Annotated in this window: 40 protein-coding genes and 2 tRNA genes; 13 read left to right on the forward strand and 29 right to left on the reverse strand. The window is 69.7% G+C overall.

Translation table 11 applies throughout. The features are described 5' to 3' along the window. A partial coding sequence (locus IFT89_RS11930) for a chromosome segregation SMC family protein (RefSeq protein ID WP_202939066.1) occupies window positions 1–2,490 on the reverse strand: 2,490 nt, incomplete at its 3' end. 149 nt (window positions 2,491–2,639) lie between these two features. Between IFT89_RS11930 and IFT89_RS11935 the strand changes: the two genes are divergently transcribed. Next, a complete protein-coding gene (locus tag IFT89_RS11935; protein WP_202939067.1) occupies window positions 2,640–3,722 on the forward strand; it encodes a GNAT family N-acetyltransferase in 1,083 nt (360 codons plus the stop codon). A gap of 3 nt (window positions 3,723–3,725) precedes the next feature. Here the strand turns inward: IFT89_RS11935 and mutM are convergent, their stop codons facing one another. The 6 genes from mutM to IFT89_RS11965 form a co-directional block, all read right to left on the reverse strand. Beyond that, window positions 3,726–4,616, reverse strand: coding sequence for a bifunctional DNA-formamidopyrimidine glycosylase/DNA-(apurinic or apyrimidinic site) lyase (gene mutM / locus IFT89_RS11940; protein WP_191940866.1), 891 nt, complete (start codon window positions 4,614–4,616; stop codon window positions 3,726–3,728). After that, a complete protein-coding gene (gene rnc / locus IFT89_RS11945; RefSeq protein ID WP_086473824.1) occupies window positions 4,600–5,277 on the reverse strand; it encodes a ribonuclease III in 678 nt (225 codons plus the stop codon). The genes mutM and rnc overlap by 17 nt, the downstream gene beginning before the upstream one ends. A gap of 91 nt (window positions 5,278–5,368) precedes the next feature. Continuing rightward, window positions 5,369–5,578 carry a 50S ribosomal protein L32 gene (rpmF, locus tag IFT89_RS11950; protein WP_056006932.1) on the reverse strand — a complete coding sequence of 70 codons (210 nt, stop codon included), beginning with the start codon at window positions 5,576–5,578 and terminating at the stop codon, window positions 5,369–5,371. 3 nt (window positions 5,579–5,581) lie between these two features. After that, complete coding sequence (locus tag IFT89_RS11955) at window positions 5,582–6,094, reverse strand: YceD family protein (protein ID WP_071261222.1); 513 nt, start codon at window positions 6,092–6,094, stop codon at window positions 5,582–5,584. Between the two features lie 111 nt (window positions 6,095–6,205). Then, a complete protein-coding gene (gene coaD, locus IFT89_RS11960) occupies window positions 6,206–6,688 on the reverse strand; it encodes a pantetheine-phosphate adenylyltransferase (RefSeq protein WP_064296302.1) in 483 nt (160 codons plus the stop codon). A 19-nt stretch (window positions 6,689–6,707) separates the two neighbouring features. Continuing rightward, complete coding sequence (locus IFT89_RS11965) at window positions 6,708–8,876, reverse strand: ATP-dependent DNA helicase RecG (RefSeq protein ID WP_194644417.1); 2,169 nt, start codon at window positions 8,874–8,876, stop codon at window positions 6,708–6,710. Window positions 8,877–8,947: 71 nt separating this feature from the next. Between IFT89_RS11965 and IFT89_RS11970 the strand changes: the two genes are divergently transcribed. Further along, window positions 8,948–9,520, forward strand: a complete 573-nt coding sequence (locus IFT89_RS11970; protein ID WP_192005133.1) for an RsmD family RNA methyltransferase — start codon at window positions 8,948–8,950, stop codon at window positions 9,518–9,520. A gap of 64 nt (window positions 9,521–9,584) precedes the next feature. On the opposite strand, the gene thiL is transcribed toward IFT89_RS11970, so the two are convergent. Continuing rightward, on the reverse strand, window positions 9,585–10,601 hold the full coding sequence (thiL, locus tag IFT89_RS11975; RefSeq protein ID WP_192018141.1) for a thiamine-phosphate kinase: 1,017 nt from the start codon (window positions 10,599–10,601) through the stop codon (window positions 9,585–9,587). A gap of 25 nt (window positions 10,602–10,626) precedes the next feature. On the opposite strand from thiL, the gene IFT89_RS11980 reads away from it, so the two are divergent. Further along, window positions 10,627–11,118 (forward strand): DUF3515 family protein, encoded by a 492-nt coding sequence (locus IFT89_RS11980; protein WP_138946803.1) that lies wholly within the window; start codon window positions 10,627–10,629, stop codon window positions 11,116–11,118. A gap of 20 nt (window positions 11,119–11,138) precedes the next feature. Here IFT89_RS11980 and IFT89_RS11985 read toward each other — a convergent pair whose 3' ends face one another. From IFT89_RS11985 to IFT89_RS12035, 11 genes are all read right to left on the reverse strand, one after another. Beyond that, window positions 11,139–12,230: a D-alanine--D-alanine ligase family protein gene (locus IFT89_RS11985; RefSeq protein WP_192018143.1), complete on the reverse strand. Its 1,092-nt coding sequence runs from the start codon at window positions 12,228–12,230 to the stop codon at window positions 11,139–11,141. Next, window positions 12,133–13,224: an NAD(P)H-dependent glycerol-3-phosphate dehydrogenase gene (locus IFT89_RS11990; protein ID WP_229938610.1), complete on the reverse strand. Its 1,092-nt coding sequence runs from the start codon at window positions 13,222–13,224 to the stop codon at window positions 12,133–12,135. The genes IFT89_RS11985 and IFT89_RS11990 overlap by 98 nt, the downstream gene beginning before the upstream one ends. 37 nt (window positions 13,225–13,261) lie before the next feature. Beyond that, window positions 13,262–14,002 (reverse strand): lysophospholipid acyltransferase family protein, encoded by a 741-nt coding sequence (locus tag IFT89_RS11995; RefSeq protein ID WP_202939068.1) that lies wholly within the window; start codon window positions 14,000–14,002, stop codon window positions 13,262–13,264. A 6-nt stretch (window positions 14,003–14,008) separates the two neighbouring features. Next, a complete protein-coding gene (gene murA / locus IFT89_RS12000; protein ID WP_064296294.1) occupies window positions 14,009–15,379 on the reverse strand; it encodes a UDP-N-acetylglucosamine 1-carboxyvinyltransferase in 1,371 nt (456 codons plus the stop codon). Window positions 15,380–15,398: 19 nt separating this feature from the next. After that, window positions 15,399–15,995, reverse strand: coding sequence for a 3-isopropylmalate dehydratase small subunit (leuD, locus tag IFT89_RS12005; RefSeq protein WP_194601395.1), 597 nt, complete (start codon window positions 15,993–15,995; stop codon window positions 15,399–15,401). Further along, window positions 15,995–17,491, reverse strand: coding sequence for a 3-isopropylmalate dehydratase large subunit (gene leuC, locus IFT89_RS12010; protein ID WP_085510608.1), 1,497 nt, complete (start codon window positions 17,489–17,491; stop codon window positions 15,995–15,997). Before leuC ends, leuD begins: the two co-directional genes overlap by 1 nt. A 192-nt stretch (window positions 17,492–17,683) precedes the next feature. Continuing rightward, a complete protein-coding gene (locus IFT89_RS12015; protein ID WP_202939069.1) occupies window positions 17,684–18,793 on the reverse strand; it encodes a DUF4333 domain-containing protein in 1,110 nt (369 codons plus the stop codon). Continuing rightward, the gene (locus IFT89_RS12020) at window positions 18,790–19,710 is read right to left on the reverse strand and encodes a hypothetical protein (protein ID WP_202939070.1); all 921 of its coding nucleotides are present in this window, start codon (window positions 19,708–19,710) and stop codon (window positions 18,790–18,792) included. Before IFT89_RS12020 ends, IFT89_RS12015 begins: the two co-directional genes overlap by 4 nt. Further along, window positions 19,707–20,762 (reverse strand): trypsin-like serine peptidase, encoded by a 1,056-nt coding sequence (locus IFT89_RS12025; protein ID WP_202939071.1) that lies wholly within the window; start codon window positions 20,760–20,762, stop codon window positions 19,707–19,709. The genes IFT89_RS12020 and IFT89_RS12025 overlap by 4 nt, the downstream gene beginning before the upstream one ends. 164 nt (window positions 20,763–20,926) lie before the next feature. Further along, window positions 20,927–20,999, reverse strand: a tRNA-Glu gene (locus tag IFT89_RS12030). Window positions 21,000–21,107: 108 nt separating this feature from the next. Further along, entirely contained in the window at window positions 21,108–22,010 is a 903-nt protein-coding gene (locus IFT89_RS12035; RefSeq protein ID WP_202939072.1) for a diacylglycerol/lipid kinase family protein, read from the reverse strand. A gap of 83 nt (window positions 22,011–22,093) precedes the next feature. On the opposite strand from IFT89_RS12035, the gene IFT89_RS12040 reads away from it, so the two are divergent. Continuing rightward, window positions 22,094–22,732, forward strand: a complete 639-nt coding sequence (locus tag IFT89_RS12040) for an MBL fold metallo-hydrolase (protein WP_086473586.1) — start codon at window positions 22,094–22,096, stop codon at window positions 22,730–22,732. 10 nt (window positions 22,733–22,742) lie between these two features. Here IFT89_RS12040 and IFT89_RS12045 read toward each other — a convergent pair whose 3' ends face one another. After that, the gene (locus IFT89_RS12045) at window positions 22,743–23,837 is read right to left on the reverse strand and encodes a fatty acid desaturase family protein (RefSeq protein WP_085510601.1); all 1,095 of its coding nucleotides are present in this window, start codon (window positions 23,835–23,837) and stop codon (window positions 22,743–22,745) included. Window positions 23,838–24,211: 374 nt separating this feature from the next. Here IFT89_RS12045 and IFT89_RS12050 point away from each other — a divergent pair, with 374 nt between their 5' ends. Beyond that, window positions 24,212–24,415, forward strand: a complete 204-nt coding sequence (locus IFT89_RS12050) for a cold-shock protein (RefSeq protein WP_056006986.1) — start codon at window positions 24,212–24,214, stop codon at window positions 24,413–24,415. Between the two features lie 171 nt (window positions 24,416–24,586). On the opposite strand, the gene IFT89_RS12055 is transcribed toward IFT89_RS12050, so the two are convergent. Next, on the reverse strand, window positions 24,587–25,288 hold the full coding sequence (locus IFT89_RS12055) for an SOS response-associated peptidase (protein ID WP_079705628.1): 702 nt from the start codon (window positions 25,286–25,288) through the stop codon (window positions 24,587–24,589). A 141-nt stretch (window positions 25,289–25,429) separates the two neighbouring features. Between IFT89_RS12055 and IFT89_RS12060 the strand changes: the two genes are divergently transcribed. The 6 genes from IFT89_RS12060 (at window position 25,430) to IFT89_RS12085 (ending at window position 33,978) form a co-directional block, all read left to right on the forward strand. Next, complete coding sequence (locus tag IFT89_RS12060; RefSeq protein ID WP_191940855.1) at window positions 25,430–26,167, forward strand: hypothetical protein; 738 nt, start codon at window positions 25,430–25,432, stop codon at window positions 26,165–26,167. Next, window positions 26,164–27,759 (forward strand): DNA polymerase Y family protein, encoded by a 1,596-nt coding sequence (locus tag IFT89_RS12065; RefSeq protein ID WP_202939073.1) that lies wholly within the window; start codon window positions 26,164–26,166, stop codon window positions 27,757–27,759. Before IFT89_RS12060 ends, IFT89_RS12065 begins: the two co-directional genes overlap by 4 nt. Window positions 27,760–27,803: 44 nt before the next feature. Continuing rightward, the gene (locus tag IFT89_RS12070; protein WP_202939074.1) at window positions 27,804–31,226 is read left to right on the forward strand and encodes an error-prone DNA polymerase; all 3,423 of its coding nucleotides are present in this window, start codon (window positions 27,804–27,806) and stop codon (window positions 31,224–31,226) included. Window positions 31,227–31,380: 154 nt separating this feature from the next. Further along, on the forward strand, window positions 31,381–31,857 hold the full coding sequence (locus IFT89_RS12075) for a DapH/DapD/GlmU-related protein (protein WP_079002213.1): 477 nt from the start codon (window positions 31,381–31,383) through the stop codon (window positions 31,855–31,857). A gap of 106 nt (window positions 31,858–31,963) precedes the next feature. Beyond that, the gene (locus IFT89_RS12080; protein WP_202939075.1) at window positions 31,964–33,370 is read left to right on the forward strand and encodes a polysaccharide biosynthesis tyrosine autokinase; all 1,407 of its coding nucleotides are present in this window, start codon (window positions 31,964–31,966) and stop codon (window positions 33,368–33,370) included. Next, entirely contained in the window at window positions 33,367–33,978 is a 612-nt protein-coding gene (locus IFT89_RS12085; RefSeq protein WP_202939076.1) for an arsenate reductase/protein-tyrosine-phosphatase family protein, read from the forward strand. The genes IFT89_RS12080 and IFT89_RS12085 overlap by 4 nt, the downstream gene beginning before the upstream one ends. A 109-nt stretch (window positions 33,979–34,087) precedes the next feature. On the opposite strand, the gene IFT89_RS12090 is transcribed toward IFT89_RS12085, so the two are convergent. The 4 genes from IFT89_RS12090 to IFT89_RS12105 form a co-directional block, all read right to left on the reverse strand. After that, window positions 34,088–34,159: transfer RNA gene (locus IFT89_RS12090), tRNA-Gln, on the reverse strand. A gap of 91 nt (window positions 34,160–34,250) precedes the next feature. Then, a complete protein-coding gene (locus IFT89_RS12095) occupies window positions 34,251–35,171 on the reverse strand; it encodes an NAD(P)/FAD-dependent oxidoreductase (protein ID WP_202939077.1) in 921 nt (306 codons plus the stop codon). Further along, window positions 35,168–36,688, reverse strand: a complete 1,521-nt coding sequence (gene gltX, locus IFT89_RS12100) for a glutamate--tRNA ligase (RefSeq protein ID WP_202939078.1) — start codon at window positions 36,686–36,688, stop codon at window positions 35,168–35,170. Before gltX ends, IFT89_RS12095 begins: the two co-directional genes overlap by 4 nt. Then, window positions 36,681–37,643: a LysR family transcriptional regulator gene (locus IFT89_RS12105; RefSeq protein ID WP_192018153.1), complete on the reverse strand. Its 963-nt coding sequence runs from the start codon at window positions 37,641–37,643 to the stop codon at window positions 36,681–36,683. Before IFT89_RS12105 ends, gltX begins: the two co-directional genes overlap by 8 nt. An 81-nt stretch (window positions 37,644–37,724) precedes the next feature. Between IFT89_RS12105 and IFT89_RS12110 the strand changes: the two genes are divergently transcribed. Beyond that, complete coding sequence (locus IFT89_RS12110; RefSeq protein ID WP_202939079.1) at window positions 37,725–38,798, forward strand: aminotransferase class V-fold PLP-dependent enzyme; 1,074 nt, start codon at window positions 37,725–37,727, stop codon at window positions 38,796–38,798. A 6-nt stretch (window positions 38,799–38,804) separates the two neighbouring features. Here IFT89_RS12110 and IFT89_RS12115 read toward each other — a convergent pair whose 3' ends face one another. The 4 genes from IFT89_RS12115 to IFT89_RS12130 all read right to left on the reverse strand — a co-directional run bounded on the left by IFT89_RS12115 (window position 38,805) and on the right by IFT89_RS12130 (window position 43,483). Beyond that, window positions 38,805–39,569, reverse strand: a complete 765-nt coding sequence (locus IFT89_RS12115) for a fumarylacetoacetate hydrolase family protein (protein WP_064296260.1) — start codon at window positions 39,567–39,569, stop codon at window positions 38,805–38,807. Between the two features lie 78 nt (window positions 39,570–39,647). Further along, window positions 39,648–40,763, reverse strand: coding sequence for a branched-chain amino acid aminotransferase (locus IFT89_RS12120; RefSeq protein WP_191940846.1), 1,116 nt, complete (start codon window positions 40,761–40,763; stop codon window positions 39,648–39,650). Between the two features lie 40 nt (window positions 40,764–40,803). Then, window positions 40,804–41,859 carry a 3-isopropylmalate dehydrogenase gene (locus IFT89_RS12125; RefSeq protein ID WP_191940845.1) on the reverse strand — a complete coding sequence of 352 codons (1,056 nt, stop codon included), beginning with the start codon at window positions 41,857–41,859 and terminating at the stop codon, window positions 40,804–40,806. A 100-nt stretch (window positions 41,860–41,959) separates the two neighbouring features. After that, window positions 41,960–43,483, reverse strand: coding sequence for an MFS transporter (locus IFT89_RS12130; protein ID WP_307783498.1), 1,524 nt, complete (start codon window positions 43,481–43,483; stop codon window positions 41,960–41,962). 114 nt (window positions 43,484–43,597) lie between these two features. Here IFT89_RS12130 and IFT89_RS20580 point away from each other — a divergent pair, with 114 nt between their 5' ends. Further along, the gene (locus IFT89_RS20580; RefSeq protein WP_079705616.1) at window positions 43,598–44,155 is read left to right on the forward strand and encodes a TetR/AcrR family transcriptional regulator; all 558 of its coding nucleotides are present in this window, start codon (window positions 43,598–43,600) and stop codon (window positions 44,153–44,155) included. Window positions 44,156–44,198: the final 43 nt, after the last annotated feature.

Genomic DNA, 44,198 nt, shown 5'->3' on the forward strand with positions numbered 1-44,198 from the left:
GGCCTGGCGCGCACGGATGACGGCACGCCGAGCCGCCTCCTCCGCTGCCGCCTGGTCGGCCTGCCGCTGCCGCTCGAGGTTCGCGACCGCGAGGTCCTCCGCCCGCACGCGTTCGCGCGCGGTCTCGAGGAGGAGGCGGTGCTGCACTTCGGCCTCGCGCGCCGCGTCCAGTTCGGCGGAGAGCCCATCGCGTGCCGACACGTCGAGGAGCGGTCGTGGACGCGCGCGAGCGGTGTCGTGGTCCAGCTTGGCCCGCTCCACGGCGGCAGCGGCGTCGGCGACGGCCGCCTCCGCCGTCCCGGCAGCGACGAGCAGGCGGTCGTGTTCGGCCTGCGCGGATTCGTATCGGACCGTGACCCGGTTCACGCGCTCAGCCTGTGAGGCACGGTTGGCGTCGAACTCGCGGAGGGCGCTGAGCGCCGCCTGCGCGGTCTGCTTCGCCTCCTGCAGGATCGTGCGCTGCTCAGCCAGTGCGAAGCGCGCCCGTTCGATGAGCGACTCGACCTCGCCGTGTCGATCGGCTGCCGCATCGCGTTCGGCCAGCAGTTCGATGCGGCTCTGCGCTCCGCCGCTCCCCCCGCGGACGATGCTGTCCGTGACGACCGCCCCGTCACGGGTCACGAGGGTGAACGCGCTGAGCGACGGGCCGAGTCGGTCGTACGCCGCGATCGCGTCGTCGAGCGAGTCGACGACGAGGACCGATGCGAGGATCCCCAGCACGCCAGGAGGGGCCTCCACCAGCTCGGCAGCCGAGGTGAACCCGGCGGGCGCGTCCGGGACGTCTCGTGCAGCGTCGGCGATGACGATCTCGACCCGGCCGAGATCCTGCTCGGCCGCGTGATCGAGCGCCCGACGGGCAGCGTGCCGGTCGACGGCGACGGCGGCCTCCGCGAGCGTGCCGAGCGCTGCGGCCACAGCCGACTCGTGGCCGGGTCGGACCTGCACCCGGTCCGCGACGATCCCCTCGATCCCGTCGATCCCGCTCGCAGCGAGTTCGGCCGAGCCGGTCTTGAGGTCGAGGGCGCGCGAGAGTGCACTGGTCTTGGCCCCGAGCGAATCGCGTTCACGTTCGAGGGTGTGGAGCTGCTCGCGCAGGCCCTCGATCTCCCCTTCGGCCTCCGCTGCGCCGCGTTGAGACGCCTCGTAGGCGTCGTCGAGTCCGGAGTCGGCGGCGTCCGCCAGGGTCGGGTCGTCCTCGAGCGCCTCGTACTCCAGCCGTGCGGCGTCCAGACGGAGGGCAGCGGCGTCGATCGCGTTCTGCTGGCGCAACGCCTCGCCACGGACCGCGGCGAGTTTGGACCCGGCTGCGTCGACGGCGCCCGCGAGCTTGGAGAGCTCCAGGTCGTGTCGTGACACGAGCGCGCTCTGCGCCGCGATCTCGACGTCCACCGCGTCGAGTGCGGCGCGCTTCGCGCGGGTGTCCGCCTGCGCCTCCTGCAACGCGCGCTCCGCGTCGGCGACCGCCACCCGCAGTCCGTCGATCTCCGCGGTCGCGTCGGCGACCATCTGCTTCGTGATCCGGGGTTCGGCGGCCGTCGCGTCCGTCGAAGAGCCGAGGAGTGCGAGCCGCTGATTGGCGAGCGTGTACAGGTTCCGGAGGCGCTCCTGCACGCTCTCGAGCTCGAAGGTGATCCGGCGGGCGTCGTCGACCGCGTCGCCGAGTTGCGCCTGCTCGATCCGGTTGATGCGCAGTTCCGCCTGTTCCAGCTGCTCCTGGAGGACGAGGCGCTCGCTGTGGCGCTCGCTCTCCGACCGGTTGTGCTCGTCGAGGGAACGCCGGAGGCCCACGACGTCGTCCGCCAGGATCCGAGCGCGGGCGTCGCGGACGACCGCGGCGATCGTCTGCGCCTCCCGGGCGATCTCCGCCTGACGGCCGAGCGGCTTCAGCTGTCGACGGATCTCCCCGGCGAGGTCGCTCAGCCGCGTGAGGTTGGTCTGCATCGCCTCGAGCTTCCGGAGCGTCTTCTCCTTGCGTCGGCGGTGCTTCAGGATGCCGGCCGCCTCCTCGATGAAGCCGCGGCGCTCCTCGGGCGTCGCCCGCAGCACCGCGTCGAGCTGTCCCTGCCCGACGATGACGTGCATCTCGCGGCCCAGCCCGGAGTCGCTCAGGAGCTCCTGGACGTCGAGCAACCGGCACGTGTCGCCGTTGATGGCGTACTCGCTCCCGCCGTTGCGGAACAGGGTGCGGCTGATCGTCACCTCGGTGTACTCGATGGGCAGTGCGCCGTCGCTGTTGTCGATGGTGAGCGTGACCTCGGCTCGACCGAGCGGGCCCCTGGTCGACGTGCCGGCGAAGATGACGTCCTCCATCTTGCCGCCGCGGAGGGTCTTCGCCCCCTGCTCGCCCATCACCCAGGCGAGCGCGTCGACGACGTTCGACTTGCCGGAGCCGTTGGGACCCACGACGCAGGTGACGCCCTGCTCGAACGCGAAGGTGGTGGGGTGCGCGAAGGACTTGAACCCTTTGAGCGTCAGGCTCTTCAGGTACACGCGCACCTCCTCTCCCGCGTCGCGGATGCTGTGCACTACGGTAGCGAATCCGCGGACGGACGAGGGACACCACGCTGTGCCGGCCCCCCGGGGCGGTCGTACCATGGACCGCATCACCCAGGACGGTCTGGTGTGGGAGGGAGGCGACGATGCGCGTCACGATCGACGAAGTGGAGATCCCGGCGTCCGGGAGCTCAGCCGTGTTCGAAGCGGTCCAGGAGGTCGCGAACACGCTCGAAGCGGAGATCTGGTCCACCGACGACTTCGCCCTGACCTCCGCCATGACCCTTCCCGAGTACCGCGACCAGCGGTTTCAGCGACGAGTCCTGCTCGCCGCCGTCCTCGACGGCCGTGTGGTCGGTCGCGGCTGGCTCGGGTATGGCACCGAGGCCGACGCGGTGACGGCCTCCCTGGACGTCGGTGTCCTCCCCGACGCGCGTCGTCGTGGGATCGGCACAGCGCTCCTGTCGGAGCTGGAGCGACGGGCCCTCGCGGCCGGTCGCCCGACGGTGACCGCCTTCACCCAGCACGCCGTCGACGACATCCCGGCCGACGAACCACTCCTCGGTGCGAGCGTCGGCGAACGGGCGATCCCTGCGAACGCCGCGGCGAGCCGGTTCATGCTCGATCGTGGATACGCCCTCGCCCAGGTCGAGCGGACCAATCGCTGCGACCTCGCCTCGATGCTCGGGGAGCTGCCGGACATCGTCTCGACGTCGACCGCCCGAGCCGGACATGAGTACCGCCTCGTGCACTGGGTGGACCGCACCCCCGACGAACTGCTCGGCTCGCTCGCCACAGCCCGCGAACACATGGCCACCGACATCCCGGCCGCCGATCTGAAGCTCGACCCCGAGGTCTGGACGCCCGAGCGGGTCCGCGCCCGCGAGGACCAGCTGGCGGCGTCTGGCGACCACGCGATCGTCGTCGCCGCCGTCCACCGCGACAGCGGCACGGTCGCCGGGTACAGCGAGCTCGTCCTCGGCGAGGGCAAGGAACACGCAGAGCAGTGGGACACGCTCGTGCTCGCCGACCACCGCGGACACGGCCTCGGACTCTGGATGAAGGCGGCGAACCTCCTCGCACTCGCCGATCAGGCACCCGAGCGGTCCCGGATCTACACCTGGAACGCCGACGAGAACGCGCACATGCTCGCGATCAACGACCGACTCGGTTTCCGCATCGTCGGCTACTCCGGAGAGTGGCAGCGCCGACTCCCCCGCAGCGACTGATCGTCAGGTGCGGCGCTGGCACACGGGACAGCGGTGCGAGCCCCGGTTCATGAACTGCTCGCGGACGATGAGCGTGCCGCAGCGCGCGCACGGTTTGCCCTGCCGGCCGTAGGCGTTCAGGCTGTGGGCGAAGTACCCCGCCTGACCGTTGACGTTCACGTACTGGGCGTCGAAGCTCGTCCCGCCCTCGGCGAGGGCCTTGGCGAGCACGGAGCGGACCTCTTCGAGCAGCCGGCCGGCGCGTCCGAGCCCGAGACGGGCGGTCTCCTGCTCGGGGTGGATGCGCGCCGCCCAGAGCGACTCGTCCGCGTAGATGTTGCCGATCCCGCTGACCAGGGTCTGATCGAGGAGCGCCCGCTTCACACCGGTGCGTTTCTCGCGCAGTCGTCGGAGGAAGACGGCGTCGTCGAAGGCCGGGTCCATCGGGTCGCGGGCGATGTGCGCGACCTGGTCGGGCACCATCGCGACCTCGTCGCCGAACCCACCTGCGGCTCCGTCCGTCGTCGGGACGAGCGCGGTCACTGCCATGGAGCCGAAGATCCGCTGGTCCACGAAGTGCAGCCAGAGCTCGCCGTGCTCGGGATGCTCCAACTGCAAGCGGATGCGCAGGAGTCGGTCGGCGTCATCGCCAGGTGACCGGAGCAGCATCTGCCCGCTCATGCCCAGGTGACCGACGATCGCCTCATCGTCGTCGAGAGGGAACCAGAGGAACTTCCCGCGTCGGACGGCCGATCGGATGGTCCGCCCCGTCAGCCGTGCGGTGAAGTCGGCGACACCACTCGCGTGGCGGCGCAGGGAGCGTTCGTCGAAGACCTCGACGCCGGCGATCGTCGCCCCGCTGACGGCGGGCTCCAAGCCGGCGCGGACGACCTCGACCTCAGGGAGTTCCGGCACTGATCCTCGACCAGGCTTCCAGGGCCGCCGCCATCTCGGCGTGCTTCTTGCTCGTGCCGGAGCCCGTCGCTGTGACCGCGGTGCCCACGGTGACCGTCGCGACGAATCGTCGGTTGTGGTCGGGGCCGGAGCTGGCGATCTCGTAGACGGGCGCCGGCGCACCGATGGCCGCGGCGGCCTCCTGGAGGCTCGTCTTCGGGTCCATCGCCGCGCCGAAGCGCTCAGGGTTCTCGAGGAGGGGGTTCACCAGGCGCAGGACGAGTGCCGTCGCGGCGTCGGGACCGGCCGACAGATACGTCGCGCCGATGACGGCCTCCATCGTGTCGGCCAGGATGGACGCCTTGTCGCGGCCACCGGTCTGGTCCTCGCCCTTGCCGAGCTTGATCCGCTCGCCCAGCCCGATTGAACGTGCGACCTCAGCGAGCGCGATCGTCGACACGAGGCTCGCACGTCGCTTCGCCAGCTGGCCTTCGTCGAGGTGCGGGAAGTCGCGGTAGAGCATGACGGTGACGGCCTGCCCGAGGATCGAGTCGCCGAGGAACTCGAGGCGCTCGTTGTGCGGGAGTCCACCGTGCTCGTACGCGTACGAGCGGTGCGTCAGCGCCAGGTCGAGCAGCTCGTACGAGACGTCGACACCCAGTTGCCGTGCGAAAACGACCACACCGGGATCGGTCTCCGATGCGGAGCCGATTCCGGTGTGGTCGGAATGATTCGTGTTCACGCTGTTCGAACGCGGACGTTCAACGCGCGGATCAGACGTCTGCGACCTTGCGGCCCTTGTACTCGAGGTACAGGGCGGTGCCCTGCGAGTCCTCGACGACCTTGGCGCGGTGCGGCAGGCTGTACGTGACGCGGCCGTTCTCCACCGTCTTCACGAGCGTTGGCACGGCGGCCTTCCACTGCGAGCGACGCGAGCGGGTGTTCGAGCGCGAGACCTTCCGCTTCGGGGGGTTTCCAGCCATGATCTATCTCTCTTCTGTGTCTGCAGCGGCGCGCTGGGCGCTGCTGGCGTCTGTGTCAAGTACGGAGTCTGAGGACAAGCCCGCGAGCGCAGACCAGCGAGGATCTGCGACGTCGTGAGGGTGTCGTTCCGGACGTTCGGCCAGCCGCTCACCGGTCTCGGGGTCGAGTCCGGGGCAATCCGGCTGGCACACCGGCTGAAACGGTAATGCGAGAACTACCGCATCTCTGACCAGAGGTTCAAGATCCACGTGGTCGTCGTGAACCTCGAAGTCAGACGCTTCCGAATCAGGATACGCGAAAAGTTCCTGAATCTCGACTTCGACAGGCAGTTCGATGTCGCGGAGGCACCGTCCGCACTCGCCGGTCGCCAGTGCGTCGACGTCGACGGTCACGAGGATCCCCTCATGCACGGACTCGAGACGCACCTGCTCGGAGAGCGTCGTGCCCTCCTGGACGGCGACCAGACCCTCGCCCCAGCGCTCGGCGAGCACCACCTCGAGGTCGTGCTCGCGCATCTCCCCGGGACGGTTCACCAGATCGCGCACGTTGACGCTGAACGGCGAATTGTTCGTTCTCTTCCTAGTCACGATCGACGATTCTACGCCGAACCCGACCGGGAGGACGCCCTAGCCCTCCTGGAGGAAGGTCGCCACCACCTGCGGGACGTACGGACTGACATCGCCACCGAGTGCGGCCACCTGCCGGACGAGTGAACTGGAGACGTGCGCGTGCGCGGGATCAGGCAGGAGGAAGACCGTCTCCACGCCGGCGAGGCTGCGGTTCATGATGGCCATGGGCGTCTCGTACGCGACGTCGACCTGCGAGCGGATGCCCTTCACGAGCACGCTCGCGCCGACGTCCGTGCAGTAGTCGACGAGCAGGCCGACGTTCCACTGCGCGACGACGATGTTGTCGGGCAACCCGCCGTCGGCGATGGAGCGCTCCAGCAGGGACACCCGCTGCGGCATCGGCAGCAGCGCGGACTTGTCGGGGTTGTGCACCACCAGCACGTGCAGTTCGTCGAAGATGCGCGCCGCCCGCTCGATGACATCCAGGTGACCGAGGGTGACTGGGTCGAACGATCCGGGGACGACGGCGATCCGCTTCATGCCGCCAGCCTATCGGTGCTCAGTTCTTGGCGAGCGCGGCCCGGTCGGATTCGTCGAGGCGCCGGCGGAGCGCTTCGGCCAGCACCGGGTGGTCGGCGAGGTCGGGATCGGTGTCGAGGAGTTCGGCGGCATCCGCCCGCGCCTCGATGATGACCTCGCTGTCGTGCACGACCCGGAGCAGCTTGAGCGAGGACCGCCCGCCCGACTGCATGCTGCCGAGGACGTCGCCCTCGCGCCGCAGTTCGAGGTCGACCTGCGCGAGGTCGAAGCCGTCGAGCGTCGCGGCCACCGCGTCGACGCGCTCGCGTGCGGTGCTCTCCGCCTCCGCCGCGGTGACGAGCAGACACAGACCCGGGACGCCGCCTCGGCCGACGCGTCCGCGGAGCTGGTGGAGCTGCGACACCCCGAAGCGCTCCGCGTCGAGCACGACCATCGTCGAGGCGTTGGGGACGTCGACGCCCACCTCGATGACCGTCGTCGCGACGAGCACGTCGATCTCACCGGCCGCGAAGGCCCGCATCGTCCGGTCCTTCTCCTCCGCGCTCATCCGGCCGTGGAGGACGTCGATGCGTCGGGACGCGAGCAGCGGGTGGGTACGCAGCTGCTCCACCGTGGTGAGCACGGACGCGATCGGGCGCGCCGGGTCGGCGTCCTCCTCGAGTTCCTCACCGGGCTCGACCTCCTTGGCGTCGATCGCCGGGCACACCACGAACCCCTGCCGCCCCTGCGCGAGTTCCTCGGCGAGGCGCTCCCAGACGCGGGAGATCCACCGCGGGTGATCAGCCAGGGCGACCACGAAGCTCTCGATCCCCTGCCGGCCGCGCGGCAGCTCCTTGATGATGCTGACGTCGAGGTCGCCGAAGACGGTCATGGCCACGGTCCGTGGGATCGGCGTCGCGGTCAGTACGAGGACGTGCGGCGGTGTGCGTCCCTTCTGACGGAGCTGGTCGCGCTGCTCCACGCCGAAGCGGTGCTGTTCGTCGACGACGACCATCCCCAGATCAGCGAAGGTCACGGCGTCACCCAGCAGCGCGTGCGTCCCGATCACGATCCGGGCCTGGCCTGCGACGATCCGCAGCAGCGCCCGTTTGCGATCGGAGGTCGGCAGCTGGCCGGTGAGCAGCGTCGGCATGAGCTCGGCCGAGAGGTCGGGCCCGAGCGAACGGACGATCGACCGCAGGTGCTGCGCCGCGAGGACCTCGGTGGGCGCCAGGAGCACCGACTGTCCCCCGCTGTCGGCGACGGCCGCCATGGCCCGGAGGGCGACGAGCGTCTTGCCCGAACCGACCTCGCCCTGGACGAGCCGGTTCATCGGATTGGGCTGCGCGAGGTCGGCCGCGATCTCCGTGCCGACCGTCTGCTGGTCGCCGGTCAGCTCGAACGGGAGCGCGGCATCGAGGCGCTCGAGGTAGCCGCCGGCTTTCGGCACGCGGGGTTCGGCCGCCAGGGCACGGGTGGCCGCGCGCTGCTGGAGCAGGGCCGTCTGCAGGAGGTACGCCTCCTGGTACCGCAGACTGCGCCGGCCACGCTGCCAGTCGCGGTCGACCGCCGGGCGGTGCACCGCCCGGATGGCGGCGTCGAAGGAGAGCTCACCCCTCGCGGCACGGACCGACCGCGGGACCGGGTCCTCTTGCGGCGGCAACGCGTCGAGGACCAGTTCCACGGACTGCCTGAGGTTCCAGCTCGTGATCGTGCTCGTCGCCGGGTAGATCGGGATGGGCGCCTCCGACCACGCCTTCGCCTGGGCGTCCGCGAGCGCCGGTGCCTCGGCGTCGTCGGGGAAGAGCTGGTACTGCGGATGTGCGAGCTGGTAGCTGCCGCGGTAATCACCGACCTTGCCGGCGAAGATGCCGCGGAGTCCGGGCCGGAGTTCGTTCGCCCGCCACTTCTGGTTGAAGAACGTGAGGTTCAGGCGGCCCTGGCCATCGGAGATGACCACCTCGAGGATGGAGCCCTTGCGCTGCTTCATCTCCCGGTCGCGGACCTCGACCACGTCGGCGACGATCGTGACGTCCTCCCCGAGTGGCAACTGGCCGATGGCCGTCAGTTCACCCCGACGCGCGTAACGGCGTGGATAGTGCTCGAGGAGGTCGCCGACGGTCTCGACACCGAACGCCTTCTGCAACGCCGTCGCCGTGCGACCGCCGAGGACGCCACCGAGCTTCGTGCCCAGCTCGATCCCCGTCATGCCGTCGATTCTATTCGGCACCTCGGACACCGCGGTTCGCCCGGCTCCGCGCGGCCTGCGAGGATGGGACCATGGCCGGCATCAGGATCATCTCGGGTTTCGCCGGATCACGCACGATCCGGGTCCCGGGCAGCGGGACACGACCGACGAGCGATCGCGTCCGCGAGGCGCTCTTCTCCGCGCTGGAGGCCCGCGACGTGATCGCCGGCGCCGAGGTGCTCGACCTGTACGCAGGCTCGGGGTCGCTGGGACTCGAGTGTGCCAGCCGGGGTGCCGCGGTCGTCACCCTCGTCGACCGAGGGTCGGAGGCGGCGAAGCTGTGTCGCGACAACGCGAAGATCGTGACCTCGGCAGCACCTCGCGGTGCGGCACCACGCATCACGGTGCACGCCAAGTCGGTCGGCGCCTACCTGTCCGGGGCGACGGTCCCGTCCGACCTCGTCTTCATCGATCCCCCGTACGACCTCCCCGAGGCGGAGCTCACGGCCAACCTCGCCGCGCTCGTCGGTCTGGTCACCGACGACGGGCTCGTGCTCGTCGAGCGGAGCTCACGCTCGCCCGAACCGACCCTTCCCCCAGCGCTCGAGGTCCTGCGGAAGAGCACCTACGGCGAGACCGTCGTCTGGTGGATCACGCCGGTCTGAGTCAGCGCGTCACGGTCACCGCGTCACCGCACGGTCCTCGCGCCACAACGGCCGGGAACACCGCTCAACCGGACGCGTCGTCCCAGTCGCGGTAGGGGTCCCAACCGGCGCGACCGTCGTAGGCCAGACCGTCGACGAGGACTCCGGCACCGGTCCGGGCCGTGCCGATGGTCCGGAAGCCGGTGGGGATCGTGGTGGCGGCCGGGAACGTCGCCAGGAGGGAGTGGTCCTCGCCGCCGGCGAGGGCGAGCGCCACGTCGGCACCCAGGTCCTCGGCCCGGAGGTCGATCGCGACCCCACTCGCCCGCGCGAGGCGACCGGCGTCGAGCGCGAGCCCGTCCGACAGGTCGAGCATCGCCGTGGCACCGGCGACGGCGGCGACGACACCGGCGGCGATCGGTGGCCGTGGCGCGAGTTGTGCCTCCACCTCGACCCGGTGATCGCGTCGCAGGCCGGCCGCTGCCTCGACCGAGGGCACGCCGTCGGCGTCGACCCCGCGTGAGAAGAGGAGTCGCAGGCCTGCCGCAGCCGAACCCAACTCCCCCGCGACCGCGACCACGTCGCCGGGTCGCGCTCCGTCGCGTCGGACGGGGGCACGACCCTCGAGGTCGCCGAACGCCGTCACCGCGATCATGAAGACGTCGGACACGGCCAGATCGCCTCCGACGACACCGCAGCCGGGCGCGAGCTCGGCACAGGCGTCGCGCAGTCCGTCTGCGAACCCGTCGAGCACGGCGACCGGCAGGTGCTTGGGCATGGCGAGTGCGACGACGAGTGCCGTCGGACGCGCCCCCATCGCCGCGACGTCCGCCAGGTTGCTGGCCGCAGCCTTCCACCCCAGGTCGTGGGCGCTCGACCATGCCAGCCGGAAGTCCGGCCCATGGATCATCGTGTCCGTCGTGACGACGAACCGACCGTCCGGCGCCAGGACGACCGCGGCATCGTCACCCGGCCCGAGGAGTTCGGCGTCGGCGTGCGGCAGGCGAGGGAAGATGCGCTCGAGCAGCTCACCCTCGGCGAGGTCCCCGACACAGGGCCCTACGGTTCCGTGATCGTCGGACGCGCTCCCAGACTCGTTCATGGGATCAACGGTAGCCTGGTGGGCGATGTCCCCGATTCGTGTGCTCCTCGCCACCGCCCTCGCCGCAGCCGCAACCCTGGCCCTCGCCGGCTGCGCGCCCGCCGTCGCGCTCGAACCCGCCGCCGATGCGAACAACCCGCAGTGCGCGGAGGTCACGGTGCGTCTGCCCGACGTCGTCGCCGAGCTGCCCGAGCGAGGGACCGACGCCCAGGCCACCGGCGCCTGGGGCGATCCCGCGACGGTCCTCCTGCACTGCGGCGTCGCGATCCCCGGCCCGACCACGCAGCAGTGCCAGTCGGTGAACGGCGTCGACTGGATCATCGACGACGCCGACGCGCCGAACTACCGGTTCACCACCTTCGGGCGCACGCCCGCGGTCGAGATCGTGCTCGACGGCGACGCCGTCGCCAGCAGCACCGTCCTGGCCGATCTGGCGCCTGCCGTGTCCGTGCTCCCGGTCACCGGGAAGTGCACCGCACTCGGCGACGCCGACCTCCCGATCCCCACCGACGGCTGACCGTTCCGGCGCCGCTGCGTTCAGGAGCGGGCGCGCGCGACCTCGATCAGCTCGGTGATGAGCTCGGGGTAGCTGAGCCCCGAGGCCAACCAGCAGCTCGGGAACATCGAGATTGGGGTGAACCCCGGCATGGTGTTGACCTCGTTGACGACGAAGCCGTCCGCGGTCAGGAAGAAGTCGACCCGGGCGAGCCCCGCGCAGCCCAACGCCTCGAACGCCCGACGAGAAAGGTCCTGCATCTCCGACAACTGCTCGGGACGAAGATCGGCGGGGCAGACGAGCTCGATACCGGGGGCGTCGAGGTATTTCGCCTCGAAATCGTAGAAGTCGCGTCCGGTCACGACGACCTCGCCGGCCACCGAGACCCGAGGTGGCTCGCCGGGGAGGGACTCGAGGACCGCACATTCGACCTCGCGGCCCACCAGACCGGTCTCGACGAGCACGGTCGAGTCCTCGGCGAGGGCCAGTTCGATCGCCGCACGGAACGCGTCCGGCGTCGACACCTTCGACACGCCGACGCTCGAACCGGCTCGCGCCGGCTTCACGAACGCCGGTGACCCGAGCGATCCGAGCGACGCGAGCACCTCCTCGGGTGCCGTGGCCCAGTCGTGGGCGGTGAACCGCACCCACGGGGCGACGGCGATCCCGGCGGCCTGGAGCACCGTCTTCGTGAAGTGCTTGTCCATGCCGAGGGAGGACGCGAGGACGCCGGAGCCGACGTACGGGAGGTCGACGAGCTCGAGCATGCCCTGCACGGTGCCGTCCTCGCCGAACCGACCGTGGAGGATCGGGAAGACGATGTCGATGGGGCCGAGGGTGAACGGGACGCCGTCCTCCCCGACGACGGTCAGCTCACGGCTGCCGATGCGCTCAGGCCAGCGCACGGCCGGCCGCGAGGGGTCGACCTCCGGCAAGTGCGCGGGGTCGAGCGCGTACCGGCTCGGGTCGTCGACCTCGAGGACGTACGAGCCGTCGTGGGCGATCCCGACCGGGTAGACGTCGTACCGTTCGCGGTCAATCGCGGCGAGGACGCCGCCCGCCGTTGCGCAGCTGATCGAGTGCTCGCTTGAACGGCCTCCAAAGAGCACCACCACTCCGGTCTTGTGCGTCATCGTTGCTTCTCTCCCCCTGGGGTTCGTCGTCGTCGGTCGTGAGGTGCGGTGCGATGTCCTTCGGGTCGAGCGTGCCGTCGAGCACCTGCTTGACCTGTTCGACGATGGGCATCGCGACCCCCTTCGCCTTGGCCAGCTCGAGCACCGGCGCCACGGACGCGAGCCCCTCCGCGGTCTGCTGCATCTGTTTGACGACGTCGTCGAACTGATACCCCTGGCCGAGGAGACGCCCCGCCGTGTTGTTGCGGGACAGCGGCGACTGGCAGGTCGCGATGAGGTCGCCGAGCCCGGCCAGGCCCGAGAGGGTCTCCGGCTGCGCGCCGTGGGCCACCGCGAAGTCGGTCATCTCGACCAACCCGCGCGTGATGATGGAGGCCTTCGTGTTCTCGCCGTAGCCGACGCCGTCGACGATGCCGATCGCGACGGCGATGAGGTTCTTGAGCACACCGCCGAACTCGGTGCCGATGACGTCGGTGTTCACGAAACTGCGGAAGTACCGGTTGCGCGCGAGGAGCGCGACCGTCTGCGCCGTCTCGAGGCTCTCCGAGGAGATCACGGCGGCCGTCGGCTGCTCGCGGGCGATCTCGAGCGCGAGGTTGGGGCCCGAGGCGACGGCGATGCGTGACGGGTCGATGTCGAGGGTCTCGCGGATGACCTCGCTCATCCGGGATCCGCTGCGACGCTCGACGCCCTTCATGAGCGAGACGACGATGGTGCCGTCCTCGAGGTGCGGGCGGAGCGCGATGAGGTTGTCGCGCAGGGACTGGCTCGGGACGGACAGGAACACGACCGAGGCACCGCGCACGGCGTCGACCATGCTCGCGGTCGCCGTCATCCGCATCGGCAGATTGATCCCGGGCAGGTAGTCGCTGTTGCGCTTGGCCTCGGTGATCTCGCGGGCGAGCTCGGGCCGTCTGGCCCACATGACCACGTCGGAGCCACCGTCTGCGAGGATCTTGCCGAACGTCGTGCCCCAGCTGCCCGCTCCGAGCACGGCGACCCTCGTGGCGGCCGGTGGTTGCGGAACGTTCCTAGGACTCAAAGCGGCCTGTCTCCTTCTGCTGGTGTTTCGAGGGATCCCAACGCTCCGTGGGAGCTTGGGCACCGCGCAGTTCCTCGCAGAGGGCGGTGATGGCCTGCATGACGACCTCGGTCGCCTCGTTCAGCGTCTTCGAGTCTAGCTGCCGCCCGGCGAAGGCCGAGAGGTCCACCGGCTCGCCGATGGCGACCTCGACGCGCTTCCGCAAGGGGAACACCCGCAGCTTGCCGTACCGGGGCATGACCTCCTGCGTGCCCCAGTGCGCCGCGGGGATGATCGGCAGGCCGTGCGTGAGGGCGATCCGGACCGCGCCGGTGCGCCCGCGCATCGGCCACAGGCCCGGATCACGGGTGAGCGAACCCTCGGGGTATACGACGACGCCCTGACCGCGTTCGGTCAGGTGTGCTGCAGCGCTGACCGGGTCCATCCCGCGGGCGGAACCCTCGCGCTCGACGGGGATCTGGCCGGACTTCCGCAACAACCCCCCGACCACCGGGACCTTGAACAGACTGCCCTTCGCCATGAAGCGGGGCTGTCGCCCGAGCCGCCAGACGGCCACGCCCATGATCAGCGGGTCGAACTCGCTGTCGTGGTTGGGCGACAGGATGAACGGCCCCTCCTGCGGCAGGCGTTCGCCGTGCCGGACGCGGAGCTTGACGAGAGCACTGAACGGCGGGATCGCGATCGACGACAGCAACCAGTAGATCGACGGCCTCGACCGTTCCACCCCCACGGCGGACTACTTCGTTTCGAGGACGAAGTCAGCACCGAGCTGCTGGAGCTTCACGATGAAGTTCTCGTACCCACGGCTGATGATGCCGACGTTGCTGACCGTCGACTTGCCCTCGGCGGTGAGCGCCGCGATGAGGTGGCTGAAGCCACCGCGGAGGTCGGGTACCTCGATGTCGGCACCGTGCAACGGAGTCGGTCCGTTGATCACGGCGGCCTGCTCGAGGTTGCGCCGCGGCACCCGACGAGGCGTACCCGACAGCCCGTTGGGGTGCACGACGATGTTCGCGCCCATGGTGTTGAGCGCGTCCGTGAAGCCGAAGCGGTTCTCGTAGACGGTCTCGTGGACGATCGACTCGCCCGTCGCCTGCGTCAGCGCGACGATGAGAGGCTGCTGCCAGTCCGTCATGAAGCCGGGGTGCACGTCGGTCTCGATGACCACGGGCTTCAGCTCCTCCTTGCGGTAGAACCGGATGCCGTCGTCGGTGATGTCGAACCCGCCACCGGCCTTGCGGAAGATGTTGAGGAACGTCATCATGTCCTGCTGCTTCGCGCCGCCGACGAAGACGTCGCCGTCGGTCGCGAGCGCGGCCGACGCCCAGCTCGCGGCCTCGTTGCGGTCGCCGATGGCCGTGTGGTCGTACCCCTCGAGCTTGTCCACGCCTTCGATGAGGATCACGCGGTTCGGCTCGTAGGAGATGATCGCGCCCATCTTCTGGAGGACGGCGATGAGATCCATGATCTCCGGCTCGATCGCCGCACCCTTGAGTTCTGTGGTGCCCTTGGCACGGACCGCCGTGAGCAGGACCTGCTCCGTGGCGCCGACGCTCGGGTACGGGAGATGCACCGTCGTCCCGTGGAGACCGTTCGGGGCCGAGAGACGGATGCCCTGCGGGAGCTTCTCCACGACCGCGCCGAACTTGCGGAGCGCGTCGAGGTGGAAGTCGATGGGGCGGTCGCCGATGCGGCAGCCTCCGAGGTCGGGGATGAACGCCGCCCCGAGGCGGTGGAGCAGCGGCCCGCAGAACAGGATCGGGATCCGGGAGAAGCCGGCGTGCGCGTCGATCTCCTCCATGTGGGCGGACTCGACGTTGGTCGGGTCGAGGCGGAGCTCGTTCGGGTTCTCGCCCTCCGTCACGTCCACGCCGTGGATCTCGAGCAGGGAGCGGACCACCCGGACGTCGCTGATGTTCGGCACGTTGCGCAGGACGCTGACGTTCTCGCCGAGCAGCGACGCCACCATCGCCTTGGTCACGAGGTTCTTGGCACCCTTGACCTCGATGCGGCCCCGGAGCGGGATACCGCCGTTGATCGTGATGCGGTCGACATCGAGTCCGACCGACGAGCCTGCCGCCTGTGACGCCTGGACGAGTGAATTCAAACCGGTACCTACTGCCTTGCTACTTGACGGGAATGGTGCGGGGCAGCCAGTTCGGCCGCCGGGCTTCGAACGCGGTGATCTGCTCCTCGCTACGGAGCGTCAGCCCGATGTCATCGAGTCCTTCGATGAGCCGCCACCGAGTGTAATCGTCGACCTGGAACGAAACCGTGAGATCGCCGACCGTGATGGTGCGGGAGATGAGGTCGACGACGGAATCCGCGCCTGGAGCGGCCTCGATCGCAGCCCAGAGCTGCTCGAGCTCCTCCTCCGTGACCTGGGCGGCCAGGAGGCCCTGCTTGCCGGAGTTCCCGCGGAAGATGTCGCCGAAGCGGGACGACACGACGACCTTGAACCCGAAGTCGCGCAGCGCCCAGACGGCGTGCTCACGCGACGACCCGGTACCGAAGTCGTGCCCGGCGACGAGGATGCTCGCGCCCTGGTAGGCCGGCTGGTTCAGGATGAAGTCGGGGTCCTGGCGCCATCCGGCGAAGAGTGCGTCCTCGAAGCCCGTCTTCGTGACCCGCTTCAGGTAGACGGCGGGGATGATCTGATCGGTGTCGACGTTGGAGCGCCGCATCGGAGCGGCGACGCCGGTGACGGTCGTGAACTTGTCCATCAGGCGTGCACGCCTTCCTGCTCGGTGGCCGCGTGTCTGCCGGGCTCGACCTCGAGATCGGCCGGGCTGGAGAGCGTGCCTCGGATGGCGGTCGCCGCGGCGACGAGCGGTGAGACGAGGTGCGTGCGGCCGCCCTTGCCCTGGCGACCCTCGAAGTTGCGGTTCGACGTCGAGGCGCAGCGCTCCCCCGGAGCGAGCTGATCGGGGTTCATCCCGAGGCACATGGAGCATCCGGCGAACCGCCACTCCGCACCGAAGTCGGTGATGATCTTGTCGAGCCCCTCGGCCTCCGCCTCGATCCGAACCCGGGCGGAACCCGGGACCACCATCACTCGCACACCCTCGGCCTTCGTGCGGCCCTCGATGACGGATGCGAACGCCCGCAGGTCTTCGATCCGGCTGTTCGTGCAGGAGCCCATGAAGACCGCGTCCACCGGGATCTCCTTCATCGGGGTACCGGCTTCGAGTGCCATGTACTCCAGCGCGCGCTCGGCGGCGGAGCGCTCGTTCGGGTCGGCGATGGCCGCGGGGTCGGGAACGTTCTCGCTGAGCGAGACGCCCTGGCCCGGGTTGGTGCCCCAGGTGACGAAGGGTTCCAGCGCGTCGGCGTCGAGGAAGACCTCGGCGTCGAAGGCGGCGCCTTCATCGGTCGCGAGGGTGTCCCAGTAGGCGACGGCTTCGTCCCAGTCGGCTCCGGTCGGAGCGTGCGGGCGGCCCTGCAGGTAGTCGTAGGTGATCTGGTCCGGGGCGACCATGCCGGCACGGGCACCGGCCTCGATCGACATGTTGCAGATCGTCATGCGGCCCTCCATGGAGAGCGCACGGATCGCCGAGCCGCGGTATTCGAGGACGTAGCCCTGCCCGCCGCCGGTGCCGATCTTCGCGATGACGGCGAGGATGATGTCCTTCGCGGTCACGCCCGGCCGCAACGTGCCTTCGACGGTGATCGCCATGGTCTTGAACGGCTTCAGCGGCAGCGTCTGCGTGGCCATGACGTGCTCGACCTCGCTGGTGCCGATGCCGAAGGCCATGGCCCCGAAGGCGCCGTGGGTCGAGGTGTGCGAGTCGCCGCAGACCACCGTGATCCCGGGCATCGTGAGGCCGAGCTGCGGCCCGACGACGTGCACGATCCCCTGATCGAGGTCGCCGAGGGAGTGGATCCGCACCCCGAACTCCGCGGCGTTGCGACGGAGGGTCTCGATCTGCGTGCGGCTGGTGAGGTCGGCGATCGGCTTGTCGATCGCGAGCGTCGGGGTGTTGTGGTCCTCGGTCGCGATCGTGAGGTCGACGCGACGCAGCGGCCGGTCGGCCAGGCGGAGACCGTCGAAGGCCTGCGGGCTCGTCACCTCGTGGACGAGGTGCAGGTCGATGTAGATGAGGTCGGGCGTGCCGTCCTCACCCTTGACGACGAGGTGGTCGTCCCAGACCTTCTCGGCGAGCGTGCGCGGGTGCTCGGGAATGCTCGGGACGGACGGATCGGCGTTCAGCTGCGACATGTCGTGGAATTCCTTCAAACGATGAGTGGTCAGGCGTCAGCGACCTCCGCGACGAGGGAGCCTGGAACTAGGCCTCGTCGCGGCTGGGAAGGAGGAGCAGCCCGGACAACATTCGCCCAGCGTACCACCCGGTCCGTGGCGGAGACGTCGGCACCGTCGTCGCTCGCGGGGACGCCGGTGCCGACATCCCAGCTACTTCGGCGCGTCGATCCCGACGCGGTACTGCCCCTGGTCGTTGATGACCTCGACGGCCACCGGGTAGCTCTTCGCGTTGTACGAGAACGTGCACTCGAACTGGGTCCCGGTCGTGGCCGGCTGGTCACTCGGGCACTCGACCTTCTCGACGTCTGCGAGGCCGAAGTCCTGCTTGAGCACCTCGGCCACACCGGTCTGCACCGAGCCGCGGTCGAGCATCGGCGTGAACAGGCGACCGACCGAGAGGAGGGTGAGCGGGACGGCGATGAGCGATGCGGCGACCGCACCGATGAGCACGCCGATCCAGAGCTTGCGCCCGAGCGGCTTCCGGGCGGGTTTCCGGCTCGCATCAGGCTGCTGGCCCGCGACGCCGTACTCGGGGCCGGGACGGAACGGACCGGTCTGCTGTGGACCGGACTGCGATCCTTGCTGTTGCGGACCTGGCTGGAACGGGCCGGTCGGGTGCTGCGCCTGTCCCGGACCGAAGGGCTGTGGCCCGGTCGGGCGTGCCTGACCGTAAGGAGGTTGACCCTGCGGCCCCTGAGGCTGGCCCTGCGGCGCGCCGAATGGACGTCCCTGTGGAGCCTGGCCGGGGGCCCGACCCTGCTGAGGACCCCCGGGCGCGTGACCGGGCTGACCAGTCGATGTCGGGGGCCGGAACCCGTCCGGACCGCCTGGCCGCCCCTGCTGCTGCGGCTGCTGGTTCGGGCCTGCGTTCGAGGGCCGCTGCTGCTGCACCCACGGCTGCCCACCGGGCGCGCCGGCGAACGGCGCTCCAGGCTGGGTGGGCGGCTGCGGCGCTGGACCGTTGGACTGCTGCCCTGGGGCGTCTCCCTGCGGACGGGGCCCTCCGCCGGCCTGACCAGGCGCGGACAGCTGAGACGGGCCGTTCTGCGACGGGACGCCCTGCGGTGGTCCGTTCTGACCCTGCGGCGCGCCGTTCTGGGGTGCACCGTTCTGCGGCGGCGTCTGACGCTGCGGGCTGCCCGGTCCGAAATCCAGGCGGGGTGCGTCCGGGTCGGGGAATCCCGGCGGCTGCTGGTCGGGGCGCAGGGGGCCGCCGACCGGGGGCTTTCCGAGGTCCTCGGGTTTCTGGTCGTCGGTCATTTCCTCAACTCCTCGATCCGATCCCAGAACGCGGCCTGATCGGCCGCCGGGATCACCGTCACGTCGAATCCTGATGGTGCGGTCGGCAGGTCTTCGAGCGTCGACGTGCCCGACACCTCGAAGCCGGCCTGCAGCTGCAGCTTGGTCTCGCTCTCGACCGTCCCGCTCAACTCCATCTTCACGAGGCCGCCTTCGGCGTTCTGGAAGATCGTCACCGGCAGGAGGGTCGCCAGGTCGTCCTCGCTGAACGACGACACGAGGTCGTCCGGGAGGTCGAACAGCGTCCCGACGGCCAGCACGCTCTCGAGGCTCGCGCTCGTCGAGATCTGCGAGGAGCCGTCGTTCCGCATCGAGACCACGACGCTGCTGAGCGCGCCGTCCCCCGAGCTGCGTGTCGTTTCGACCGCGGTGTAGATGTCGCAGGCGATGGAGATGCCCGGGTAGACACAGGCGGGTCCGAGTGAGCCCTCGGCGTCCTCCTCGGCCACGTACTGCGTCTGGACGGCCACCCACTCCGTCGGCGCGAGCTCCTTGAGTTCACCGCCGAGCAGCAGGAGGTCGTAGTCGACCCCCGCCTGGTGATAGATGTCGACGGTGTCGCCGTCGGCGGAGCCCTTGTCCTGGCTGAACGAGGCGGTCGGGTCGCCGAAGAGGACCACCGAGTCGTTCTCGTGCGACTCGAGGTCTCCCGAGACGGCGTGGACGTATGCCGACCCGATCACGTCCGGCGCCTGGCCGATCTGGGCCGACAGCAACTCGAACCTCGCCTCGGCGAGATCCTGCATGTAGCTCTGCTGGGCGGCGGCGTCGGGGAACGCCGATCCTGGCGTCGTGCAGGCGCTCAAGGCGAGCGCGGCGCTCCCGGCCAGAGCCAGGGCACCGATCCGCCGTCGCGTCATGCTGGTGCGGGCGGTCATGAACCCTCCGCCAGAGCGTCGTTGTACAGCGTGAGCGCCCGCTGTCCGAGGACGGGGCCCTCGAGCCAGGAACCGTCGCCGCGCGAGGTGACCGAGGTGACGTACCCGGCACCGGTGGCGGGATCCAGCCGGGTGAGCCAGCCGCCGCCCGAGCAACCCGGGGTCATGAGGCAGTCGACCCGGTATCCGGCATAGCCCTTGGTGGCGGCCTGGCTCGCGCAGTAGCGCTGCGACTGTCCGTCGAACGGGGCGGCGGACGGGTAGCCGATCACGGTGATGCCCTCAGGCGGGGTACCGAAGGAGATGCCCTGACCGCCGGTCACCTCCTGGATCTTCTGGCCTGCGGCATTCGGGGCGAGGCGGATGAAGGCGAAGTCGTAGGCCCAGCCGTTGCCGCTCGTCGCACCGCTGGCGTCCGAGGTCGCCTCACTCGTGAACTCGTCGGGGACGTAGGTGCTGACCCCGGCCCACTGCCCGTAGGGCTGGGTCTGGCCGTTGGCCGCGTCGGCCGGGATGAAGATGATGTTCTCGGCGAGCTGTTTGCCGTACGTGTCCCAGACGCAGTGGCCTGCCGTCAAGACGAGGTCCATGGTCGGGGCGTTGACGACGCTCGCGGAACAGACGTAGGTGGCGCCGCCGATGGAGAAGTACAGACGTCCCTGCGTGGCCGCCGCCAGCCCGGTCGCCGGGTACGGGTCGCCCGCCGCTGTCGGGGCGATGGCCTTGACGTCGACGTCGGGACCGACGCCGGTACTCGGGTGCACGACCACGCCGGTGGCCTGGTCGCCCGTGAGCGTGTCCTCGCCCGGCTTCAGGTCCGGTGCGGTCGCTCCCCCGAACTTGTCGTCGGTCCAGTAGTCGTTGACCTCCTGGGGACTCGCGTCGAAGTCCTTGCGCAGGGTGTCGTCGGTGCCGCCGTCGACGTCGACGACGGGGCCTGCACCGCCGGCTACGGGCTCCCCCGTCACCGGGATGGAGCACCCTGTCAGCAGGGCGGCGAGGATCAGGACTGCGGCTGTCGCCGGAGCGCGGCGCTTCTGCTTCACGGTCACCCGGCCAAGCTAGCACGCAGCGGCACTCGGCGAGATCGGTGCGGGCCCTGCCTTCCGCGCATCCCGGAGAGCCTGCGTGGACCTCCCGGGGCACGCTCGAGCCGCCAAATGAACGAAGCCCCGCTCCCTGATGACTCAGGAGAGCGAGGCTTCGTTCGGTGTTGTGACCCCAACGGGATTTGAACCCGTGCTGCCGCCGTGAGAGGGCGGTGTCCTAGGCCGCTAAACGATGGGGCCGTAAGCAACGGATATGAGTATGCCATACGATTTCGAGCCGTACAAATCGAGGCCACCAGCGGCATCCGACGGGCGTGTCGCGCGGTGGCCGCGGTCGGGCGAACCGGCTCAGGCGAGCACGCGGAGGGCACCCGGGACCACGTCGATCGTGACCGGCGGCGGACCGATCCGCTCCCCGTCGGCATAGGCGGTGACACCGTCCGCGGCGATCGAGACCGAACGGACCCGAGACAGTCGCACGATGTCGAGATCCGTGTGGGCACCAGAGAAGACCTTGGGGAACAGCCGGAGGAACCGGAACCGTGACACGGGTGCGACGATGAACAGGTCGAATCGGCCGTCGGCGAGGTCCGCCTGCGGCGCGATGAGCATGCCACCACCGATCGAGGTGTTGTTCGCGACGGCGAGGAGGACGGCATCGACCGTCTCCGGCGCCCCGTCCACGGTCAGCTCGTACCGGCGAGACCTCAGGGCCAGGAGCTCCCGGAGGATCGCGATCGTGTACCGGCTGCGCCCGCGCGGACGTCGCATGCGGTTCGCCCGCTCGTTCACGAGGGCGTCGAAGCCTGCGGACACCGCACCGACGAACCAGGTCGTCCGCTCGCCGTCCGTCACCGTGCCGGCGTCGATCACGCGCGGCTCGCCCTCGAGCGCACGGAGCAGGGACGCGATCGCGGCCGCGGGATCACCCAACGGGATCCCGAGTCCCCTGGCGATGTCATTGCCCGTACCGGACGGGACCACGCCGAAGGGCAGGCCCGAGTCGCGTACCGCCTCGACGGCCAGACTCACCATGCCGTCGCCTCCGACGACGACGAGCGCGTCCAAGCCGGCCTCGATCGCAGTCTGCACCGCGCTTCGGAGCTGCCCGACCGTCTGCTCCTGCAGGCGGACGGCGCGGTGCCCGGCCTGCTCGAGGGCGTCGAGCACCATCGGGCCCACGGCTCGGGTCGATCCGAACGACGCGGTCGGGTTGATGGCGACGCCGATGCGTCGGGGCTGCGTGGTCACCTGCCGATTCTGACAGGCCCACAGCGGGTGGACACCCGGACCACCGGGTTGCCCCCGGCGCTCCCACGGTATTCACTCGTCCTATGAGACTCACGAAGTTCGAACATGCAGCATTCCTCCTCGAGACGGACGGCGCCAAGCTGATCGTCGACCCGGGTGCGTTCACGTCCCCGATCTCCGATGTGGAGCACACCGCGGCGGTCCTGATCACGCACCTGCACCCCGACCACTGGACCGCGGAGCACCTCGACCGCATCCTCGCCGCGAGCCCGGAGGCCGTCCTCTACGGACCGGCCGGTGTCGCCGCCGCCGCGGACGGCTATGACATCACCGTCGTCGCCCCGGGAGACGTGGTCGAAGCCGGGCCGTTCACGCTCCGCTTCTTCGGCGGGACCCACGCGGTCATCCATTCGTCGATCCCGGTGATCGACAACGTCGGCGTCCTCATCAACGACCTCGTGTACTACCCCGGCGATTCCTTCACCGTCCCGGAGGGCGTCGACGTCGACCTCTTGGCCGCGCCGGCGGGTGCACCGTGGATGAAGATCTCCGAGGGCATGGACTTCGTCACCGCCGTCGCACCGAAGCGCGCGTTCGGGACGCACGAGATGGTGCTCTCCGGGCCGGGGCAGAGCATGTCGCACGACCGCCTGCAGTGGGCGACCGAACAGGGCGGCGGGACCTACTACCCGCTCGCCCCGCTCGACACGCTCGAGGTCTGAGACCGGTCGACTACCGGCGGCGGAAGTTCGCCGCCGCCGGGCAGTCGAACGGGTCGCGGGCTGAGAGGCCGACCCGGTTGAGGTACTCGATGACGATGGCGTAGGACTGCAGCAGGGTCGTCTCCGTGTACGGCACCTGCTGGGTCTCGCAGTGCTCCCGCACGATGACGCGAGCACGGGCCAGAGCCGGGCGAGGCATGCTCGGGAACAGGTGGTGCTCGATCTGGTAGTTGAGGCCGCCCATGAAGGTGGCCATGCCGAAGCCGCGGACGTTGCGCGAGGTCAGCACCTGCTTGCGGAGGAAGTCGAGCTTCATGTCGGCCGGGATGATCGGCATGCCCTTGTGGTTCGGCGCGAAGGACGCACCCATGTAGACGCCGAAGACCGCGAGTTGGACGCCGAGGAACGCGAACGCCATGCCGACGGGCAGGAAGAGGAAGATCGCTGCCAGGTACAGACCGACGCGGGCGACGATCATGCTGATCTCGGCGGCGCGGCCGTCCACCTTGCCCGGACCGAAGAGGGTCTTGAAGGACAGCGCGTGGAGGTTGATGCCCTCCAACATGAGGAGGGGGAAGAAGAGGTAGCCCTGCTTGCGGGTGATCAGCGCCTGCAGGCCCTTGGCCTTCGCCGCGTCCTCCTCGATGAAGGAGATCGTGTCGATCTCGATGTCGGGGTCCTTGGTGACCTGGTTCGGGTTCGCGTGGTGGCGCGTGTGCTTCGTCATCCACCACGAGTAGCTGATACCGACGATGCCCGCCGCGAGGAAGCGTCCGGCGCGGTCGTTCGCGCGGCCCGACTCGAAGACCTGACGGTGCGAGGCCTCGTGGGCGAGGAAGGCGAACTGGGTGAGGATGATGCCGAGCGCGCCGGCGATGAGCAACTGGAACCAGGACTCGCGGAGTAGGACGAACCCGGTGACGCAGCCGAGGAGCGCGATCACGAGGAACGAGAACGTGAGGATGTAGAACGTGCGGTGGCGGCGGAGGAGCCCCGCTTCGCGAACCGTCTTCAACAGCGACGAGTAGGAGCTGGTGACGTTCGCAGCGCCGGGCTTGCGGGGGCTCGTGGCACGAACCGGGCCGAGGATGGCTTCAGTTGACATGGGCACTCCGGAGGAATCGTGTCGACTTCCCAGCCGGGGCGATGAGCGGATGCTCGGACGAGCGCGAGCTCTGCAGATGGCCACAGCCTACGGTCGGTGTCTGAAGAATCACCCCACATCACGACATCCGACCCCAGATCAGGCCGCTTACCCGCCAGATGTCGAGAAAAGACGCAGAATTGGCCAATCCGTTACGTGTTCGGCTGCCGTTTCGAGCCGAGATGGGCTAACGTGGATCGAAGTTGTTGTGTTGCGCAGGTATTTCAAGCCGCGTTTCCACCGATGGATACGCTGCTTTTCTGAGGAGCGAGCAAAGAACACCGCGACGAACGGGCCCGAAAGTCGGGAACGGTCACTCATGAAAGAGGAAATACATGTCAACTGGAACTGTGAAGTGGTTCAACGCCGAAAAGGGCTTCGGATTCATCACTCCTGACGACGGCAGCGCCGACGTCTTCGCACACTTCTCCGCCATCGCGACGAGCGGCTACCGCTCGCTCGAGGAGAACCAGAAGGTCGAGTTCGAGACCAACCAGGGCCCCAAGGGCCTGCAGGCCGAGAACATCCGCCCCCTCTGATTCTCTGATCAGTCGGAGCTGACGATCCGAGCGGCCGGTCATTCCAGCCCTCGCGTCTGAGACACCGAGAACCGCCCCTGACGTTCGCGTCAGGGGCGGTTCTGTGTTTTCGGGCCAGCCCCCGGTATCCCCGGGGCAGTTCGGTGCCTCCGGGCGACGCTCCTCCTGCGGCTACTCCTGGACGGGGAGGATGAGCTCCGGTCCATCACCCTGCAACGGCGCCACCCGGTGGAAGACGAGCTGCTCCGCGACGTCGGTCGCTGCGGACACCATCTCGTCGACCTCGTCCTGATCGGCCTCGTGGTGCGGATCGAGCCAGGCGTCCCAGCATTCCGGAGGCAGCGTCACCGGCGTCCGTGGGTGCAGCTCCTGCAAGGGACCGACCGCCGGCCGCGTGAGGATGGTCGCGCTCAGCACCCAACGGCGCGGGTCGTCGTCCGGTAGCGAGCGGTCGCGCCACCACGAGTAGAGGGCCGCGAAGACGATCGGTTCACCACCCGCGGTCTGCACGTAGTACGGGGTCTTCGTCGCGCCCTCGGTGTGCCACTCGTAGTACCCGGCAGCAGGCACCAACGCGCGCTTCTGTTTGACCGATGGCGCGAACGTGGGCTTGGTGGTGACCTCCTCCGCGCGAGCGTTGAAGGTCGGGTACTGACTCTTCAGCTCGGTGGCGAACGACGGCACGAGTGACCACCGCGCCGATTCGAGCCGGCGGACCACCGGCCCCGTCTTCACCGAGTCGAGGATGATCGGGATCTGCTCGGTCGGGCGCACGTTGTACGAGGGCCCGGGCAGCTCGGCAGCCGCGTGGTCGATGTCGAAGAGCTCGATGAGTTCCTCGGTGGATTCGGTCACGACGAAACGTCCGCACATGGGCCCAGCGTACCGGGCGCCGCTGACACCGCGGACCGCGTGTCGGTGGGATGCGGGACCATGGTCGAGTCATCCGTCAGTCGTCGTCGAGACCGGATCGAGCCGGTTGACTTGTTCGAAGATATGTTCGAATATTGAGCCATGGCCCTCCGCGCACTCGTCGACTCCCCCGTCAGGGCGGACACCGCGACCGAGCTGCACGAACTCCAGGGGCGCATCAAGCGGATGCAGGGGACGCGCCTCGACACCCGGTCCCTGCCGACCGCTCCTGAGCTCTCCCGGCTCCTGCCCGGTGGCGCTCTCCAGGCCGGAGGCAGCTACTCCGTCCTCGGCTCCACGGCACTCGCCATGTCGCTCATGGCCGGGCCGTCCGCAGCCGGGACGTGGTGCGCCGTCATCGGTCTCCCGTCGTTCGGCGTAGAGGCGGCGGCCTCCATGGGCATCGACCTCGAACGGCTCGTCCTCGTCCCCCAGCCCGGTCCGGACTGGCTCACGGTCACCGCGGCCATGGCCGACGTCGCCGGCGTGCTCATCACCGCGCCTCCCGGACGGATCGCCCCGAGCGACGCCGCCAGACTCGCGGCTCGCCTCCGGCAGCGCGAAGCCGCACTGATCGTCCTCGGTTCCTGGCCGCAGAGCGATGCGACGTTGCGCGTGACCGAGAGCTCCTGGAGCGGCCTCGGGGCGGGGCACGGACATCTCCGGCATCGGCGGCTCACCGTCAGCTCGATGCTCGGCCAGGGGGCTGCGGGCCGGCCCAGGACCGCGCACCTGACGCTGCCCCTGGGATCGATCGAGGATCGCACCTCGCAGCTCGCCGGCTCCGGCCTCATCGACGACGACACGGTCGTCCGGCTCCCGATGGTCGTGAACCGATGACGACCGAACCGCCTGCGGGACCGGTCGAGCGCACCATGGTCCTCTGGTGCCCCGACTGGCCGATCGTGGCGGCACGACTCTCCGGGACGCTGTCCGAGGACACGACCGACGCTCCGCTGGCCCTGGTCGAGCATGGTGAGGTCCTGGCCTGCGACGCCAGCGCACGTCGAGCAGGAGTGCGGCGAGGACTCCGTGTCCGCGAGGCTGAGGCCCGCTGTCCGGAACTGGCGACCGCCGACTACGACCCGGTCGTCGACACCCGCGCCTTCGAGCCGATCCTCCTCGGCATCGAGGAACTCATGCCGGGCGTCCAGCCCTTCCGGGCCGGGCTCTGCGCCATCCGATCCCGAGGACCGAGCAGATACTACGGCGGCGAGTCGGCTGCGGCGGAGGTGCTCCTGGCCCGTCTCGACGAGCTCGGTGTCCCCGATGCACGGATCGGCATCGCCGACGGCCCGTTCGCCGCGGAGCAGGCTGCGAGGTCCACCGCGTTCCAGCAGGACGGTTCCCGGATCATCGTCATCCCCTCCGGAGCTTCTCCCGCCTTCCTGGCCCCGCTCCCCCTGTCCACCCTCGGGCGCCCCGAACTCAGCTCACTGCTCCACCGGCTCGGGATCAGCACCCTGGGAGCGTTCGGCGCACTGCCCGCGACCGAGGTCCGCGACCGCTTCGGCCCCGACGGCGCCCGAGCGCACCGCCTCGCAGCCGGCGCGGACGCCCGAAGCGTCGTCCCTCGCGTGCCACCCACCGAGCTGGCCGTGTCGATAGCCTTCGAGCCCCCGCTCGACCGCATCGACCAGCTGACCTTCGGGTTCCGGCAGTCCGCGGAACGGTTCATCACCGGCCTGGCGGAGGCCGGCCTCGTGACCACCGCGATCACGATCAGCATGCGGAGCGAGCGCGGGGAGCGCTCCACCCGCACCTGGCTCCACCCACGCTGGTTCACCGCCGGCGACGTCCTCGATCGCGTGCGCTGGCAGTTGCAGGGCGCGTCCAACATCGATCACGGACTCGCCTCTCCCGTCGAACTCGTCGAGGTCGTCCCGGAGACCCTCGACGACGCTGCGGAACACGAGGAAGGACTCTGGGGCAGCGGACCGGACGAACGCATCCACAGCGGACTCGCCCGCGTCCAGAGCATGCTCGGCCACGACGGCGTCGTGACCGCGGTGCCGTCCGGCGGCCGCCTCCTCCTCGACCGCCGCATCCTCGTCCCCTGGGGCAGCGTTCCGCCGGGTGGTGAGGCAGCCGTGGCCGAACGTCGGAACCGGCCGTGGCCAGGGACCATCCCGGGAGCGGCTCCCTCGACCGTCTTCGACACCGCCGTGCCGGTCGAGGTCGTCGACGCGACGGGCCAGGCTGTGGCGGTCGACGAGCGCAGCACCGTGAGTGCAGCACCCGCACGGTTCTTCGCTTTCTCGGACTGGCACGTCATCGACGGTTGGGCCGGCCCCTGGAGCATCGACGAACGCTGGTGGGACGACGACGGCCACCATCGCGTCCACCGTCTCCAGGTCCTCGACGACTCGGGTGACGCCTGGCTGCTCCTGCTGGAGGAGCAGCACTGGAGGGCTGAGGCCCGCTACGACTGAACCGCATCACGTCCGCACCACACCGCATGACGAAGGAGCCCAGCATGGGATGGAACAACCCCCCGGTCTCATGGTCGGAGTTCGAGCGCCGTCTGTCCGACGCGAGCCGTCCGGCCACCCTGCCGCTGGGAGCCGACGGTGGGGACAGCCCGGCCTGGTCGCGGAAGCGTCAACCGTACGTCCCCGAACCACCGGAGCAGCGCCCGTCGACGACGCGGGTCCCCTATGCGGAACTCCACGCGCACTCGAGCTTCAGCTTCCTCGACGGCGCGAGCCCGCCGGAGCGGCTCGTCGAAGAGGCTGCGGCACTCGGCCTGCACGCGCTCGCGCTCACCGACCACGACGGTTTCTACGGTGTCGTCCGGATGGCCGAGGCGGCGGAACGGTTCCCCGACCTCCGGACGGTCTACGGTGCCGAACTGTCCATCGGCTTGGACCGGCCGCAGAACGGCGTCCCCGACCCCGTCGGACATCATCTGCTCCTGCTCGCCCGTCGAGCAGAGGGGTATCACCGCCTGGCCGGTGCGATCACGGACGCACAACTCGCCGACGGAGCCGAGAAGGGTCACCCGATCTACGACCTCGAGCGGCTCGCCGCCTCCGTCGCCGGCCACGTGACCGTGCTCACCGGGTGCCGCAAGGGGTTCGTCCGCACCGCGCTCCGTGAGCACGGTCTGGAGGCCGCCGCCGCCGCGGTCGACCGACTCGTCGCCCTGTTCGGTCCGGAGCACGTCGTCGTCGAGTTGAGCGACCACGGCCACCCGGAGGACTCGGCGGAGAACGATGCACTCGCCGAGATCGCGGCGTTGCTCGACCTCACCGTCGTCGCCACGGGCAACGTCCATTACGCCACGCCCGAGCAGCATCGACTCCAGACCGCGCTGGCGGCCGTCCGAGCACGACGCAGCCTCGACGAGCTCGACGGATGGCTTCCCGCGGCCGGAACCGCGCACCTGCGGAGCGGCGCCGAGATGGCGGACCGGTTCGCCAGATACCCCGGAGCGGTGGCACGGAGCGTCGAGCTGGCCGACGAACTCGCCTTCAGCCTGCGGGCGGTCCGCCCGAAGCTCCCGCGACAGCGCGTCCTGGAGGGCCATACGCCCATGAGCTGGCTTCGGCACCTCGTGCTCGAAGCCGTCCCCGTCAAGTACCCCGACGCCACTCCCGAACACCTCCGACGCATCGAACGGGAGCTCGAGGTCATCGAGCAGAAGGACTTCCCCGGGTACTTCCTGATCGTGCACGACATCGTCAGTTTCGCCCGCGGCCGGGGCATCCTCTGCCAGGGACGCGGTTCCGCCGCGAACTCGGCCGTCTGCTACCTGCTCGGGATCACCGCCGTCGACTCGATCTTCTACGAGCTGCCGTTCGAACGGTTCCTCTCCAGCATGCGAGAGGAGGAGCCCGACATCGACGTCGACTTCGACTCCGACCGGCGCGAGGAGGCCATCCAGTACGTCTACGAGACCTACGGACGCCGCAACGCCGCTCAGGTCGCGAACATCATCAGCTATCGGCCGAAGTTCGCCGTCCGCGACACCGCCAAGGCGCTCGGGTACAGCCCCGGTCAGCAGGACGCCTGGTCGAAACAGGTCGAGCGTTGGGGCGGGGTCATGTCGAGCACCGACCACGACATCCCCGAGCGCGTCGTCGGCCTCGCGCAGCAGATGCTCACCCTGCCCCGGCACCTGGGCATCCACTCGGGTGGCATGGTGCTGACCGATCGGCCGGTCGGCGAGGTCTGCCCGATCGAGCACGGGCGCATGGACGGTCGCACGGTCCTCCAGTGGGACAAGGACGACTGCGCCTGGATGGGTCTCGTCAAGTTCGACCTCCTGGGTCTCGGCATGCTCTCGGCCATCCAGTACTGCTTCGACCTCGTGGCCGAACACACCGGGGAGCGCTGGACCCTGGAGACCATCCCGAAGGACGAAGCAGGGGTCTACGACCAGCTCTGCCGGGCCGACACCATCGGGGTCTTCCAGGTGGAGAGCCGCGCGCAGATGGGCATGCTGCCGCGCTTGCTCCCCCGCCGGTTCTACGATCTCGTCATCGAGGTCGCCATGATCCGCCCGGGGCCCATCCAGGGCGGCGCGGTGCACCCCTACCTGCGCCGGAAGACCGGCCAGGAGCCCATCACCTACCTCCACCCGAGCCTCGAACCGGTCCTCGAACGCACGCTCGGCGTGCCGCTGTTCCAGGAGCAGCTCATGCAGATGGCGATGGCCGTCGGTGGGTGTTCGGCCGAGGATGCGGACCTCCTGCGCCGGGCGATGGGATCGAAGCGCGGCGAGGAGAAGATCGAGAGCCTCAAGGACACGCTGTACCTCGGCATGGCCGGTAACGGCATCGTCGGAGCGGACGCCGATGCCGTGTACGCCAAGATCCAGGCCTTCGCCAACTTCGGTTTCGCCGAGAGCCACTCCCTGAGCTTCGCCCTCCTCGTCTACGTGAGCGCCTGGCTGCGTCTGCACTACCCGGGGGCGTTCCTCGCGGCCCTGCTCCGGGCGCAGCCCATGGGGTTCTACTCGCCGATGACGCTCGTCGCCGACGCCCGCAGACACGGCGTCTCCGTCCTTCGTCCCGATCTGCATCGCTCCGGCGCACAGGCCGGCCTCGAAGCGCTCGACCCGGAGGCCGCCCCCGGTGCCCCGGTCGCTCCCGGCGGACGCACGCGCTGCCTCGAACACGATCAGGGACCGACCGGGCTCTTCGATCCACTCCTTCCCGACGATTCGGCAGGACACCGGCGCGACGGCGCACTCGCCGTCCGGCTGGGTCTCTCCTCCGTCCAGGGGATCGGTGAGGAGCTCGCGAAGCGGATCGTCGCCGAACGGGAGTCCGGAGGGCTGTTCACCAGCCAGGCCGACCTGGCCAGGCGGATCGGCCTGAGCTCCTCGCAGTTGGAGTCGCTCTCGGCGGCGGGCGCCTTCGACGGATTCGGCCTCACCCGTCGTGAGGCGATGTGGGGCGCAGCGCAGGCCAGTCGGCATCGTCCCGACCAGCTCGAGGGGACGTTCACGACCGTGCAGCCGCCGTTGCTCCCGGTTCCGACGGCCGCCGAACAACTCATCTCCGACATCTGGTCGACCGGGATGTCGACCGACGACCACCCCATCCGCCACGTCCGTGCCGATCTCACACGACGAGGTGCGCTGCGGTCCGACGAACTCCTGACGGCGCAGACGGACCGTCGCGTGGAGGTCGGGGGTGTCGTGACGCATCGGCAACGGCCGGCGACGGCGAGCGGCATCACCTTCATGAACCTCGAGGACGAAGCGGGACTCGTCAACGTGATCTGCAGTGTCGGCGTCTGGAACCGGTATCGCCGCGTGGCCAGGGAAGCCCCGGCGATGGTGGTCCGCGGCATGCTGGAGCGATCACCGGAAGGCATCGTCAATCTGGTGGCGGATCGGTTGGAAGCGCTCCGGATCGGGGCGAACACCCGTTCGCGCGACTTCCAATGACCGGTCACGACCAAACCGCGGCGGCCTCCTCCTCCGAACACCCTCTACAGCACAGCACGAGACTCATGGGATTCCCAGGCAGGCCCCGGGAAGGAATGACCGGGAGCCACCCGGCGTTGTCCCCAGTGTTGAGTAGACCAGAAGGGGGTCACCCATGGCGAGAGTGTACGAAGAGATCGAAGGCCGGACCGGCGAGGTGGAACGGTACCGTCACCACCCGAACGGCAAGGGCATGGTCGCAGCTCGTGCACTGATCGATCCGTCGGCGTTCATCGAACGCACCACCTTCGTGGAGGCTGACGCGGACATCCGTGCCAACGCCTGGATCGGTGCCGGAACCTGGATCGACCGGTCCGCGGTGATCGGGGAAGGCGCCTTCATCGGCGCGAACGTCCACATCGGGGAGCGCTGTGTCATCGGACGCGGAGCGCGGGTCGGAAGCGACGCCCGTCTGGGTGCCGACGTCCAGGTCGCCCACGGCGCGAGCGTCGATCGGGATGCCAGGGTCGCAGACCGCACCGTGGTCGGCAGTGAACGACCCGTCATGACCGAACCGACGGTCCGTCAGACGAACCGCGCCCCGCGCCGACCTCGTGCGAACGGCACCGACCGGTTCGGCAAGGCCGCCTGAACGGCAGACCGCCCCACCACCGTCATGCAGGGCCCGGACTCGTGAGTCCAGGCCCTGCGTCATGTCCGCCGACGCGGCGGACATGCCAGACGACTAACATATCAGGATGGACCTGAAGGACTACCTGCGCATCCTCCGCCATCGTTGGCTGCTCATCGTCGCGATCACGCTGGGGGCCACCGCACTCGCCCACGGATACACGCTCATCACCAAACCCGTCTACCAATCGACGGGCCAGCTGTTCGTGGCCGTCACCGGTGGAGACTCCGTGGGCGACCTCAATCAGGGCAACACCTTCGCCCAGAGCCGCGTCGCCTCATACGTGATCCTCGCCACCGGCTCGACGGTGCGGTCCACGGTGGCTGACCGCCTCGACCTCGACCCCGCGTCGCTCATCGGGACGATCTCAGCGTCCAATCCCGCGCAGTCGGTCCTGATCAACATCTCCGCCGTCGACAGCGATCCGGTTGCAGCAGCCCGCATCGCGAACACCGCAGCCCAGGTGCTCGTCGACCTGGTCGACGATGTCGAGAGCGCCAACGAGGTGGGCTCCGCCGGTGCACCAGGTGATCCGACCCCGGTCGGGCTGACGATCGTGGAACCGGCGTCTCCACCCCGGTCGCCCGTTGCGCCGAACGTGCTGCAGAACCTCGCGGTGGGCGTCCTCACCGGCCTCGCCCTGGGCGTCGGGATCACACTGCTCATCGAGGTCCTCGACACCCGACTCCGTGGTCGTTCGGCGATCGAGAAGCTCACGGACACGAGCATCCTCGGCGCCTTCCACACGGAGCCCACCGACGCGGCGCAACTCATCCTCGGATCGACGGAGAGCTACAGCCGGCGCGCCGAGAGCTTCCGGCAACTTCGGACGCACCTCCAGTTCGCCTCCATCGACGGCGGACTCCGCAGCGTGATGGTCACGTCCTCGGTCCCGGGCGAGGGGAAGAGCACCACCGCGGCGAACCTCGCGCTCGTCCTCGCAGAGGCGGGGAACGCCGTCCTCCTCGTCGATGCGGACCTGCGCCGACCCCGCCAGCACGAGATGTTCGGACTCGAGGATGCGGTCGGGCTCACGACCGTGCTCACCGGCAGGATCAGCCTCGGCGAGGCCTCGCAAGCGGTCGACGGGGCGGGGCGTCTCGCCGTCCTCACCTCCGGCGAGCTGCCGCCGAATCCGAGTGAACTCCTCGGATCGGCGGCGATGGAGCGCGCGCTCTCCGAGATGGAACGCGCGTACGACGTGGTGGTCATCGACACACCCCCGCTCATCAACGTCTCGGACCCGACAGCACTGTCGACCCTCGCTAGCGGGGTTCTGCTCGTGGCGTCGGCCGACGGGCGATTGCACCGCGATCAGCTCCGGCAGTCCCTCGAGAACCTCAGCTTCGTCCAGGCGAAGCTCCTCGGGGTCGTCCTCAACCGCGTCGAGGTGGCTCGAGGAGAGCAGTCGTCGTCCTACGCGCACTACCACCGGACCGCCCCGACGCGTCGACCGCGGCGGACCACAGCATGAACACCCCGCTCGATCCGCCTCCGACCCGAATCCTGATCGTCTGCACCGGCAACATCTGTCGGTCCCCGTATGCCGAGTTCCTCCTCACGAGCGGGCTGGCGGAGGTCGACGCGTGCGGCTTCGAGGTGCGGAGCGCCGGGACGGGGGCGCTGCGCGGACACCCGATCGACGCCTCGAGTGCGGCGTTGCTCGGTCCGCTCGCCGCGACGGCCGCCGACTTCACCGCGACGCAGCTCACCGCCGACCTCGTGGCTCGACAGGACGTCGTCCTCACCATGACGCGGGAGCATCGCAGCGCCGTCCTCAGGTTATGCCCGGAGGCGCTGCGTCGAACCTTCTCCCTGCGTGAGTTCGCCCGGCTCCTCGACACCGTCGACTCGGGACGACTCCCCCGCCCTCGAGCAGGGCGCTGGAAGCATCTTGGCCCCGAACTGGCGGCCAACCGGACGAGCGCGCGACTCCCTGATCCGGCGCAGGACGACGTCGTCGACCCGTTCGGTCAGGGCCCGGAGGTCTTCCGTCGGATGGCCTCGCAGATCATCCCGGCCGTCGAGCGCATCATCGCATTCGAGCGCACATCCGTGGAGGAGGATTCGGAGCCGCGGTGAGAGACGTCGGTGGTTCGGCGGCGTCGCCAGCCCACGGAGCTGCACAGCACGCCGGAAACGACGAAGGCCCGCGATGATCGCGGGCCTTCGTCGTGGTGATGCTGTACTGCTGGGGTACCTGGACTCGAACCAAGAACAACTGAACCAGAATCAGTCGTGTTGCCAATTACACCATACCCCACTGTCAGAAACGAAGCCCCGACCGAAGAACAACACTAGCCTACGGAGGCGGTCGTCTCAAATCGAGGCGTCCCGGGCGCGTCGCGGGTCACTCAGCTGGGGACGCCCGCGAGGTCCCGGTTGAGTGCTCGGGACACTCGAGCGCCGTTCCCGGCCGCGACGATGAGCTGCTGCGGACCGGGAGGCGTGATGTCGCCGGCGGCGTACACGCCCGGCACGGACGTGCGACCCCAGGCGTCGACCACGACGTACCCGTCGGTGTCGCGATCGAGTGAGAGCTGTTCCAGATATCCGAGGGGCGCGGCCCACTGCGGCCGCACGAAGCCCCCGGAGCGCGGGATGAGCGCACCGTCGGCGAGGCGGACACCGGTGAAGCCGTCGCGACCGCCGTCGAGCTCCGCGATCGCTCCGCGCTCGACCCGAATGCCCGCGGAGGCGAGCGCGGCCTCCTCGGGACCGGTGACGGTGTCGGTACCGTTCGTGAAGACGATGAGGTCCGACGACCACTGTGCGATGAGGATCGCCCATTCCGCCAGGTCCGTCGTCTCGCCGATGAGCGCGAGCGGCGCGTCGGCCTTCTCGTACCCGTCGCACTCGACGCAGCTGTGCAGATCCGTTCCGTAGAAGGCCCGCAGGTTCGTGACCTTCGGCAGCGTCTCCGTGAGACCGCTCGCGACGACGACCGTCCGGGTCACGACGTCGCGATCCGGCTCGCCGCGGACCCCCTGGGCGACGACGTGGAAGCCGTCGGTGGTCGCCTCGATCGACTGCACGGACGCGAACTGGACCTCCGCGTTCGCATAGGCGGCAACCTCCTCGCGCCCCATTCGCCGGAGATCCAGCGGAGCGATGCCGTCGCGGGTGAGGAAACCGTGCGAGCGCAGCGTCGCAGCGTGCCGTGGGCGATTGCCGTCGAGCACGAGGATGCGCCGACGCGCGCGCGCCAGGTTCAGCGCGGCCGAGAGTCCCGCGGGTCCCGCGCCGACCACGACGACGTCGTACGAGTCGTTCATGACGCGAGGTGCACGGAGAGCCGATCGAGTCGCGTGATCGATTCCGTCTTCCCGAGGATCTCGAGCGACTCGAAGAGCGGCGGGGAGATCCGACGCCCGGACGCGGCGACGCGCAGCGGGCCGTAGGCGATACGGGGCTTCAGTCCGAGGCCCTCGATGAGCGCGCCGGCGAGCGCGTCCTGGATCGAACCAGCCGTCCACTCCGACTCGGGGACGAGCTCAAGTGCGCCGATGGACGCGGCGAGCACCTCACCGGCGTTCGCCGGAAGCCCCTTGAGCGCGTCCTCCTGGTACTCGAGCTCCGCGGCACCGCGGAACAGGAAGCCGAGGAGCGCGGGGACCTCGCCGAGCAGCGCGATGCGCTCCTGGACGAGCGGGGCGGCCTGCTCGAGCACGGCCTGCTGCGCCTCGGTGACGGGCTCGCCCACCACGTCGGCCTCGACGAGGTACGGCGTGATGCGGCCAAGGAAGTCGGCCGGCTCCAGCAGTCGGATGTGGTCGCCGTTGATCGACTCCGCCTTCTTGAGGTCGAAGCGCGCCGGGTTCGGGTTGACGTCGACGACGTCGAACGCGGCGATCATCTCGTCGATCGAGAAGACGTCGCGGTCGCCGCTCAGCGACCACCCGAGGAGCGCGAGGTAGTTGATGAGCCCCTCCGGCACGAAGCCGCGGTCGCGGTGGTGGAAGAGGTTCGCCTCCGGGTCCCGCTTCGAGAGCTTCTTGTTGCCCTCGCCCATGACGTACGGCAGGTGACCGAACCGCGGGACGAAGGTCGTGAGACCGATGTCGATGAGCGCGTGGTACAGCGCGATCTGCCGCGGCGTCGACGGCAGGAGGTCCTCGCCGCGGAGGACGTGGGTGATCTGCATGATGGCGTCGTCGACGGGGTTCACGAGCGTGTAGAGCGGCTTGCCGTTCGGGCGCACGAGGACGAAGTCCGTGAACGACCCGGCCGGGAAGGTGATCTCACCGCGCACGAGGTCGTCGAAGCTGAGGTCGTCGTCCGGGACCCGCAGACGGAGCGCCGGCTCGCGGCCCTCGGCTCGGAATGCGGCGCGCTGCTCGTCGGTGAGGTCGCGGTCGAAGTTGTCGTACCCGAACTGCTTCGGCCGGCCGGCCGCCTCGTTGCGGGCGTCGATCTCGTCGGCATTCGAGAAGCTCTCGTAGAGGTGCCCGGCAGCCGTCAGCCGCGCGATCACGTCGGCGTAGATGTCGCTCCGCTCGGACTGCCGGTACGGCGCATGGGGTCCGCCGACGCCGACGCCCTCGTCCCAGTCGAGCCGCAGCCACGTGAGCGCGTCGACGAGCTGCTCGTAGCTCTCCTCGCTGTCGCGAGCGGCATCGGTGTCCTCGATCCGGAAGACGAGCTTGCCCCCCGTATGCCGGGCGTACGCCCAGTTGAACAGCGCCGTGCGGACGAGACCGACGTGCGGCGTGCCGGTCGGCGACGGGCAGAACCGGACGCGGACGTCGGTGCCGGAAGCCGTGGAGAAGGGGTGCGTAATCGTGTCAGACATCGCCTGTCATCTTAGTCGCGCCGCCCAGGGACGCGGCGATCCGCAGGAGTGCAGCGACGGCGGGGATGCGGTCCGCGTGCTCGGCGCTGACGAGGTGGAGCGCCCGGTCGTCGTCGTTGCGCGTCGGCAGCACGACCACCTCGGTCGGCAGCTGTGCGGCCGCGAGCGCGAGGGTTGGGAGCAGGGCGACGCCGAGCCCGGCCGCCACCAGGGCGGTGACCGCGATCGCGTTGTCGGTCTCGTGCGCGATGACGGGCTCGAAGCCGCTCGACCGGCAGAGACCGAGGAGATGACCTCGGCAACGCGGACAACCCGCGATCCAACGCTCACCGGCGAGGGCCGCGAGGTCGACCTGTCGGTCACCGGCTCGAGCGTGGCCGACCGGGAGTACGAGACGCATCGGGTCGGTTCCGAACCGGCGCACGCGGAGTCCGGCCGCGCTCTCCCGATGCGGGTCGTCCGGATCGTCCGGGTAGCTGAAGGTGATCGCGACGTCGGCTTCACCGGCACGGACCGCGGCGACGGCCTCCGGCGGTTCGGCCTCGACGAAGGAGACGCCGATCCCCGGATGCTCGTCGGCCAGGCGAGCGAGGAGCTGCGGCACGAGCATCGACGACGCCGACGGGAAGGCGACGAGGCGCACCCGCCCACTCCGCAACCCCGCGAGTGCCGCGACCTCCTCGGACGCCGCGCGCACCGCTCGGTCCACCGCCACCGCGTGTCCGGCGAGGATCGCACCGGCCTCGGTGAGGCGGACGCCGCGACCGACGCGCTCGACGACCGGCATGCCGAGCCGACGCTCGAGCCGGCGGAGATGTTGGCTCACCGCCGGTTGACTCGAGCCGAGCGCGTGCGCGGCGGCCGTGATCGACCCGGTCGAGGCGATGGCGCCGACGACGAGGAGGGAACCGGCGTCGAGGGCCGATGACGAGGGCGGCGGCGAGAGGGTGGACATCCTCGAAGCATAATCGCTCGTTATGGTTCTCATCGAGAGCCGGTCCTTGTGGCATGGATACCCGGCGAAGAGACTGGATGCATGAGCACCCTCAGCCTCCAGGAAGCCAGCGGATCCTTCCCATCCGCACCCGGCTACCTGGCCGCCTGCACGCTGGGACTGCCGACGACGGGCACGACGGACGCCATCATGGCCGACCTCTCCGCGTGGCAGGCGGCTCGAACCGATGCAGCCGCCTACGGCGCCGTCGTCGAGCGGGTGCGCGGCTCCTTCGCCGAGCTGGTCCACGTGCCGGTCCGCTCGGTCGCGATCGGATCCCAGACCTCCGCCATGGTCGCCATGGTCGCGGCGTCGGTGCCGGACGGCGCCGAGGTCCTCTGCGTCGAGGGCGACTTCAGCTCACTCGTCGCTCCATTCCTCATGCAGGCGCACCGCGGCGTGCGTGTCCGCCACGCACCGCTCATCGAACTCGCCTCCCATATCGACGCCTCGACCTGGCTCGTCGCCTACTCCGCAGTGCAGTCCGCGACCGGCGCGGTCGCCGACGTGGTCGCGATCCGTGAGGCGGCGGCCGTCCACGGCGCGCTGACGTTCAACGACCTCACACAGGCGGCCGGGTGGCTCCCCGTCGACGCCTCGGCCGACGACATCACCGTGTGCCACGCCTACAAGTGGCTCTGCGCCCCACGAGGCGTGGCGTTCATGACGGTGCGCGACGAGGTGATGGACCGCCTCCGGCCGAGCCAGGCCGGTTGGTACTCGGGCGACGACGTCTGGTCGTCCTGTTACGGCCCGCCGTTGCATCTCGCCGAGAGTGCACGACGGTTCGACGTCTCCCCCGCCTGGCAGGCCTGGGTCGGCGCCGAGCCCGCCATCGCCCTCTTCGCGGCGGTCGACGCCGTCGCCGTGTACGAGCACGACACCCGGCTCGCAGCGGCGCTCCGGGCGGGCATCGGCGAGAGCCGGTCGCTCCTCACCGGGACGGCCTCGGCCATCGTGACGTGGACGGATCCCGATGGACACGACCTCCGGGCGCTGCAGTCGGCCGGGATCACGGCATCGGGTCGCGCCGGCCGGGCGAGGGTCGCGTTCCACCTCTGGAACACCGACGACGACGTCGCAGCTGCGCTGACCGCTCTCGACCAGCGCAGCTGACGCGGGTCAGGGCCGGCGGCCGGTGTTCCGCAGGATGCCGATGCCCGAGACCTCGACCTCGACGACCTGGCCGTCGGTGAAGGGTCCGACGCCGGCCGGCGTCCCGGTCAGGATGACGTCACCCGGGAGGAGTGTCCAGACGGCGGACGCGTACTCGACGATCGCGCCGATGGAGTGCACCATGTCGGAGAGCGGGGCGTGCTGGCGGACCTCACCGTCGACGCGGGTCTCGATCGTCGCGCCGTCGAAGGAGAACTCCGTCTCGATGTAGGGGCCGAGCGGGCAGAACGTGTCGAAGCCCTTCGCGCGGGCCCACTGGCCGTCGGACTCCTGGAGGTCGCGGGCCGTGACGTCGTTCGCGATCGTATAGCCGAAGATGACCTCGTCGGCACGCTCCGCGCTGACGTTCTTGGCGACGCCGCCGATCACGATGGCGAGTTCGCCCTCGAAGTCGATGCGCTCGGACTGCTTGGGGAAGACGACGGCGTCTCCCGGCCCGACCACGGAGGTGTTGGGCTTCAGGAAGAGCAGCGGCTCGGTGGGAGCCTCCCCACCCATCTCGGCTGCGTGGTCGTGGTAGTTCTTGCCGACGGCGACGACCTTGGAACGAGGGATGACCGGCGCGAGCAGGACCGCATCAGCGAGCGGGACGCGCTCCCCCGTCGGTTCGAAGCCCGAGTAGAGCGGATCGCCGTCGAGGACGACGAGATCCGCGTCGTCGATGATGCCGTAGCGGATGGCCTGATCGTGACTGAAGCGAGCGATTTTCACCAGGCAAGCCTATCCCGAGGTGCCCCGGCGACACGGAAGCCCCGCACGAGGTGCGGGGCTTCCCAGGCTGCTCGGAGGCTACTCGGCGTCGAGACGCGTCATCCACCCGTGGCGGTCGGGCAGGCGACCGTACTGGATGTCGGTCAGTTCCTGACGCAGCGACATCGTCAGTTCGCCCGCCGGAGCGTCGGCGTCGCCCACGGTGAAGTCCTTGGCCTTCAGCTGCGCGATCGGCGTGACGACCGCAGCCGTGCCGCAGGCGAACACCTCGACGATGTCGCCGCTCTCGACGCCCTCGCGCCACTCGTCGATCGTGACCCGGCGACGCTCCACCCGGTGTCCGCGGTCCTCCGCGAGCTGCAGGATGCTGTCGCGGGTGATGCCCTCGAGGATCGAGTCCGATTCCGGCGTGACGAGCGTGCCGTCGCGCTTGACGAGGACGACGTTCATCCCGCCGAGCTCTTCGATGTAGGTCGCCTCCTGCGCGTCCAGGAAGAGCACCTGGGCGCACCCGTGCTCGTACGCCTCGGCCTGCGGGAGCAGGGAGGACGCGTAGTTGCCGCCGGTCTTCGCCGCCCCGGTGCCGCCCTTGCCCGCACGGCTGTAGTCGGTGGACAGCCAGATGGACACGGGGGTGACGCCGCCGGTGAAGTACGCGCCGGCCGGGCTGGCGATGACGTAGTAGTTGACCTTCTTCGCGGGGCGGACGCCGAGGAAGGCCTCCTTGGCGAACATGAACGGCCGCAGGTACAGGCTGGTCTCCGGCGCGGAGGGCACCCAGGCACCGTCGACGGCGATGAGCTGCTTGATCGACTCGACGAAGTACTCGACCGGGAGCTCCGGCAGCGCGAGCCGCTTGGCCGAGCGCTGCAGGCGACGGCCGTTGGCGTCGGGGCGGAACGACCAGATGGACCCGTCGGCGTGACGGTACGCCTTCAGGCCCTCGAAGATCTCCTGGGCGTAGTGGAGGACGGCGGCGGCCGGGTCGAGCGAGATCGGACCGTACGCCTGGACTCGTGGGCGGTGCCATCCACCGCGCTCGGACCAGCAGATGTCGACCATGTGGTCGGTGAAGTGCTGCCCGAAGCCCGGGTCGGCGAGGATCGCGTCGCGCTCTGCGGCGGGGACGGGCTGCTCGTTTGGGGTCACGGTGAAGGCGAGTTCGCGCTGCGCCATGGGGAGGTTGATCGTCATGATGGTGTCTTCCGTCGTGATCTGCGTGTCTGGTGGGCGTCTACCGGTTCGCCGCGAGGGCCGCGATCGCATCGCCGACCTCGGTCGTCGTGCGTGCTGCGCCGGTGCGGGCGGCGATGTCGGCGGTGACGGCAGTGGCGACTCGCGCCGCCTCCGTCTCGAGCCCGAGATGCGACAGCATCAGGGAGACGGAGAGGATGGCGGCGGTCGGGTCGGCCAGCTGCTTCCCGGCGATGTCGGGCGCCGATCCGTGGACGGGCTCGAACATGCTCGGGTACGTGCCGTCCGGGTTGATGTTTCCCGAGGCCGCGAGTCCGATGCCGCCGCTGATCGCGCCGGCCAGATCGGTGAGGATGTCGCCGAAGAGGTTGTCCGTGACGATGACGTCAAATCTAGCAGGATCCGTGACGAGGAAGATGGTGGCCGCGTCGACGTGCAGGTAGTCGACCGCGACGTCGGGGAACTCCGCGGACACCGCGTCGACGACGCGCTTCCAGAGCGACCCGGCGAAGACGAGGACGTTGGTCTTGTGGACGAGGGTGAGCTTCCGCCGACGCGCGGCCGCAGCGGTGAACGCGTAGCGCACCACCCGCTCCACGCCGTAGGCGGTGTTGACCGACACCTCGTTCGCGATCTCGTGGGGCGTGCCCTGGCGGATCGCTCCGCCGTTGCCGACGTACGGCCCCTCCGTGCCTTCTCGGACCACGACGAAGTCCACGTCGCCGGGCTCGCTCAGCGGGCTCGGGACACCCGGGTACACGACGGTCGGGCGCAGGTTCACGTAGTGGTCGAGGCTGAACCGGAGCTTGAGGAGCAGCCCGCGCTCGATGTTCGCGTTCGCGAGCCGGGGGTCGCCGGGCACGCCGCCGACCGCTCCGAGGAGGATGGCGTCGTGCGAGGCGATCGCGGCGAGGTCCGCGTCGGTCAGCACGTCGCCGGTCTCGAGGAACCGCGCGGCGCCGAGCGAGAAGGGCGTCTGCTCGAACCGGACGTCGCCACCCTGCACCGCCGCATCGAGGACCTTGAGCGCCTCGCCGACGACCTCGGGACCGATCCCGTCGCCGGGGATGACTGCGAGCTTGACGGTGCGGGACATGCGACTCCTGAGGATGCGACGACGGTGTGCGCCCAGCTTAACGCCTCCGACCTCGGGTGGATCGTGCCACCCGTCTCCGGGTGGCACGATCCACGGAGCCCTACCGGACCCGGCGCAGACCGATCGCCGCGACGAGCATGGCGGCCACGATGAGGCCGACGCCGATCCACGCTGCGACACCGACACCGCTGTCGAAGGCGTGCCGCGCGGAGTCCATGAGTGCGCCCGCGAGGTCACCGGGCAGCTGCTCGGCGACCGTCGCCGCACCACCCAGGGTCTCCCCCGCCGCCTGCTGCTGGGCGGCGGTCAGTCCGTCCGGCAGGACGACCGAGGAACGGTAGGACGCGGTGAGCACGGTGCCGAGCGTCGCCGTGCCGAGCACCGCGCCCAGCTCGTAGGCGGTCTCGGAGACACCGGACGCCGCACCGGCCTTCTCCGGCGGCGCACTCGCGATCACGAGCTCGTTCGACACCGTCTCGGCGGAGCCGATGCCGAGCCCGAGGGCGACGAACGCGAGGCCGATCCCGAGGGCCGAAACGTCTCCCCCGGTGATCGCGATGGAGGCGTATCCGACGGCGGAGACGACGAGTGCGATCGGGACCACGATGCCCGGACGGACCCGCTTGGAGATGGGCACGATCACGAGGCCGGCGATGATCATCACGATGAGGCCGGGGAGCAGGACGAGCCCGGCGTCGAGCGGCTGCAGACCCAGCACCAGCTGCAGGTGCTGCGACACGAAGAACAGCCCACCGACGAGCGCCGTCACGCTCAGCAGGTTGATGACCACGGCGCCGCTGAACGAGGCCCGCCGGAACAGGCTCAGGTCGAGCAGCGGATGCTCGAGGCGGAGCTGACGGCGGATGAACAGGACGCCGCTGATCACGCCGACGACCATCGAGGCGACCGTGAGCAGGTCGAAGCCGGCTTCCGCCAGGTGCTTGATGCTGAACACGAGTGGCGTCATCGTCAGGAGGATGAGCACGATGCTCGGCACGTCGATGCGTCCAGGGTTCGGGTCCTTCGACTCCGGGATGAGGAAGGGCGCGAGGACGACGAGCGGCAGGAGCACCGGGACGGCGAGCAGGAACACCGCGCCCCAGGCGAAGTGCTCGAGGATGATCCCACCGACGATCGGCCCGAGCGCGCTGCCGGCGGCGAACCCGCTGGCCCAGACGGCGATGGCGAACCGTCGCTGGTCGCGGTCGAGGAAGATGTTCCGCAGCAGCGAGAGCGTCGACGGCATGAGCATCGCACCGAAGAACCCGAGCGCCGCCCGAGCCGCGATCAGGAGCTCGGCGCTGGGCGCGAACGCCGCGGCGACGGAGACGACACCGAATCCGATGGAGCCGATGAGCAGGAGACGACGACGACCGATGCGGTCGCCGAGGCTGCCCATCGACACGAGCAGGCCGGCGAGGACCAGCGGGTAGATGTCGACGATCCAGAGCAGCTGCGTCCCGGTCGGGGTGAGCGCGCTCGAGATCGCGGGCAGCGCGAAGTTGAGGACCGTGTTGTCGACCGACACCAGCAGGACGGGGAGCATGAGGACGGCGAGCGCGAACCAGGCTCGCCGACCGGCACGGGGAGCGGCGACGGCGGTGGGTTCGGTGGCGGTGGACACGGTGACCTCTTTCAAAGCGTGGAGAACGGCGCCGGTCGGGCGCCGCCCGCTCGACTATACCGTCCAGCCGGTATAGTATCAATCCGAATCCGACGAGCCGAATACGATGGAGCCATGGCGAAGCAGACCGCAGCCCGAGAACGCGTCCTCGACGCCTTCGCCGAACTCCTCATCGAGCAGGGCGAACGCGCCGCCACCCTCGACGCCGTCGCCGCGGCGGCCGGCGTCTCCAAGGGCGGACTGCTCTACCACTTCGGCAGCAAGGAGGCCCTCGTCGACGGCCTCATCGAGCGGCTCTCGGACATGAGCGAGGCCGACACGGCGCGGATGCTCGCGGCCCCGGAGGGCGTCGTCGAGTACTTCGTGCGCACCTCCGTCGACTGCGGCACCCCGTTCGACCGGACGATCATCGCCGTCGCGCGGCTGGCGCAGGGACAGCACGCCCAGGCGAGCGACGCGATGGCGGACATCCGCCGGAGCTGGTTGCGCACGGTGGAGGACGCCGTCGGCGACCCCGACACCGCTCGTGCCATCGTGTTGATGTCCGACGGCCTCTACGCCAACACGGCGCAGCTCGGCATGGGGGTCAGCGACCCCGACGAGGGCAGCGACGAGTCGATCGAGCGGCTCCTGGCCGTCATCGCGCGACTGCTCCCCGCCGGCGGGCGCTGAGCCGCGACGCCCGCCGGGCGCACCGGAACGGCGTCGGCGCCTC

Source organism: Plantibacter sp. CFBP 13570 (assembly GCF_014841395.1).
Taxonomy (GTDB): Bacteria; Actinomycetota; Actinomycetes; order Actinomycetales; family Microbacteriaceae; genus Plantibacter; species Plantibacter auratus.

What these genes read in the sequence shown, in the direction of transcription:
- IFT89_RS11935 (WP_202939067.1), top strand. Translation starts at nt 2,640, where the DNA reads ATGCGCGTCACGATCGACGAAGTGGAGATCCCGGCGTCCGGGAGCTCA.
- rpmF (WP_056006932.1), bottom strand. Translation starts at nt 5,578, where the DNA reads ATGGCTGGAAACCCCCCGAAGCGGAAGGTCTCGCGCTCGAACACCCGC.
- IFT89_RS11955 (WP_071261222.1), bottom strand. Translation starts at nt 6,094, where the DNA reads ATGCGCGAGCACGACCTCGAGGTGGTGCTCGCCGAGCGCTGGGGCGAG.
- coaD (WP_064296302.1), bottom strand. Translation starts at nt 6,688, where the DNA reads ATGAAGCGGATCGCCGTCGTCCCCGGATCGTTCGACCCAGTCACCCTC.
- IFT89_RS11965 (WP_194644417.1), bottom strand. Translation starts at nt 8,876, where the DNA reads ATGACGGGGATCGAGCTGGGCACGAAGCTCGGTGGCGTCCTCGGCGGT.
- IFT89_RS11970 (WP_192005133.1), top strand. Translation starts at nt 8,948, where the DNA reads ATGGCCGGCATCAGGATCATCTCGGGTTTCGCCGGATCACGCACGATC.
- thiL (WP_192018141.1), bottom strand. Translation starts at nt 10,601, where the DNA reads ATGAACGAGTCTGGGAGCGCGTCCGACGATCACGGAACCGTAGGGCCC.
- IFT89_RS11980 (WP_138946803.1), top strand. Translation starts at nt 10,627, where the DNA reads ATGTCCCCGATTCGTGTGCTCCTCGCCACCGCCCTCGCCGCAGCCGCA.
- IFT89_RS11985 (WP_192018143.1), bottom strand. Translation starts at nt 12,230, where the DNA reads ATGACGCACAAGACCGGAGTGGTGGTGCTCTTTGGAGGCCGTTCAAGC.
- leuD (WP_194601395.1), bottom strand. Translation starts at nt 15,995, where the DNA reads ATGGACAAGTTCACGACCGTCACCGGCGTCGCCGCTCCGATGCGGCGC.
- leuC (WP_085510608.1), bottom strand. Translation starts at nt 17,491, where the DNA reads ATGTCGCAGCTGAACGCCGATCCGTCCGTCCCGAGCATTCCCGAGCAC.
- IFT89_RS12015 (WP_202939069.1), bottom strand. Translation starts at nt 18,793, where the DNA reads ATGACCGACGACCAGAAACCCGAGGACCTCGGAAAGCCCCCGGTCGGC.
- IFT89_RS12020 (WP_202939070.1), bottom strand. Translation starts at nt 19,710, where the DNA reads ATGACCGCCCGCACCAGCATGACGCGACGGCGGATCGGTGCCCTGGCT.
- IFT89_RS12040 (WP_086473586.1), top strand. Translation starts at nt 22,094, where the DNA reads ATGAGACTCACGAAGTTCGAACATGCAGCATTCCTCCTCGAGACGGAC.
- IFT89_RS12045 (WP_085510601.1), bottom strand. Translation starts at nt 23,837, where the DNA reads ATGTCAACTGAAGCCATCCTCGGCCCGGTTCGTGCCACGAGCCCCCGC.
- IFT89_RS12050 (WP_056006986.1), top strand. Translation starts at nt 24,212, where the DNA reads ATGTCAACTGGAACTGTGAAGTGGTTCAACGCCGAAAAGGGCTTCGGA.
- IFT89_RS12055 (WP_079705628.1), bottom strand. Translation starts at nt 25,288, where the DNA reads ATGTGCGGACGTTTCGTCGTGACCGAATCCACCGAGGAACTCATCGAG.
- IFT89_RS12060 (WP_191940855.1), top strand. Translation starts at nt 25,430, where the DNA reads ATGGCCCTCCGCGCACTCGTCGACTCCCCCGTCAGGGCGGACACCGCG.
- IFT89_RS12065 (WP_202939073.1), top strand. Translation starts at nt 26,164, where the DNA reads ATGACGACCGAACCGCCTGCGGGACCGGTCGAGCGCACCATGGTCCTC.
- IFT89_RS12070 (WP_202939074.1), top strand. Translation starts at nt 27,804, where the DNA reads ATGGGATGGAACAACCCCCCGGTCTCATGGTCGGAGTTCGAGCGCCGT.
- IFT89_RS12075 (WP_079002213.1), top strand. Translation starts at nt 31,381, where the DNA reads ATGGCGAGAGTGTACGAAGAGATCGAAGGCCGGACCGGCGAGGTGGAA.
- IFT89_RS12080 (WP_202939075.1), top strand. Translation starts at nt 31,964, where the DNA reads ATGGACCTGAAGGACTACCTGCGCATCCTCCGCCATCGTTGGCTGCTC.
- IFT89_RS12085 (WP_202939076.1), top strand. Translation starts at nt 33,367, where the DNA reads ATGAACACCCCGCTCGATCCGCCTCCGACCCGAATCCTGATCGTCTGC.
- IFT89_RS12095 (WP_202939077.1), bottom strand. Translation starts at nt 35,171, where the DNA reads ATGAACGACTCGTACGACGTCGTCGTGGTCGGCGCGGGACCCGCGGGA.
- gltX (WP_202939078.1), bottom strand. Translation starts at nt 36,688, where the DNA reads ATGTCTGACACGATTACGCACCCCTTCTCCACGGCTTCCGGCACCGAC.
- IFT89_RS12105 (WP_192018153.1), bottom strand. Translation starts at nt 37,643, where the DNA reads ATGTCCACCCTCTCGCCGCCGCCCTCGTCATCGGCCCTCGACGCCGGT.
- IFT89_RS12110 (WP_202939079.1), top strand. Translation starts at nt 37,725, where the DNA reads ATGAGCACCCTCAGCCTCCAGGAAGCCAGCGGATCCTTCCCATCCGCA.
- IFT89_RS12120 (WP_191940846.1), bottom strand. Translation starts at nt 40,763, where the DNA reads ATGACGATCAACCTCCCCATGGCGCAGCGCGAACTCGCCTTCACCGTG.
- IFT89_RS12125 (WP_191940845.1), bottom strand. Translation starts at nt 41,859, where the DNA reads ATGTCCCGCACCGTCAAGCTCGCAGTCATCCCCGGCGACGGGATCGGT.
- IFT89_RS20580 (WP_079705616.1), top strand. Translation starts at nt 43,598, where the DNA reads ATGGCGAAGCAGACCGCAGCCCGAGAACGCGTCCTCGACGCCTTCGCC.